Here is a 57,671-nt window from a genome sequence, read left to right as displayed (position 1 = left end):
TGCCTGCGCATCGAGCGAAAGTTGCGCCTCGGCCATGGCCGCCACCATCGCCACCTTGGTGGCCGGATCCGGTTCCAGCAGGCAAGCGAGCGCAGTGGTGCGCAATTCCGCTGGCGCGGTGGGGGTCAGTGGGGATGGCTGCATGGGACTGCTTTCTGGCGCGTTTATCAATCAGGGGCGCAGTGTATCAAATAGCCTGCCCCAGCAGCCAGTCCAGCAACGCCTGCACGCGCGCCGGCAGCGCGGTGCGTCCGCTGTGCACGAGGTAATACGCCTGCGGGCTGGCCAGGGCAAAGCCGCCGAAAGGCAAGACCAGTTGGCCGCTGGCCAGCCACGGCTGCACCAGCTGGCGCCGGCCCATGGCCACGCCCGCGTGGTGGATGGCCGCCTGCGCGCACAGGTCGGCGCGGTCGAAACGCAGGCTGCGCGTGGGCAAGTTCACCTCCGGCGCCTGCCCATCCAGCCACAGGCGCCACTCCGCATCGGGCGCACAGGCGGGCCAGGCCAAGGTGTCGTGCAGCAGGGTCGCGCTGGACAGGTGTTGCGGCGCATCTTGCAAGCCGTGTTCGCGTGCGTAGGCGGGGCTGCAGACGGGCGCCAGCCATTCATCCATCAGCTTGCGCGATGCGAGGCCGGGAAAGCTGCCATCGCCATAATGCAAGGCCAGGTCGACCTGGCCGGCGCGAAAGTCCACGCTATCATTGCCCACGCGCAAGTCAAGCGACAATGCCGGATACTGCGCAGCGAACCCTGCCAGGCGCGGCACCAGCCAGCACTGGGCAATCGAGGGGCGCGCATGCACGGTGATGCTGCCCGCCAGCGCGTCGCCGCCGGCAATGGCCGCATGCAGGCTGTCCCAGCCAGTTTGCAGGACGGCGAAGATGCGCTCGCCGTCCGCCGTCAGCTTGACTTTCCGCGTCAATCGTTCGAACAGGCGCAAGCCCAGGCTGCTTTCCAGCCGCGCGATGCGGTGGCTGACGGCGCTGGGCGTGAGCGCCAGTTCCTGCGCGGCCAGCGCGAAGCTGCCATGGCGCGCCGCCACAAGAAACGTGTGCAGGTTGGCGAACTGGCTGGCCGTCAGCGTGGCCCCAAGCGTGGCCCTGATCGGCGCGCCGGCCGGCATCACGCGTCCCCGGCCGCCAGCAGCGCGCGGCCGCGCGCCACGTAGGCCGCCATTTCTTGCTCCGGCACCATGCTGCCGCCCGTACCCCACACCAGGTGCGTGGCAGTATCGATGTGCTGCTGGTATTGCGGCGCCGCCAGCACGGGTGCTATGCCCGCGAAACCGGCCACGGCGGACGGTTCCAAACGCAAGCCTTGCGTTTGCTCAAGCAGTGCCAGCAAACGGTACAGCTCGTCATCGCTGACGGTAGCGTAACCGTCGATCAGCCGCTGCATGGCGCGTCCCACGAAACCGGACGGACGTCCCACGGCCAGGCCATCGGCGGCAGTGAGGTTGTCGATGCCGATTTCCTGCACGCTGATGCCGTCGTGCAAGCCCGTGTGCACGCCCAGCAGCATGCAGGGCGAATGGGTCGGCTCGACGAATACGCAGTGAACGGCATCGCCAAACGCCAGCTTCAAGCCAAAGGCCACGCCGCCGGGGCCGCCGCCCACGCCGCACGGCAAGTACACGAACAGGGGATGATCTGCATCCACCACGACGCCGTTTGCCTCGAACTGGGCTTTCAGGCGCTGGCCCGCTACCGCGTAGCCGAGGAACAGGTCGTGCGAATTTTCATCGTCGACGAAGTGGCAAGTCGGGTCGTTCTCCGCCTGCTTGCGCCCCGCTTCCACGGCCACGCTGTAGTCGGTTGCGTACTCGACGACGGTTACGCCATGGCTGCGCAATGTATCCTTCTTCCACTGGCGCGCATCGGCCGACATGTGCACGGTGGCACGAAAGCCCAGGCGCGCGCTCATGATGCCGATCGACAAGCCCAAATTGCCCGTTGACCCGACGGCGATCGCATACTGGCCGAAAAACGCCCGCACGGCGTCGCTGGCCAGCAGGCTGTAATCATCGCCCTCCTTCAGCAGCCCCGCATCGAGCGCCAGCATTTCCGCGTGTTTCAGCACTTCATAGATGCCGCCGCGCGCCTTGATAGAGCCGGAAATGGGCAAATGGCTATCCTGCTTGAGCCATAGCTGACCGCTCGTCATGCCTAACGCCAAACCTAGCGCCGCCTGCATGGCGGGCAGCGGCACGACGGGCGACTCGATGACGCCGCCGCTGGCCTGCGTTTCGGGAAACGCCTTGGCCAGGTAGGGCGCAAAGCGCGCCAGGCGCGCGCTGGCGTCGGCCACGTCATCCGCCGTCAAGCCCACATCGTTCAAGGCCTCGGCTGCCGGCGCGATGCCGGGATTGAACCAGCTCAAGGGCTGCAAAGCCATCAGTTCTGTAATCAAAGGAAATTTTTCGCGCAGCGCGGCGATGGCGTGAGTGGGCAGCATGGCAATCTCGTGTAAGAACAAGCCATGATTAGACCGCATCCGGGCGCCGCTGGCAAAGGATGGTTGATCAGGCAATGGGTGACGGGAGATCACCTGTCATGATCGGGATGGATGGAATGGCTGCTACTGCAAAAAATACTATTCCCCAGCAGAAAGGACCTTGGATTTTCTGCTGCTTAAGAATGATGCAATAAACACCGCTGGAAAGCAGGCCAGCCAGAGATAGTATCCGGCACCGTATCCCAGCACCCTGGCGGAATCGTAATCGTCAGGTATTGTTTTGAGGCCAAAGGCTGTCAGTGCAAGCGCAAAACCAAAAAAGACAGCCAGTTTTGCGGCGACTGGCTTCTCTTTCGAGAAGTACATGGCAAAAATAAGCAGCGGATTGGCAAACCATGCAAAACTACCGGCCAAAGGCCCTAGCCAGCCGAGCAATAACACGCCCCCTCCAAGCATGACCTCCTTGGAGGTCACTATTCCTGTCAATAATAATGACGCCACATACGCAACGACAGCGATGGATAGAATGATGGCGGAGGTATCCTCGCCAAGTAATTTCTTATATTTCACAGGTTTCCGATGGCATAAATTGGTGAAGCAGGACGATGGTAATTGGGCTGCTATTGCCCCCCCCCCCCCCGTCCATCCAATATTAACTAAGAGCAATATCAATCTGCTTACGGTTTCAACGGCACGTAGCCCACTTCATACCAAACCCGAATACCTCGTTCAAGCTGAATGACCCTCATCCAGCCACTGGTTTCCGTGATGGCTTCGATACTGACAGGGCGAACTCTTTTTTTAATGGCGGCGCTGACGCGCCAGCACCTCGTCCAGCGCCACCAATTCGCCATCACTGCCTGGCGCTGCGCACTACCGCCTCGACGCATTTGAACAGTGCATTACTCTTTTCAGAGCCATGAAGCTGTTGGCACTTTTCCACCTGCGGCCGCAGGGTGGCAAGGCCTGGCGCCCTTGTACCGCCCAACGTTTCGCCAAAGCAGGCTTCGGCGCGGTAGGCAAACTGGGACTGCGTCGAAAGCTCCGGTAAATCAAAGGCATCTTCAACGTTCTCGCGCATGGCACTGACCACGCGCAATGTCATGCCTTTCGGGCTATCGGGCAGCAGCGCCATTACTTCCGCCTTGCTGCGTCCCTGCTGCCGCAGTTCCCCTGCGGCCAAGGCCGACTTCACCTGTGCGGCGCAAAGGGTATTCGATGCTTCGATTAATGCCATGGGGTCGGGAATCGACCAGGGCTCCGGCGTTTGCGCATGCGCCGCGATACTAAAAACCGTGGCAAAGATAAAACAGGAGAGGTTTTTCATCATTCTGAATGGCCGATAACTTTACAGTAAAGGCCAAATCATAACTGCACGGCCGATATTTGTTATCGATATTTCCAATAAGACGCACCTTCGCCCTTTTTATGACCAGAACGAAGGCGCGTTATTTCCGTTTTAGAATGTCAGCTGCAGCCCCACATCAATCGACCGGCCCTCGGCCGGCAAGGCTTGCAGCGCGCCGCCACTTGCATTCAGGCCCGACAAATACACGCCACCGAGCGGATCCGCATACGCGCGGTTGAACAGGTTGCTCACGCCCGCGCTCAGGCTGGCCATCTTGCTCAATGCCACGCTGCTGCGCAGGTTGACGAGGGCATAACCGCCCGTCTCAGGTTCGAAGCGGCGGGCATCGACCTTGTCCTTGCGGGCAACGATCTTCGTTTCGATGCGGCTGCTCCAGGCGCCCAGCTTGTGCTCGACGGCCAGCAAGGCGTTGAACGGCATCATGCGGTACAGGTCGCCGCCATCGCTGCGTTTGCCACGCGTGTAAGCCGCATTGCCCGTGGCCATGAAGCGGCCCCAGCGGGCGCTGCTGGCCAGCGGCAGCTGCCACGCCAGATTGGCGCCGTAGAGCTTGGCGTCGTGGTTGGCAAAGCGCAGCAGGTTGCCGTTCGCGCCCATCTGCATGTACGGATGGAAGGACGCCAGCACATCGACGTCGATGTAATTGTCGACCTTGCTGTAGTAAGGATTCAGACGCACGAACCAGCCCTCCTCGCCGCCGCCATGCCAGTCGGCCGTGAACGCCGCCGTGTAAGCCGTCTCGGGCTTCAGGTCGATATTGCCCACGTAACCGTTGCCGTCGCCAAACCAGTTGGTCATGGTCATCGCCATCGAGCCGCGGCCCCAGGAATAACGCTCGTACAGGTTGGGCGAGCGCACCTTGCGCGCCAGCGCGAATTCATAGCTGCTGGCAGTGTCTGGCGTGAAGGTCGCTTGTGCCGAGGCATCGATATTCGTGTCGCGCTGGCTGCGGCTGCGCGCATTGAAGGCCCTGGCAGCCATCACGTCCGGCATGTTCATCATGTTGGTGCCGTACGATTGCACGTCGCCCGTGTCCATGCGCACGGATTCGCCGCGCAAGCCCAGCACGCTGCTCCAGCGCGCGTCATGGCGCGTTTCCAGTTCGCCGAACAGCACGGTCCGGTCGCGCTTGCCGTCGTTGATGTTCAGGTAAGTGCGCGGCCCCATCATCATGGAACCGGGCACGGCCGGCCAGTAATCGTCGAGGCGGAATCCGTGCCACTCCTGCCCCAGGCGCAACTCGCCCGCGCCCGTGGGCAGGCTGGCCATCAGCGCATAGCCCGTGTTGCGCCCGTGCGTGAGCATCGGCATCGTGCCTGTGCGCTCGGGCGTGAAAAAGCCCATTTCATGGTCCGTCTGTTGCCAGTAGGCACGCGCGTCAAACACGCCCCAGGCAAATGTGCCCTGGTAAGCGAGATTGGCGAACTGGCCGTGGTTGTCCGTCATGTCCATGTACTGGTTGGGAAAACCCTGGTACGGGATGTGCTGCACGCCGGCGCGCAGGGTCAGCTGCTGGCCCTGGCCCTTCGCCGCCAGCACGATGGCCTGGTTGATGCTCTCGAACATGCTGCCCAGCACCTTGTTGCCGTGGCCATCGTCATAGCTGTGGCCACGCGTATAGGCGCCGTTGTAGCCGACGCTCAGCACGTCGCTGGCGGCCGAGGCATGCACGCTGGTCGCCACGCTATTGTTGACGCTGCGGCCCGACACGGCAAAGCTGCCTTGCGTCAGCAGCGCCGCGCCGGGCTGGGCGAACACGGGTGCGTTTGACTGCACCTCGATCGTGCCGCCGATGCTGTCGCCGCCCGCGCTGACGGGCGTGACGCCCGCGATCAGGCGGATACGCTGCACTTGTTGCGGATCAATGTAGGACAGCGGTGCATTCATGTGATTGGCGCAAGCCGACGTCAATTCCATGCCATCGATGCGAATCTTGATGCGGTCATCGGCAAAGCCATTGACCACTGGCAAGCCGGACACGCCGCCGCCGGCCGCCACGCTGTAGCCAGGCGTGCTCGACAGCATTAAGGCCGTGTCAGCGGCAGGCCTGTAGCCGTCACCAATGGCTGTAACGATGACTTTCATCTCGGGCAGGACGGTGATATCTGCTTCACTGGGGGATTGCGCCAAGGCAGGCATGGCAATGGCGAGGGAAATCAATAACGGTAAATGTTTCATGGTGCTGCTTTCAAATTCTGTATAAGTAAAACGAACAGACGCAAGCGCACGACACGCGCGGCGCAAGGCAGTTCAGGGAAAGGGGCAGATCAGAAAGCGGCGGGCGGACCACGGGGCTGGACGGGCGTCCAGGCGAACAGGGGCGTGGCGGATTGGTAGAACAGCAGGGGCAGCAAGCCCGTGATGATTTCTCCGGAAGCAAGCACGAGGGTCGTTGGGGGAATATCCAGGGTGGCCGCATGCATGCTGCAGCACGGGCAATCGCCCATGCGCATGCTGCCTTTGGAGGTATCGGGCGCGTCCGTGGAGAGTGTTGCGGGCAGCATGGTCATGCCGCCCGCCACCGAGCAGATTTCCAGGCTGGGCACGGCCATGCCGCTGGCGACCGTCAGCGCGCGCGATACCGTAGGGGCGAGCGCGGCCAGGAAGATGGCGACACACGCGATCCACAGGACGATGCTGGCCTTGCCTTTGCTGATGAACATGGCAACATTGTATCAGGGCAAGCACCCTGCGCACAGGGCGCAGGTCAAGGCTTCTTACAAATCCACCTTCATCGACAGCTTGATGGCGCGCGGGGCGCCCGAGGCCAGGCGCGTGCCGGCACCAGCCCAGTAGCGCTTGTCGGCAAGGTTTTCCACGTTCAGTTGCCACACGACAGACTTGTTCATTACCGTGCTGGCATAGCGGGCGCCCGCGCTGAAAAGTGTCACCCCGCCCAGGAAGGCCTGGTTCAAGTCGTTGACGGGACGGGCGCTGTAGTAATACGCGCCGCCGTTGACGGACAGGCCCGGCACGGCGTCGAACGCATAGGCGAGGAAGGCGCTGCCCGTACGCTTGGACGCGTTTTCCGGCGCCTTGCCGTTGTAATCGGCGTTGATGTGCGCAAAGCTTGGGTCGAGGAACTGGGCCGACGTCTGCCACGACAACTGGCGCGTCAGCTTGCCCTGGGTCGACAGTTCCAGGCCGCGATAGCGCTGTTCGCCATCCGACGTGAACACGTTGCTGGCATTCGTGTAATAGCCGGGGCGCGTGATGTCAAACAGCGCGGCCGACAGCAAGCTGCCGCCCGGCGTCAGCCAGCGCGCGCCCAATTCTTTCTGCTTGCTCACGCCGGGCGCCATCTTGACGCCCTGGTTGATGGTGCCCGTCGGGCCCGTTTCGCCCTCTTCCAGCCCCCGCGCCGACGAGGCGTAGAACGAGATGGCTGGCGTCAGCTTGTAGATCAGCGAGGCCATCGGCGTCGTCTTGCTGACGTCATAGTGGCTGGCGCCCTGGTCGCTTTGATAGCTGCTGCGGCGCACGCCGATGATACTTTGCCATTGTGGGCTGAAGACCATGCGATCGAGCGTATACAGGCCCGTGTCGCGCGTGTCCAGCGCGGCCGTCGTGGGCGCCGTCGGCTTGGGGCTGAACACGACATTCGTCACGGGCACGGGCTGGTACAGGTTTTGCGACGCAATCGTGTAATTGCTCTGATAAATCGGATCTTGCGATTTGTCCGTGCGCGAGGCGCCCAGGGTCAATTCATGGGCGATGAAACCCGTCTTGAAATTGCCGGCCAATTCCGCGCGCAGCAAGTCCGACGCCGTCACGCTGTGCTGGATATTGCCCGTGATGCGCCCCGCCCCCGTGGCCAGCGCGGCCGCGTTGTTCAAGCGGAAGATGGCCAGGCGGCGGTCGCGCGCCGTTGCCGAATGGCCCGCCTCCACCGTCAGGGCCCAGCCCTCCGTGATGGCGTAGTCGGCGCGCAATTGCGCGTTTTTCGTCTGTGCCTCGAACGCCGACCAGTCGGGGCCGATAAGCTGACGCGGATCGACGGCGCGTGGCAGGCTGATCACGCCTTTCACGGCGACCGGCAGGGCCACTCCCGCCTGCTCCGTCACCTTGCGGCGGTCGTATTCCAGATCCGCTTTCAGCAACAGCTTGTTCGTCACGCGCCAATCGAGCGCCGTGGCAATAAAACTGCGGTTGCCGTTGCCCACCTTATCCAGGTAGGAACCCAGCGTCCCGCCGGCCGCATTGATGCGCACGCCGAATTCCTGCTCCACGCCAAAGCGGCGGCCCACGTCGATGTTTGCCACGCCACTACCACGATCATCGAGGCTCAAGCCCACGCTGGTGACGGGCTTGCTGCCGGCCCGCTTGGTGACGAAGTTGACCACGCCGGCCGGCGAGGTAAAACCATAGTACAGGGCCGAGGCGCCCTTCAGCACTTCCACTCGCTCCTTGTTTTCCATGGGCACTTGCGAGAAGTTCATGATGGGCATGGAACCGTTGAGGCGGTAATTCGTGCGGTTTTCCACGGCAATGCCGCGTATCACCAATTGATCCCACGTTTCGCCGCCATTTTGCTGGCGCGTCACGCCCGCCGTATTGCGCACGGCGTCGTACAGGCCGGAGACGGCTTGCTGCTCCAGCAATTCGCGCGTGATCACGTTGACGGTCGAGGGCACATCCATGATGTTGGCGCCACGAAAACTGCCCGCCTCCGTGGTGACAGGCACCAGACCTTGCGCGCGCGCCCCTGTCACCTGCACGGCTTGCATGACTTTCTCATCGCCAGCCGTCAAGTCGTCCTGGCCGCTGGCGCCATTGGACGCGCTGGCCGCGTGGGAAGCGAAGGCCAGCGACAGAGCGGCGGCCACTGGAAGTAGTTGCAAGGAGGGAAAAACAGCGCGCATAAAAACAGGTCTTTCAACAGAAAACAGTAATGGAAGGAAACTTCAAGTTACGCGGCATGATATCTGTAACGAGAATCATTCGCAATAAATAAGTGACAATTCGTGAGAATGTACGCGTTTTCACAAGATAAACAGTGCGCCTGGCAGCCTGTTGTCACATGAACACGTTTGGATTTTGCAGACGAGGCCGCAAAGAGGCATACTGACAGTCATGGCACGCAGGATGTGCCGCCCAACAAGATCAAAAGGTTAGTTCGTGAACACAATCGACAAAAAAAGCGTGCAGACGAAAACATTTCGCTGGAAACGCTGGCAGCGCTGGGCCGTTGGCACAGGCTGCGCCCTGGCCGCCTACAGCGCGGCTGGCTTCTGGCTGGTGCCCTACGTCATCAAAAACCAGTTACCCAAATTTGCCGAGAAAGAACTCGCGCGCCAGGCCAGCATCGCCGACGTGCGCTTCAACCCGTTTACCTTGCGGCTGGAAGCGGACCAGATCGCTTTCAAGGAAGCGCCCAGCGCAGATGGCAAAAGCGGCGCGAGCGCTGCCCCGCTGCTCTCCATCGGCGCCCTGGCCGTGCAACTGGAATGGAAATCCATCGTGCGCCGCGCCTGGAGCCTGGCGGAAATCCGCATCACGGCACCACAGGCTCATTTGACCATCACGCCGGACGGCAAGTTCAACCTGGCTGAAGTGCTGGCTACCTGGCAACGCAATCATCCGGAAAAGAGCGACGGCGGCATGCCGCGCCTCGTCATCGCCCACTTTGCGCTGGAACAAGGCAAAGTGGACTGGCAAGACCAGAAGGCGGGCTATGCGGACAACTTCACGCCGATCAACTTCACGCTCGACAATATCTCGACCCTGCCCGACGCCAACGGCAGCTACAGCCTGAGCGCCGACGCGGCGCGCGGCGGCAAGCTGCACTGGCGCGGCACGGCATCGCTCAGTCCGATTCGTGGCGAAGGCGAACTGATACTGAACGACGCGTCCCTGCCCGGCCTTGCCGCGTATTTGAAAGCCTATACGCGCGCACAAGTGACTAGCGGCAAGCTGTCGGCGCGCCTGCCCTACGCCTTTTCCTATGCCGACGGCACGCTGCAAGCGACGGTCAAAGGCGCGGGCCTGGCCTTGCGCGACTTGGCGCTGGTGCGCGACGGCAAAGGAGAGGCATTTACCTCGCTGACTACTTTGGGCATCGCCGGCGTGAACGCCGACCTGGCACGCCAAAGCGTCACGGTGGATAAAATCAATCTGTACGGCGGCAAGGTGGCCGTGCGGCGCGACAGCAAGGGCGAGATCGACGTGGCGAACCTGATGCGGCCGGGCAATCCCGCACCCGTTACCGACGCGCCTGCAGCCGCACCAGCAAAACCGGGCAAGTGGAAAGTAGACTTGAAACAGCTGGCGCTGGCCAACGTGGACGTGTCCGCCATCGATGAAACCGTCTCGCCTGCTTTGCAGCTGAGCGCCAAACAGCTGCAGCTGAACTTGCAACTGGCCTTGCAACAAGGTCCATCGGGCATGGCTACCGTCATCGACGGCGCGAATTTCAGCCTGGCGGATCTGGCCATGCAGCGGGGCGCGCAAATGCCGTTCAAACTGGATCAATTGGGCTTTACGGAAGGCAAGGTCGACCTGGCGGCGCATACCGTGCACCTGGCCGCCGTGACGGCCAGCGGCGCGCAGATCGACCTGGCGCGCAACCGCCAGGGGGAATTTGCGATTGCGCAAAAGCTGCCCGTGTTTGCCTCCGGCAAAGCCGACACAAACAAGGATGCGCCGTCCGCGCCGTGGTCTACCAAGATAGACAAGGTGGAACTGAGCAAGTTCGGCGCCCGTTTCGATGACGCGGGCACCGGCATCAAGGGCACGCTGCAGGATGCCCGCCTGTCCCTGCAAAACGTCAGCAACGATATGCAACAGGCATTGCCGTTCGAACTGGGCGTGGGTTTGCACGAAGGCGGCTTGCTCACGGCCAACGGCAAGTTCGTGCCGGGCACGGGCGCCGTCGATGCGCAATTGAATCTGAAACAACTGGCCCTGGCGCCCGTGCAACCGCTGCTGGCCCAGCATCTGAAACTGAAGCTGGCAGGCGGCTCTCTCTCCGGCAGCGGCCGCCTGACGACGGGCGGCGGCGCGCCGAAAGCGCCGAAAGTACGCTATGAGGGCGGCGTGGATATCGCCGGCCTCGTGCTCAATGAAACGGATGGCAAACGCTTCGCCTCGTGGAAAAGCGTGCGCGCCGACAAGCTGACGGCCAGCGTGGCGCCGGACTTCCTCGACATCCCCGAACTGCGCGTGGTGGAACCAAACGCCCAGCTGATCATCGAAAACGACCGCAGCCTGAACGCGCAGCGCTTGCTGGTCAAGGCGCCGGAGCCAGCAACGGCACCCGCTGCGGCCGCCACGTCGACACCGGACGCCGCCTTCCCCGTGCGCGTGCGCCGCGTGCGCCTGCAAAACGCCAAGCTGGACTTTGCCGACTTGAGCCTCCGGCCCCAGTTCGCCGCCAAGATCTATGAATTGAATGGCGTCGTCACGGGCCTGTCGACGAAACGCGATGCGCGCAGCCAGATCGAACTCGATGGCCGCATCGACGAATTCGGCCTGGCCCGCGTGCGTGGTCAGCTGAACCCGTTCGCGCCCACCGACAACACGGACTTGAACGTGGTCTTCAAGAATGTCGACATGGTGTCCGCCTCACCGTACACGATGAAGTTCGCCGGCTACAAGGTGGCGGAAGGCAAGATTTCGCTGGACTTGCAATACAAGGTGCGCAACCGCCAGCTCGACGGCACCAACCAGATCGTGCTCGACAAGCTGACCCTGGGCGAGCGCATCGACAGCCCGGATGCCTTGAAACTGCCGCTGGAATTGGCGCTGGCCATCCTCAAAGACTCGGACGGGCGCATCGACCTGGGTTTGCCCGTGTCGGGCGACATGAATGACCCGCAATTCAGCTATGGCGCGCTGATCTGGAAAGCCGTGGGCAATGTGCTGACGAAAATCGTCACGGCGCCGTTCCGCGCGCTGGGCAACTTGCTGGGCATCAGCGCCGACAAGCTCGAAGCCATCGACTTCGATGCGGGCAGCGCCGTGCTGCTGCCGCCCGAGCGGGAAAAACTCAAGCAGGTGGCGCAAATCCTCGCCAAGCGCGAACAGCTGAAGCTGGCCGTGCCGGGGCAGTACAGCGACACGGACGGGGCAGCCCTGCGCGCCCAGGCCGTGCGCCGCGCCGTCGCAGCCAAGGCCGGTATCAAGCTGGAAGCGGGCGAAGAGCCAGGGCCGTTGAACCTGGGCGAACGCAAGGTACGGGGTGCCCTGCGCGAGCTGTATGGCGAGCGCTTCGGCAAGGCCGAGCTGGACAAGCAGAAGAAGGCGGCGGAATCAGCCGCGCCTACGGCAGCGGCAGCGGCGGCATCCGCCAGCGCTTCCGCTCCGGCTGCAGCAAAAATTCCCGTCTTCCAACGGCTGGGCAAGCTGATCGAGGGAGAGCCGCAAGTGGCCGATACAGGCGCCTTCTATACCGGCTTGCGCGAGCAGCTGGAAGCCAAACAAGCCTTGCCTGCCGACGCCTTGAGCAAGCTGGGCACCCAGCGCAGCGCAGCCATCCTGGCGGCCCTGCAGCAGGACGGCACGCCGGCAGCCAGGGTCAGCACGGGCGCGCCGGAAAAAACGGAAGCCGCACCGGGCAAGCTGGTGGGCTTGAAGCTGGGATTGGCGGCGCAATAAGATACGGAGATCATCTGACGCATGAAAAATCTCGACAAGGTAGCGCCCTATACATCGTCTATCGCACAGGGCGACTTGGGTACCATGACAACGCTAGTAGCCGAAGGCGGAATATCGGCAAAAGACAGCATTTCATTTGGTAAAAAGACGCTGCTAACGAACTATGTCTACGAAAAAAATGGCACGTATAAGCTGATTTATACGACTGTTGAGATTGATGGAAATATCGATACCTACGTCGAGGATGACGGAATCTTGCCGACACTGTTCCTGAGTCCGGATCAGGAAAACTATGTCTCCGTCATCCCCTATCATCCTGATAAAGAACTGGAAATCAGCATTCCCATCTTTCATCGCGAAGATGTGGAAATACCAAAGGGTAACCGTCCATTTACAGCAAACTTCATTGGAACAACGGGCTCATATTCGATATTTCACGATGTGGATTTTGACGATAAAAAACCCGACAAAATCCTGGCCATCGAGTTTATCAATGGGAAACTGAAGAAGAAAAACAATGTCAAAATTCCATTGCCCGCAAATAACAGAATTGCCATTTCCAACAAGACGATTCATTTGCTGGCCAATGACGGCAGCCATATTCTGCACAGAGAGATTGATGAAAAAGGCAATGTAACTCGCCATCGGGAAATCGATGCGAATGATATATATGTCTTGCAGATATTAAGTTCATCCTTCGACAAAGATTCTTATCTGCTGGCGCAAGAAAAAGATAAAATCATTATCGAAAAAATAGATGCGGATGGGGCAAGCGAAATCATTGAATTGGTAGACTTTGCTGATCCACTTTTCAATACATGGCAGCCAGTCAAAATCGCTGACGACACTTTTGTCACCCGTTTCAATAGCGAGTTTGGAAACGGATGGTTGACCACGAAAAATGATCAGTTATTGGAAATATTCTATAGCAAAGGCGAGCAAGGCTACAGGAACTTGCTGACAAACGAGGTTCTGCCGATACAGCGTGACAATTTGATCATTTCAAGCATAAACAAGACCACGGAGCATGGTTATGCGGTCGTGCTCTACCCGATGCCAGGCGATAAATCGGGCAATGCCGAACTGATCGTCTTGAATCGTCGCTTGCAGTAGCGTCGAGCGCCTCAATGGCATCTCATCCGCGGCATTGCCAGTCAATGCCGCGGATGACCATCGCTTACTTCGCTTTCCCCGCCTCCTTCACCGCCTCATCCGGCAAGGCAAATGCCACCAGACTATCGCCCATCTTCGTGCCCAATGAGCCATGGCCACCGGCCATGACGACCACATATTGCCTGCCCGTCTTGTCGGAAACATAGCTCATCGGCGTGGCCTGGCCGCCGGCCGGCAAGCGGGCCTTCCACACGGTCTTGCCGTTGCGCACGTCGTAGCCGCGGATGTAATAGTCGAGCGTGCTGCTGAGGAAGGCCACGCCACCGCCCGTGGTGCTGATGCCGCCCAGGCTGGGCACGCCCAGTGGCAAGGCGATGGGCACGGGAGCGCTGTCGCGCGTGGTGCCGTTCTTGTGCATCCACACTTTTTTCATGGTGCGCAAATCGACGGCGGCGATGTAGCCCCAGGGCGGCGCCTGGCATGGGAAGCCCAGCGGCGACAGGAAGGGCTTGATTTCCACGGCAAACGGTACGCCCGTCTGCGGCTGCAAGCCCATTTCCGTGCCCGTGCCGCCCTTCGCGTTGGCTTGCGCGCGCGGCACCAGGCGTTCCAGAAAACCCATGTAGTCAGGGTTGACCAGCAGCAACTGCCGGACCGGATCGACGGCCGCCCCGCCCCACTCGAAGATGCCCAGGGGGCCCGGCGAGATGATGGCGCCCTTGATCTTGCCTTCATCCACGGTTTGCGGCGTGAACGGCCCCTCATAACGGTGCTGGCGGAAGATGATGCGGCAGGCCAGCTGGTCGAACGGCGTCGTGCCCCACATATCCGTTTCGCTGATGTTTTTCTCGGGCAGGAACGTCAGCGCCGAGAACGGTTGCGTGGGCGACAGCTTGTCGCCAGGCGCGGCGTTGGCGGTCGGCACGGGTTTTTCCGGCGCCGGCACCACCAGGCTGCCATCGCGCCGGTCGATCACGTAGATATCGCCGCGCTTGGTGGTTGCCACCACGGACGGCACCTTGCCTTTCGGCGTGTCGATGTCGACCAGGGTGGGCTGGCCGCCGATGTCCATGTCCCAGATATCGTGGTGCACGGTCTGGTACACCCAGCGTACCTTGCCCGTTGCCAGGTCCAGCGCGACGATGGCGCTATTATATTTCTCGCCGTTCGGGTTGCGGTTGCCGCCCCAGGTATCGGGCGTTTCATTGCCCATCGGGATGTACACCATGCCCAGTTTTTCATCGACGCTGGACACGCCCCAGGAATTGGGTGAATTGTTGGTGTACGTCTTGCCGTCGGCAATCGGCGCCGTGTCGTCCGGGTTCGAAGCATCCCAGTTCCACATCAGCTTGCCGGTGACGGGATCGTAGCCGCGGATCACGCCTGACGGTTCTTCCGTGGAAAAATTATCGGTCACGCTGGCGGCCATCACCACCACGTTCTGCGCCACGGCCGGCGGCGACGTGGGCATCAAGAAGCCCCGCTTCTTCATGCCCATGCCGTGGTACAGGCCGATCACCCCGTTTTCGCCGAAGCTCTTGCACGCTTCGCCCGTATCGGCATTGACGGCGATCAAGGTGGCGTCCATGGTGGGGGCAAAGATGCGGCGCGGACACTCCATGCCGGCCGCCTGCGGCGCCGGATCATCCTTGGCGCGGCCCGCGTTGACATCCCAGTACGCAACGCCGCGGCAAATCATGTGCTGGTAACTGGACGCGTCGCGGTTGATCTTCGGATCGTGGCGCCACAGCTCCTTGCCCGTGTCCGTGTCCAGCGCGATGACGATGTTGTGCGGCGTGCACAGATACAGCATGCCGTTCACTTTGAGGGGCGTGACTTCGTTGGCGATCTCGCCCGGGTCGTTCGGCCCCTTGAAGTCGCCCGTGTTGTACACCCACGCCTGTTTCAGCTGCGCGGCATTGGCTGGCGTGATCTGCGCGGCCGGCGCGTAGCGGTCGCCATAGCCGGAACGCCCATACGCGGCCCAGTCGTTGGGCGCAACGCCGGGCGCGACATCGCCTTGCGGCACGGCGGCCATGTTCTCGGCCGGCACTTCACCGTGCAAGGTATAGTAATCCTGGAACAGCGAGAACACGCCCACGGCAGCGGTGGCCACCACGGCGGCCACCAGCGCGCTCTTGCCCGCGTCGCGTGGTTTCGCGCCGGCGGCCAACGGCGGATCGAGGCGGCGGTCGATGAAGGGCAGCAGCAGCCAGACGGCGGCGGCGAACCAGATATCGAGGCGGGGCAGCAATTGCCACCAGTCGAACTTCACTTCGATGACGGACCAGATCAGGGTGGCGAACAGCAGCAGCGCAAGGAACAGCTGGGCGCTGCGCCGTCCTTTCCACACCAGCGCACCGGCGACCAGCATGCCGATACCGGCCACGACGTAATACCAGGAGCCGCCAAGGCTGACGAGCCAGGCGCCGCCGCCGGCAAGCGCCAGGCCCAGCAAGATGAAGATGACTGCGGTGATGAGAAGCAAGGGTCCAGGCCGGGCAGAGGCAATCATGATGCTCCTTTACAAGAGTCAATCGGCGGCACGCGATGGCGCACCGTATTTGATGGCGATCAAGGAATACCATTTTTTCACTATTTAGCCAAGCGTGGCACACGCCAGAACGCGATGTCCGCGCGGTGTTGCTTTTCATCATCTCCCATCCTCCGCTCAGCCCGCCCTTCAATCAGCTGGCCTCATAAAAACACAAAATAAATCAAATAAATCACAAATTTCTCGAATAAATCAAATTTATGACGTAAAATGAAAATCAGTAACCCTGCGACCGATTTTCCCGATTCTCAACTTTCACGTGGAGCGGCACCCATCATGACTATCGCCCAACGCCTGTATGCATTGATACTCTCCGTCGTCCTGGGACTGGCCGCCCTGGCCGGCTTCAGCATCTATGAAATGGACCGCGTGTACACGGCGGCCAGCTATGCCACGGTCAACACCATTCCCAGCCTGCTGACCCTGAACCAGGCTTTCGTGCCCTTCACGCAAATGCGCACGGCCGTCTGGCAGCACATGACCAGCAAGGATGCCGCCGTGCGCGACAAGCTGGAAGCGGGCATCAAGGAAGCGCGCGCGGCAGTCAACCAGGCACTCGACAAATATGAGAAAGAAGATATTTCCGACGAGCAAGATAGAGCGCTGTTAGCCGCGGACCGCGCAGTGCTGCTGCGCTACGACGCCGTGCGCGACAAGGTAATGGCGCTGTCGAAGGCGGGCGAGCCCGACGCGGCGCGCGACTTGCTGATGCAGAACCAGCCCATCGTCAAGGAACTGGTCGACGCGTTTGCCGCCCACCACCACTACAACGAAAGCCTGGCCGCCAAGGGCGCCGCCGACGGCGCCGTTACCGTTGCCAGTGCACGCTGGATTTCCAGCGGCCTGGCCCTGGCCGTGACGGTGCTGGTGGCTGGTATGGGCCTGCTGCTGGCGCGGCGCATCGTCGCCTCGCTCGCCAGCGCCATCGGCGTGGCCCGCACCATCGCAGGCGGCGACCTCAGCGTGCAGGTCAAGGCCACTTCAAAAGACGAAGTGGGCCAGTTGATGACAGCCATGGCCGAGATGAGCGAGAGCCTGGTGCGCATCGTGGCCGAAGTGCGTTCCGGCACGGAGACCATCAGCACGGCCTCGAGCCAGATCGCGGCGGGCAACCTGGACCTGTCGGCACGCACGGAACAGCAAGCCGGCTCGCTGGAAGAAACCGCCTCGGCCATGGAAGAACTGACGGCCACCGTGCGGCAAAACTCGGACAATGCCCGCCAGGCCAAGCAGATGGCCGTCAGCGCCTCGGAAAAGGCGGTGCGGGGCGGCGAGGTGATGGGCGACGTCATCCGCACCATGGACGCGATCGACAACTCGGCCAACAAGATCGCCGATATCATTGGCGTCATCGACGGCATCGCCTTCCAGACCAACATCCTGGCCCTGAATGCGGCCGTGGAAGCGGCGCGCGCCGGGGAGCAAGGGCGCGGCTTTGCCGTCGTGGCAACCGAAGTGCGCAACCTGGCGCACCGTTCAGCGGCGGCCGCCAAGGAAATCAAGGTACTCATCAGCGACTCCGTCGAGCAGGTGGAACAAGGTGGCAAGCTGGTCCAGCAAGCCGGCGCGGCCATGACGGAAGTCGTCGACACGGTACGCAGCGTCACCGACATCGTCAGCGAAATCTCGGCCGCCAGCGCCGAGCAGAGCACGGGCATCGACGAAATCAACCGCGCCATCACGCAGATGGATGAAGTCACGCAGCAGAATGCGGCCCTGGTCGAAGAAGCGGCGGCGGCATCGCAATCGATGCAGGAGCAGGCGGGCAAGCTGGCCAGCGTGGTCGGCACCTTCAAGCTGGCGCATGACCAGGGCAACGCGACGCAACAGAGCACGCCGGTGCGCCACGCCGCAGCCACCCAGCGGCCTGCGCCGCGCAAGACGGCGCCGCTCAAGCTGGTCGCCCGGCGCGACCCCGGCCCGGCCCGCAGCACGGCCAGCACCAGTGCCGGCGGCGACTGGGAAGAATTCTGAACCCGTCGCCACACAGGATCACCGGCATCGATCGCCCTGGAGCATCGCCATGACATCCGCTTTCAACCACTCTCACTACATGCAGGCATAGCCATGAGCGCCTTCCTCGCCGTCCATCCTTACCTTCGCTGCGGCGACGTCTCGCTGATGCGGCCGGCGCTGGTTCTGGCAGGTCTGCTGTTGCTGCTGGCCGCCCTGCTCTGGCACCGCCTCCGCTGGCGCCATGCCGGCCGCGCGCCGGCTGCCGATCTGCATCAGCAACTGCAAATGCGCAGGGCCACCAAGCCGGCCAAGGCGGCAGACACGGCACCGACGGCCGAGCCCGAGGCGCGGGATACGCCGCCGTTCGAGCTGGCCCGCCTGGATGCCATGTTCGGCTACGACCGGCGTCTGCAAGGCGAGATTCTGGCCCTGTTCGTGGCCGAGACGCGCGACCGCCTGGCCGGCATCGCCCATGCGCTGCGCTGCGAACGCCCCGCCCCGGCACGCGTGCTGGCACAGGAAATTCTCGACAGCAGCCAGGCCATGGGACTGCTCCCTCTGCAGGCCCTGGCGCGCCAGGCCGTGCATGCGGGCTTTTCCAACGATATCGGCGCGCTGCGCCGCCTGCATGCGGACCTGCTGATGGCGCTTGACGTGCTGTCGCAAGCGGTCACCGCCCTGCAAACGGGCGCCGCGCAGGCGGATGACTGCAGCGGTATTGGGAGCCGGCCATGAATGCGCACATCGATCTGGCGAGCCTGCTCGGCGGCGCCATCCTGCCCTCGCCCGCCTGGCGGCGCCACTGGCTGGCGACGCTGTGCCGGCAGCAGCTAACGTTCGATGAACTGGCCGAACAACTGGGCTGCGATCCATCCCTGACCGGCAAGGTCATCGGCCTGGCGAATGCCGCCGTGCCGCCGGGCGAGCGCGTGCATGCGGCAGTCGACGCCGCGATGCTGGCCGCCATCGGCCTGCCCGCCCTGCGCCAGGCGTTCGCCATCCCGGCCCTGCCAGCGGCCACGTGTGCGCACTTCGACGAGCAGCGATTCTGGTCGCACTCGCTGGCCATGGCCTGCGCCGCCCGCGTGGCGGGCGATGCGCTGCAACTGGCGCCGGCCAAAGAGCTGTACACCTGCGGCTTGCTGGCCAACATCGGCCAACTGGCCCTGGCCATGCTGCATCCGCAAGCGTATGGACAACTGCTGGGCCAGCACGGCAGCGCTGCCAGGGCGCTGCTGCTGTGCGAAGAATCGCGGCGCTTCGGCCACCATCAGCTGGCGCTGTCAGCCAGCCTCATGCGGGGTTGGGGCATGCCCGACGTCCTGTGCGACGCCGTGCGCTGCCATGCCGCGCCGCCCGGCTTCGGGCAGGCCGGACGCATGACAGAGCTGGCCTGGCTGCTGAAACTGGCCAGCAGTTTCGCCGACCTGATACTGCGCAATGGCGTGGGGCCGCGCGGGCCGGCCATGGCCGCAGCGCAGGTACTGGGTCTGGATGCGGATCACATGGAAACCCTGCTGCGCCACAGCAACGCGGAGTGGAGCGAATGGCGCGAGATCCTGGAGCCGCACGCCCATATTGCCGTTTGCCGCACGCGCAGCAGAATCCGGCCCGCCGCACGGCAGGTTTTTAGTGAATTCATCTAATTTGTTGAAATTGATTTTTTGAGCGTGATTGCGTATCATTCCATTCAACTTCATCCTCGAGCATAAAGCCCATCATGCACACTGCAGACGTATGCACTACCCAAAAGGCCGCCGAAATCCTCGGCATCTCGGTCACATCGGTGCAGCAACTGGTCGAGGCAGGCGTGATCGAAGCCTGGAAGACCAAGGGCGGCCACCGGCGCATTCCCCTCGCGGCCGTCGAGGCCTACAAGGGCAATCCCGGCCAGCCAGGCCAGGAGCAGCGCGCGGCGCGGGCCAAGCGCCCCGCACCATCGAGCCGCCCGCCGTCCATCCTGGTGATCGAAGACAATCCGATCGAACGCGCGCTGTATGAAAAACAGATCGGTTCATGGGGCTTGCAGGCAAGCTTGCGCTTTTGCGAGAACGGCTACCAGGCGCTGATGGAAATCGCCCGCGACCAGCCCGACATCCTGTTGGCCGACATCATCATGGAAGGCATCGACGGCTACGAGGTGATCCGCACCATCCTGGCCGACCCGCTGCTGGCGGACATGCATATCGCCATGCTGTCGAGCCTGACGCCGGAGGAACTGGAAGAGCGCGGTGGCGTGCCGCCCGGCGTGGTGTTCTTTGCCAAGCCCGTCAATTACGACGAGTTGCGCGGCTATCTGCGCGCCTGCTGCGCCGGCCATGCGCGGCGCAACAGCCTGGCCGCCTAGCCCGCCACCGCTTCCCCTTCGCCACGGAGCCCCCATGCAAGCCTATCGCCACATCGATCCAGCCGTGCTGTTCCAGGCCACCGGCCACGACCTGGAAATGTTCCGCGCCCTGTCCCAGACCTACCTCGACACGTCGCCGGCCATGTTTGCGCGCGTGGAACAGGCCGTACGCAGCGGCGCGGCGCAAGCCATCGTGCACGGCTGCCATACCTTGCGCGGCACCGTGGCCCTGCTGGGCGCCAGCGCCCTGGTGGCGCGCCTGGCGGAGCTGGAGCAACTGGTGCGCCACCAGGGCGTGGCGGCAGGCGGCTGGCTGGCGGAAACGGCGGCGCTACTCGGCGCAGTGGAGCAGGAGGTACGCCGCAGCATGCGCGAGTACACCGGCGCGCAGGCATGACCCCACGCCAGGCCGTCCTGCGCCTGGCGCACCGCTATCGCCCGCGCACCACGGCAGCCGTGGTGGGCCTGATGCTGGTGTGCCTGCTGGCGCTGCGCATCGTCGTTTCCGGCGTGCTGCTGCACCGCGAAGCCGTCGATGACTGGAAACAGGACCTGTCCAACCTGTCGCTGCTGCTGGCGGAAAACACGGCGCAAAGCATGACGGCGGCCCGCCTGGTGCTCGACAGCGTCAGCAACGACATCCAGGCCGCCGCCCCCGCGTCCGCCGACGCGCTGGCCGCCGCCGTCGGCACTCCGGCCATGCACCAGCTGCTGCTGCACAAGATCGGCGGCGTGCCGCAAGTGGACGTCGTGTCCATCGTCGGCAGCGATGCCAGCGTGCTGGCCTTCAGCCGCGCCTATCCCGCGCCGCCCATCCGCCTCGACGAGCGCGATTACTTCGAGTATCACCGGCGCCACCCGGACGGCGGCATGCATGTCAGCGCGCCCGTGCAAAACAAGGGCAATGGCGCCTGGACCTTCTATATCAGCCGGCGCATCAGCAGCCCGGACGGCCGCTTCCTGGGCGTGGTGCTGGTGGGCCTGTCGTGCGACTTCTTCAGCAAATTCTTCCAGAACACCAGCATCGGCGAACACACGGCCTTTTCCCTGTACCGCAGCGACTACACGCTGCTGGCCCGCTGGCCAGCCGTGCCCGCCATGATGGGCAAGCGCAACCTGACGGGCAGGACCTACCGCCTGCTGGAACAGGGCAAGACGCATGGCGTGCTGCAGGTGGAATTGCCGCGCGCGGCCGAGCAGGGACGCACGGTCGACCGCCTGGCAGGCGTACGCCTGGTGCGCGACTTTCCGCTGGCCATCAACGTGACCATCACCGACGACGTCTACCTGGCGGACTGGCGGCGCATGCTGCGCACCATGGGCGGGGCGGCAGTCATCAGCCTGCTCGTGCTGGCCCTGTCCATCGCGCTGATCACGGCCCTGCTGCGGCGCCAGGAGCGCGACGCGGCCATGGCGCTGGCGCTGCAGGCAAGCGCGGAAGCGGCGAATGCCGCCAAGTCGCGCTTCCTGGCCATCATGAGCCACGAGATCCGCACGCCCATGGCCGGCATCGCCGGCATGGCCGAACTGCTGCAGGAAACCGGACTCGACGCCTCTCAGCAACAATATGCGCACCGCATCGGCGATGGCGTGCAGCACCTGATGCGCATCCTGAACGACATCCTCGACCTGTCCAAGGTGGAGGCAGGCCAGATGGGCATCGAGCTGCGCGACTTCGACCCGCGCCTGCTGCTCGACGACGTGCTGGCGCTGCACCGCCCGCAAGCCGACAGGAAGAAGCTGCACCTTGTCAGCGAAATCGGCAACAGCGTGCCACAACGCGTGTGCTCGGACCGCACGCGCCTCGCGCAAATCCTCGGCAACCTGCTCAGCAATGCCATCAAATTTACGCCCTCGGGCAGCGTGACCGTGCGCCTGCACCTGGAAGCGGCCACGCCGGACAGCGCCAGCGCCTGCCTCGTCGCCAGCGTCAACGACCAGGGCATCGGCATGAGCCAGCAGCAGCTGAGCCGCATCTTCGAACCGTTTTGCCAGGCCGACGACAGCATCAGCGGCGCCTATGGCGGCACGGGCCTGGGCCTGAGCATCTGCAAGCACCTGGTGACGCTGCTGGGCGGCGAGATTTTCTGCAGCAGCGCGCGCGGCGCCGGTTCCCGCTTCACCGTGCGCCTTCCCTGCCAGGCGGCCCAGGCGCCAGCCGCTTCCATGCCGGAGACGGCGCCAGCGCCGCCCGCCGCAGCCGCAACCCCACCCGCATCGGCATCCGTGCCGGGCGCGCGCATCCTGCTGGTCGAGGATACGGCGCTGAACCGCCAGCTGGTGTGCCTGCAGCTGGCCGCCCGCGGCTACAGCATCGACACGGCGGAGAACGGCGCACTGGGCCTGCAGGCACTGGCCGCGCAGCGGTACGACCTGGTCCTGATGGACTGCATGATGCCCGTCATGGATGGCTACCAGGCTTGCCAGGCCCTGCGTGCCCGCGAAGCGTCCAGCGGCGCGCCGCGCCTGCCCGTCATCGCCCTGACGGCCGGCGTCACCGGGGACGACCGGCAACGCTGCGTGGCGGCCGGCATGGACGATTATCTGTCCAAGCCCTTTACGGCCGCCCAGCTGCGCGCGATGGTGGAGCGCTGGCTGACGCGCTAAGTAAGCCGGCCCGGCGCTGAATACAACATTTCCTCGCAAAAATCAATTTATTCGATAAAATCAATTGTATTCGCTATAATTGATAAATTAACGCGTCAGTGACGCCGGGCATCCGCGCATAACGGAAGACTTGGCAGACCTGGCAGACCTGGCGGAGGCAACATGCGGGAGCACAGAAACTGGAAGGCCATGGCTTGGGAGCGCTGCGATACGCGCACCCTGCTGTCGCTTTTCATGGCGCTCCTGCTGGCGGGGCTGTGGAGCATCACCGTGCTGCAATTGCAGCGCGCACACGACGCCGCCATCAGCGATGCCGGGCGCGATGCGCACAGCATGGCGCGCGTCTTCGACGAACACGCGATCCGCACGATCGAGGCGGCGGATCAGGCGGTCACCTACCTGCGCAGCCGCTACCAGGCGCTGGGCAAGCGCCTCGACATCGTGGCGGACCTGCAGCAAGGCCTCAATCCCGGCCCCCTGTACAACCTGTTTACCATCGTCGATGAACAGGGCGACACTGTACTGTCGAGCCACCCCTTCAAACCGACCAAGCTGGCCGATCGCGAGCACATCCGCGTGCACATGCAGCGCGACAGTGGCGAACTGTATGTCAGCAAGCCGGTGCTGGGCCGCGTGTCGAAAAAATGGTCGATCCAGATGACGCGCCGCATCAACCATGCCGATGGCAGCTTCAAGGGCGTGGTGGTGGTCTCGATGGATCCGTATTACTTCACGCGTCTGTATGACGAAGTCGACCTGGGCGGCAACAGCTCCATCGCGATCATCGGCGACGACGGCGTGGTGCGTGCGCGCCGGGTCGGCTCCGTCAACACCATTGGCCAGGATATCGGCGGCAGCAAGGTATTTGCCTTGATGCAAGGAAAAATGCGGGGCAACTTCACCGAACGCAGCCCCATCGACGGCATCGAACGCTTCTACGCCTTCGAAAAACTGGCCAACTACCCGCTCTACATGCTGGTCGGACTGGACCGCGACACGGTATTGGCCGACTACGTCTCGCGCCGCAACCAGACCTTGCTGATGGCTGCCGTCACGAGCGCGCTGATCGTGCTGTCCTGGGCTGCGCTGGTGCTGCTGATCGGCCGCCTGGTCGACAGCCGCGCCAGGGCCATCGCCGCCAGCGAGGCCAAGTCGCGCTTCCTGTCGAACATGTCGCATGAATTGCGCACGCCCCTGAACGGCGTCCTGGGTTTCTCCGAGCTGCTGCTGGAGCGGCTGCGCGAGCCGGAACAGGCCGCCTACGCGCAAACGATACAGGACAGCGGCCGCCAATTGCTGGCCATGGTCGAGGCGGCGATGGAACTGAGCGCGCTCGAAAACGACCAGGTGCGGCTGGAGTCTGCCGCCGTGCCGCTGGACCAACTGCTGGCGCTGGCGCTGGCGCCGCACCGGCAGCGCGCGGCGCACAAGGGCCTGCTGCTGGCCTCGCAGGTCGCGCCCGCAACGCCGCTCAGCATCGATTGCGACCGCGTCCGTCTGGTGCGCGTGCTCGATATCCTGCTCGACAATGCCATCCGTTACACGTCCGCAGGGCGGGTCGATGTTCATGTCCTGGCGAGTGGCGCCGACTTGCATATCGAGGTGCGCGATACAGGCATCGGCATTGCGCAGGCGCAGCAAGCCGAGATCTTCGAAAAATTCTCGCAGGTGGACGACTCGCCAAGCCGCGCCCATGGTGGCGCCGGCATGGGCCTGGCCATCGCGCGCCAGCTCGTCACCTTGATGGGCGGCAGCATCGGCGTGGAGTCCGCGCCGGGCCGCGGCGCCACCTTCCGCCTGCGACTGCCGCTGGGCGGCAAATTGGCCACACTATCGCATGCATAGTTGTGCGCTAAAGTTGTTATCCATCCCTATCGGGTATAGCATCGCCCCATGACTTACCACACAGATGCGGCGGCGGTACGCAGAAAATGGATCGAATGGCTGCTTTTACTCCTCGGGCTGCTCCTCGTGGCTGCCGCCCTTGCCTACGCGCATCTGGCCGAAGCCTCGCGGCACGACGCGGCCGAACGTGAACGGCTCAGCGTGCTGACGGCACTGCTGGCAAAAAATATCGAAGTCGACCTGGCGGCGACCAACCTGGTGCTCGACGGCGTGATCCGCGACTATCTTGGCGCCGGTGCCGCGGCGGACTCCGGGCAAGCCCTGCCCCGGCGCCTGGCCGCAGTAGTCGACGCCATGCCGGGCGTGCGCACCATGCTGGTCATCGATGCGAAGGGCAAGCCGATCGCCACCAATATCGCGGAACTGGCCGACCAGGATTTTTCGCGCCGCGCTTACTTCCAGACGGCGCGCGACGCCCCTGATGCGCGCATGCTGTACATCTCGGCGCCCTTCCACTCCTTCAAGGGGGACCTGGTCATCACGGCGTCGCGCATGGTGCAGGACAGGCAGGGCCGCTTTGCCGGCGTGGTGGTGGCCACCCTCGATCCTGAATACTTCACGGCCAAGTTCCGCACCGCCATGTATGCCCCCGACGTCTGGGCCGTAGTGTTGCATGGCGACGGCCGGCAATTCCTGAACTATCCCGCCAAGGCCGCCGATGGCGGCAATATGGATGTTCCCGGCAGCTTCCTGCGGCGCTTCCGCGACAGCGGCTATCAAGCTGGCGTCCTGAGCGGCGTCGAGATTGCCGGCGCCGCCGCACCCCGCATCATGGCCATGGCGACCATCGCGCCTCCCGCGCTGCACATGGACCGTGCCATCATCATCGGCCTGAGCCGAGAAGAAGCGGCCATCGCCTCCCCGTTGCAGCGGCAGGCGCTGGTCTACATCCTCTGCTTTGCCATGCTGGCGCTGGCCGGGGCCAGCCTGCTGTTCTGGAGCCAGCGGCGGCGCCAACAACAGGCCGCCTGGCATGCAGAACAGGAAACGGAGCGCCAGACCATGCAAGCCGTGTCCGACAGCGAAACGCGCTTTCGCACGCTGATCGAAGATGCGCCCGTGGCCATCGCCATCCTGCGCCACGGCCGCTTCATCTACTCGAATCCCCGCTACCGCAGGCTGCATGGCTACTCGTTTGAAGACGATCTGAACGGCCTGCCCTGGTCCGCCATGATTTCCGCGCAATCGCAGGCGGCACTGGCCACCAACGAAGCGCTGATCGAGGCGGACTCGCCCAGCGAACAGGTGTTCGAGGCCATCGGCCTCGACAAGCAGGGCCTTCCCGTGCCCGTGTTCAAGACCACCGCGCGCGTGATGCTCAAGGATGGACCGGCCACCTTGATCTTTGTGCAGGATATTTCCGCGCAAAAGCAGGCCGAAGAGGCCATGCTGCTGGCGCGCGATGCGGCCGAAGCGGCCAACCGCAGCAAGGCGGAATTCCTCGCCAACATGAGCCATGAAATCCGCTCGCCGCTGAACGCCATCCTCGGCTTGGCATGGCTGCTGGAACGGGGCAGCCTGGACGGCGAAGGACTCGAGATGACGCGCAAGATCCGCGCCGCCGGCCAGTCCTTGCTGGGCATCATCAACGACGTGCTCGACGTGTCGAAAATCGAGGCGGGCCACATGACCATCGAGCAGGCGCCGTTCCGCCTGGCCGAGGTGATCGAGAAGATCGCCGCCAGCATGGGCGTTGCCGCGCATGACAAGCCCATCGCCGTGCGCACCGGGCCACTGCCCGACGGTGTGGACCGGGTGCTGGGCGACGCGCTGCGCCTGGAACAGGTGCTGGTCAACCTGACCAGCAATGCCATCAAGTTCACGGCGCGAGGCACGGTCGAGCTGTTGACCACACTGGAGCGCCGCGATGGCGACGCCGCCGTGCTGCGTTTCAGCGTGCGCGACACGGGCATCGGCGTCGCCCCCGAGGTGCAGGAGACGATCTTTTCCGCCTTCGCGCAGGCCGACACGTCCACCACGCGCCGCTTCGGCGGCACGGGCCTGGGCCTGACCATCTGCCGCCAGCTGGTCAGCCTGATGGGCGGCTCGCTGCGCCTGAAAAGCGGCCTGGGCCAAGGCAGCGACTTCAGTTTCACCGTGCCGCTGCAATTGCTGCCCGCCGGCGCCCTGTCCTCGCCCGACATGCAAGCCTTGCATGCCCTGCTGGTCGATGCCAACGCCGACACGCGCGATGCCGTTGCCGCCGTGGCGCGCGGCCTGGGCTGGAGCGTGCATGCCGTGTCCGGCGGGCGGGCGGCCCTCGACCATGTGCTCGCCTGCGCCGAGGGCGCGCGGCCCGGCATCGTCCTGCTGGCCGCGCGCATGCCGGAGCTGGACGGCGAAGCCACTGCGCGCGCGCTGCGCGAACACCTGCCACCGCAGGACTGCCCCATCATCATCCTGGCGGCCAGCGGCGCGCCAGCCACGCGGCCAGCACGCCGCCATACCGACCCGGCCGATCCGGCCGATGCGGTCCTCAACGAACCGGTGACGGCGTCCAGCCTGTACAACGCGACGATGGAAGCGCGCCAGCAGCGCGCCAGGGCTGCCGGCATGGATGCCAGCCTGGGTACGCTGGAAGAACGCATGCTTGCCGGCGTACGCGTGCTGGTGGTCGACGACAGCGAAATCAACCGCGATGTGGTCAATCATATCCTGTGCGACCAGGGGGCAGTGCCGTCGTTCGCCTGCGATGGCAGGCAGGCGCTGGACTGGCTGCTGGCCCACCCCGCCGCCGTCGACATCGTGCTGATGGATGTGCAGATGCCCGTCATGGATGGCTTGCAGGCGACGCGCGCGCTGCGCCAGCTGCCGCAGTTTCAAGACCTGCCCGTGGTGGCGCTGACGGCCGGGGCGTTCCAGACACAGCGCACGGCGGCACTGGAAGCGGGCGTGAATTATTTCATCAGCAAACCATTCGACGTGCCGCAGACCATCGCCCTGATCGCGCGCGCGCATCGCCGCCATGCGCAAGGGCTGCCAGCCCTGACGCCGGACATGGCCGAAGCGACGATGCCCGTGCCGCCGTGCGGCGCGGCATCCGTCATCGACCTGACGCAAGGCATGGCGCTGTGGCTGAATGAGGCGCCCTACCGCCAGCATCTGTCGCGCTTTGGCAGCACCTACCGCAACTCGGTGGGCGCCATGCGCACGCTGCTGGCAGCCAACGCAAGCGACGATGCCGCCGCACTGGCGCACAAGCTGGCGGGCGAGGCTGGCAGCCTGGCCCTACCCGCCACCTTGCAAGCCGCGCAGCAAGCAGAACAGTTGCTGCACGCCGGCGACGATGCGTCGGCCGCGCTCGATACACTGGAACAGGCCCTGACGCACGCCATCGATGCCATCGCTGCCTTCACGGCGCAGACGCCAGCGGCCGGCCAGCCGGCCTTACCAGAAACTCAACATGGCAGTGCATGCCAATGATAAACTTGCCAATATGAAAATTTGGGAGACGCCATGATCTGGTGCAGGGATTTGCTGCTGAGAGCCTTCATGCTGGGCATGCTGTTATTTGTCGTGGGCGAATCGCTGTCCTACTGGACGCCGGAAATCAAAAAACTGCTGGCCTGGCGCCCTTTCTGACAGCTTAGCCTTCGCGGCCATCCACCCTGGCGCGCCACAGATAGGGCGCGTACACGCACGCATACAAGCCAAAGGCCAGCGACCAGCACGCGCCTGCGGCCAGCAGCAGCGGCATGGACAGCGCTGCAGGACCGACAGCGGCCAGCAGGCGTGCCAGCGCGCCCAGCTGGATCAGCCAGTACATCGCTGCTTCCGCCCTGCCGCCCGTCAAAGGACGCCCCGTGTGACCCAGGGTGGTGCGCGTCATCATGCCGATGATCAATCCCGCCATCGACCCCACCGTCAGCGCGTGAAATGCGGCGCTGGCCGGCAGCAGCCCCAGGCTGGCCAGCGCCAGCAGCGCAAAGCCGACGCCTATCCACGCATACGACAGGTGCAAAATCCACAGCAAGGGCACGCGCAAGGTGCGCTGCGGCTGCCAGGCCAGCAGATTGGCCAGCGAGACGCCAGCAGCGCAAAAAGCCAGCGGCGCCGTCAGCCAGGCTGGCGCGCCTGCCAGCCACGCAATGGCGGCCGCCGCCATGCAGGCCACGGCGACCAGCGCCCGCTTCGGACTGGCCACCGGCGTACTGCCTGGCGCCCCGTTGCGCGTAAACATGGGGATCACGCGCGCACCGATCACCGATTCGATCAGCACGATGATGAAGATGGCCGCCTGCACGGGCACGAACAGCGACAGCGGCAACGCGCCCAGCACGGCCGCATGGAACAGGCCATTGGCCAGCGCCAGCAAGGCCAGCAGGCCCACCAGGAACAGGTTGCGCGTATTGCCCGAGCGGCGCAGCACCTGGTACAGGGGCCAGGCGGCCAGCGGCAGGAACAGCCACTCGACCAGCGCCGCCACCAGTCCGGGGCCGCACAGCATGGCGATGCGCCCCGCCAGCCACAGCGCCACCAGCGCCATCAGTTGCGCGCCGTGCGGCGTGGGCAAGCCCGTCCAGTTGCGCCCCGCCGTGTACAGGAAACCCACGACGACGGCCAGCGCGAAGCCGAACACCATTTCATGCATATGCCAGCCCAGGCCCACCTGCAGGCCACCTTGCAGCAAACCGGCATAGCTGGCCAGCCACAGGGGGATGCTGATGGCCGCAAACACGGCCGCCACCAGATAAAATGGGCGGAAACCCAGCTGCCAGACGGCATGGCGGACATGCCAGGGAGCGGCGCTGGCTGTCGTGGAAGGTGGGGAAGGTTCGCTGATCGGGGTGATGGCCATGATGGACTCGTATTTGAGATATATGCGTTAAAGATATATTCAATATACTACTTTAAAAGCGCAAATACCGCCATCGGCAAAAGGACTAAGCGGCTAGCCCGCAGTGACTAGCCGGCACTGCGGGCTACTTGCCCTGGCGGTGCTCGACCGCATACACGGCCGCCTGCACGCGGCTGGTGAGGTTAAGTTTTTTCAGCACGTTCTGCACATGGATCTTGACCGTGCTTTCGGCCAGGTCGAGGGTGCGCGCGATGCCCTTGTTGCTCTCGCCGCGCGACAGGCAGTCGATGATTTCCTTTTCGCGCGGCGTGAGCTTGTCGAGTTCCGACACGGGTTCCTCGCGCCGTGAGCCCGCCTGCAGCTGCGCCACCAGCTTGCCCGTCATCGCTTCGGCGATGACGACTTCGCCGGCGGCCGCTCGGCGGATGGCGCGCACCAGGTAGTCGGCGTCGATATTCTTGATCAGATAGCCGCAGGCGCCCGCGCGCAGGGCCGTCGCCAGGTCCTCGGCGTCTTCGGAGACGGTGAGCATGACGATGGCCGTGTCGGGACAGTCGTGCTGCATCAGCTGCAGCGCTTCGACGCCCGACATGCCGGCCATGTTCAGGTCCAGCAGCACCACGTCGGGCTGCAGCTGAATGGCGCGCTTGATGCCTTCCACGCCGTCGGCCGCCTCGCCCACCACGGAAAAGTCGGTATGCCGCTGCAGCAGCGAGCGGATGCCGCTGCGGAACAGCGCATGGTCGTCCACCAGCATGACAGTGATCGGTTTGACGGGAGTCTCCATTTTTTTATACTTTCAGATAGTTGCTTATGCGGCGCGGCGCTGCTCGCGCGACAGATGCAGTTCGACCGTGGTGCCGCCACCGGGGCAGGCATGCACGTCGAATGTGGCCTCGATGCGCTGCGCGCGCTCGCGCATGATATGGATGCCGACATGGCTGTCGCCCTTTTCCAGCACGGCGCAAGCATCGAAGCCGACGCCATTGTCGCTGATCGTCAGCGTAAAGTCCTGGTGATCGGCCAGGCGCACCTCGACATGGCTGGCCTGGGCGTGCTTGCGGATGTTCGACAGCGCTTCCTGCACGATGAATAGTAACTGCAATTGCTGTTCGCGGGGGAATGGCGCGCCATCGACATCGGCCAGCAGCTCGGCGTCGATGCCCGTCTGGCGGCGGAATTTGTCCACCGCCGCGCGCAGGGAGCCGATCAGATCGTCCTCCATCAGGCGGCTGCGGAAGTTCACCAGCAGTTCGCGCACGTCTTCATAGCTTTCCTTCACGCCCGCATGCAGGGCCGGCACGATGCCCGCCACTTCATCGAAGCGCGCATTGCGCACCGAATCGTCGAGCATCTGCACTTGCAGGTTGAGGAAATTGAGGCTTTGCGCGATGCTGTCATGCAGGCCCTGCGCCACCAGGTTGCGCTCTTCGGAAATGGCCATCTCGCGCTCGCGCGCGGCCAGGCGCAGGTTTTCCAGCGCGATGCCCAGCAGCTGGCCCAGGGTTTCCAGCAGCGCAAGCTCGCGCGCGGAAAACACGCGCGCATGGCGGAAATGCAGGTTGAAAAAGCCCAGGTGCTGTTCGTGCGCGTGGATATGGAAGACGGAGACGGTGGCAAAACCCTCGCGGTGGCAGCGCAGCTCGTGCGCCTTGTCGATGCGGCGCATGTCGTGCACCTTCGCCACTTTCATCTCGACGGCCGTGCCGCACAGGCAGTCGCCCACCTTCAGGCAATGCTCGGACGCCACCAGTTCTTCCGACAGGCCGTGGTGCACCACCATGTGCAGGTTGCCCCGCTCGGCATCGAGCACGCGCACGGTGGAGCCGTCCGCCTCGAAGTAATCGACGATGCGCTGCATGAAGCCGCCGCAAATGTCGGCCAAAGGTTGCGGGCGCTGCAGGAAAGCGGCGCTTTCGTACAGCAGGGCCAGTTCGCGGTTGCGGTATTCCAGGGTGGCCGTCTTGCTGCGCACGCCCTCCTCCAGGTTGCCGTACAGCGCCTGCAGGCGGTCGGCCATCTGGTTGAAGCCACTGGCCAGCTGGCCGAATTCGTCATTGCTTTCGACGGCCAGGCGCACGCTGAAATCGCGCTCCTTCATGCGCTGCATGCCCAAGCGCAGCCGCGTGACCGGTTCAATGATGAGCATGAACATCAGGTAAATCATGCTGACCGTGCCCATGACAGCCATGCCCACCAAGATCAGCTGCGAAGCGCGCAGCCAGAAGGTGCGCTGCTCGCTATCGTGCTCGATCAGCCGCACCAGCTGATCGACCTGGCCGACAAAGGTATCGGCGTCGTGCTCGAACTGGCGCGCGCGCGCGGTGGAATCGGAGGCCAGGGCGGCCGGGCGCAAGGCGCCACGCCAGGCGACGCCGATGCGTTCGAATTCCGACTTGATGGCGGTGCTGGGGGGCAGGAACAAGGGACGCTGCGGGTCGCCATGGCCGATCTTGGCCAGGGTCTCGTCGATCAGCAGCACTTGCTGGCGCGCTTGCTCGCCGGCATCGCTGGCGAGCAGCAGGGTCAGGCGATAGGTCTGCATGCGCAGCCGGCCCGTTTCATTGATGGCGGCAGAGCTGCCTTCGAGTTGCCACGACAAGAACAAGGTGCAGCCGATGGCACTCAATGCCAGCACCAGCATGAGCAGCAGCGCGCCGACGATCTTGGTCGACAGCTTCTGCCAGGAGGAAAACATCGCCTTGAATTTCATACTGCCCTTGAATGTAAATACAAGCTGCCTCAGCCGCCCGTCTGCGCCATGAACCTGATAATTTTATCGGGCTGCGTATTGAAATCGTGCTGCTGCGGCTTCAGTTCGATGGCGGCGCGGATCGCCGCTTCGATCTCCGCATCGGTGGCCCCGCCGCGCAGCATGGGGCCGAAGGCGAATTTTTCTTCCTGGCCCAGGCACAGGTACAGGGTACCATCGACGGACAGGCGCACGCGGTTGCAACTGGCGCAGAAATGCTGCGACATGGGCGTGATGAAGCCGATGCTCGAGCGACCATCGGGTGTCGCCATATAACGCGCCGGCCCGCCGCCCAATTCTTGCGCCTGCGGCACCAGGCCAAAGCGGGTCGCCAGGCGCTCACGCACTGGCCCCAGCGGCATGTAGCAGGCATTGCGGCCCGTACTGCCCATCGGCATGGCTTCGATCAGGCGCAGGATGAACTGCTGCTCGATGCAAAACGCGGCCATCGCCTCGATCTGGCCGTCATTGACGCCGCGCATGGCCACCATATTGATCTTGATGGGGTCAAAACCGGCTGCCTTGCCCGCCATCAGGCCGTCTAAAATAGGCTGCAGGCTGTCGCGTCCCGTGATCTGCTGCATGCAGGCGCGGTCCAAAGAGTCCAGGCTGACATTGATGCGGTCCACGCCCGCTGAGCGCAGGGCCACGGCGTGCTTGCCCAATTGGGTGGCGTTCGTCGACAGCGACAGGTCCTGCAAGCCGGGCAGCGCGGACAGCTTTTGCGCCAGCTCGGGCAGGTTGCGCCGCAACAGCGGCTCGCCGCCCGTCAAGCGCACGCGGCGCGTGCCGAGACGAACAAAAATACCCAGCAGGCGTTCGATCTCATCGAACGTCAGCCAGTCCTTCGGCTCTTCGAAGCCGCGAAAGCCCTTGGGTATGCAGTAACTGCAGCGCAAATCGCAACGGTCGGTAACGGACAGCCGCACATAATCGATCGAACGGCCAAAACGGTCCTGCAACTTGACGCTACCCATGACTCTACTCCTGTTACTTCCTTGATTGTAAGGGCTGGGGCACGATCTGGCTGTGCCCCAGAAGGCCTAGCGGCCTACGCCTTCCGGACTACGCATTTCAGCCTACTGAACCAACGGACTGGCTGTGCCTTCGAGCTCGATGCCGGCGATGTCGGCGCGCCCCACCAGCATATGCAGATACTGGTGCACGGCGCGCTGCCACGCTGCGCGCGACAGGCGGTCGGCGATCTGCGCCTGCACCGCCTCGTAGGCGATAGCCTGGCCTTCGACCCGGCGCAGCACCTGCACGATGTGGTAGCCGAAGCGCGTTTCCAGCAAGTGGCCGGCCAGCGCGCCCGCCTCCAGGCGGAACAGCAGCGCGTCGAATTCCGGCACGCTCTGGCCCGGCGACAGCTGGCCCAGGTTGCCGCCCAGCGCGCCCGACGGGCAGTTCGAATACTGCGCCGCCAGTTCGGCGAAGCGTTCGGGCGCCAGTTTGATGGCGTCAAGCACGGCTTGCGCCGTGGTGCGCAGCAGCTCCAGGGGCGCTTCCGGCGTCACCTGGAACAGGATGTGGCGCGCCTCGACCAGCGCGCCGCTACGAAACAGCTGCGGGCGCTGCGCATAAAAGGTGCGGCAAGCCGCATCGTCGGCCGGCGGTACGCGCACTTCCTGCTCGAACAGCGCTTCGACCAGGGCATCGTGGCCATCTGCTTGCAAGCGCAGGCGCTGAGCCTCGTCCAGCAGCAGACGGCGCAGCACCAGTTCATGCACGGCCTGCTTCAGCGGATTGCCCGCCTGCTGGTGGTGCGGCAGTTCCTGCGCGATGTCGGCGTCGTCGATATCGATGCCGTTGACGGAAATTCCCATGATGATTCTCCTTTCAATGACCGCCTTAGCGGCGGCGCACCAGTTGATAGGCGCGGCCAAGATAGCCAATGGCGCCAAAGCCGCTCCACACGTGCACCAGGCGGGTGAACGGGAAGATGACGAACAGCGACATGCCCATGAACAGGTGCAGCTTGAACACCAGCGGCGCATCGACGATGAAGCTGGCGGCGTCGCCGCGGAAGGTGACGATGTGCTGCGCCCAATTCATCAGCAAGACCATCATGTGGCCATCCATGTGCGAGGCCGAGACAAAGATCGACGACAGGCCCAGCAGCAAGGTCAGCAAAATCCACACCATCACCAGCTTGTCGCCGGCCGTGGTGACGGCGCGCAGGCGGTCATTGGAAAAGCGGCGCACCAGCAAGATCAGCAAGCCGACCAGGCACAGGCCGCCCATGATGCCGCCGGCCGCCATGGCCACGCCCTGTTTCAGGCTGTGCGTCACACCCAGCGTATCCCACACCCAGACGGGCGTGAGCAGGCCGGCCGCATGGCCGAACAGCAGGCCGATGATGCCGATGTGGAACAGGATATTGCCCAGGCGCAGGCTGCCACGGTGCAGCATCTGGCTGGAATCGGACTTCCACGTGTATTGCTCGCGGTCGAAGCGGATCAGGCTACCCAGGAAAAAGATGGCCAGCGCGATGTATGGGTAAATGCCATACACAAATTGATGCAAATAATTACTCATGATAACTCCTCGTCATGCGGGCGCGATTCAAGCGGCGCGCCGCGGCTGCGGGTGAAAATGCACGGGATGGACGCCGCCCGGGGCTTGGCGCAGCAACGGCTCGACGCCATCCGCACCGGGACCGAAGGTTTCCAGCGCTTCATCCATGTCGCGGATGGGCGGTTCGGCCAGCATTTCGGCCGCCACGGGGCTCAGGCGTTCGAGCACCGTGAAGACAGGCGCATACGGACTGCCGTTGGCCGTCAGCTTGCGGCCGACGTGCGCCAGCACGTGGACGGCGTCGCCCAGAAGAGGCGCCGAAGCCGCCTCGTCGAGCTGCGCCAGGAATTCCAGGAACAGGGGCACGAAGTCGGGCAAGTCGTCGCCCACCATCTGCAGGCCGTGGCGCTTGTATTCCTCCATCAGGTCGACCATGGCCTGGCCCCGGTCGCGCGATTCGCCGTGGATATGCTCGAACAGGTGCAGCGAGTGAGACGGGTTGCGGTCGAACGTGGCCACGTACTGCTGCTGCAGGTCGATCAGGCTGCTGCTTTCCAGGTGCGCCAGCAAGGGCCGCAGCAAGGGGTACATCAAGGCGTGCTGCTCCGGCATGGCCGCCAGCGCCGCGTCCAGCTCGGGCAGGTGGGCGATCAGCTCGGGTTCGGGATACAGCAACAGCCGCGAGAGGATTTGATAGTGATTCATAGCGTGTGTCATATCGGTTCCTTAAGCGCCTGGCGCCGTTTTGCGCGACTTCGGCATCTGCATGAAGATGGCCGAACCGTGTTTTTTCTTGCCGAACAAGGTCGGTTCGCTGGTGCCGTCCGAGCAGCCGTTGCCGAAGCTGAAGCCGCACGAACCCTTCTCGTTGAAGCTGTCCTCGGCCATTTCCTTGTGGCTGCTGGGGATGACGAAGCGGTCTTCGTAATTGGCAATCGCCATGATGTGGTACATGTCCTCCACCTGCGCCTTGGTCAAGCCCACTTGCTTGAGCACCGTGAGGTTCTCCACCTTCTCGACCGTCTTGCTGCGCATGTAGGCACGCATGGCCAGCATGCGGTCCAGCGCCGAGACGATGGGCGGCTGGTCGCCTGCCGTCAGCAAATTGGCCAGGTATTGCACGGGAATGCGCAGGCTTTGCGTGTCCGGCAGCATGCCATTCACGCCCAGCTTGCCCGATTCCGCGGCCGCCTGGATCGGTGACAGGGGCGGCACATACCACACCATGGGCAAGGTGCGGTATTCAGGATGCAGCGGGAACGCTACCTTCCATTCGACGGCCATCTTGTACACGGGCGACTTGGCGGCAGCTTCCAGCCACAGGTCGGGGATGCCCTGGCGGCGCGCCTCGGCGATGATAGCCGGGTCGTGCGGATCGAGGAACAGATCGAGTTGCGCCTGGTACAGGTCCTGCTCCTGCGGCACGGAGGCCGCTGCCTCGATCTTGTCGGCGTCATACAGCAGCACGCCCAGGTAGCGGATGCGGCCCACGCACGTTTCCGAGCACACGGTAGGCTGGCCAGCTTCGATGCGGGGGAAGCAGAAGGTGCACTTCTCCGCCTTGCCGGACGACCAATTGTAGTAAATCTTCTTGTACGGGCAACCGGAGATGCACATGCGCCAGCCGCGGCACTTGTCCTGGTCGATCAGCACGATGCCGTCGTCTTCGCGCTTGTACACGGAGCCGGACGGGCAAGACGCCACGCACGTCGGGTTGAGGCAATGCTCGCACAGGCGCGGCAGATACATCATGAAGGTGTTTTCGAAGGTGCCGTACATTTCCTTCTGCATGTTGTCGAACAGTTTGTCCTTGCTGCGCTGGGCAAATTCACCGCCCAGGTCATCTTCCCAGTTCGGACCCCATTCGATCTTTTCCATCTTCTTCCCCGTCAGCACGGAGATGGGACGGGCCGTCGGCGGCGTCTGCGACAGGGGCGCGCTTTGCAGGTGCTCGTAATCGTAGGTGAACGGCTCGTAGTACTCGTCGATGGCCGGCAGGTTCGGGTTGGCGAAAATATTCGCCAGGATTTTCAGGCGGCTGCCCTGGCGCGGCTCGATCTTGCCCGCGTCCGTGCGGCGCCAGCCGCCATTCCATTTGTCCTGGTTTTCCCACTGCTTCGGATAGCCGATGCCCGGCTTGGTTTCAACGTTGTTGAACCATGCGTACTCGACGCCGTCACGGCTGGTCCATACATTTTTGCAGGTGACGGAACAGGTGTGGCAGCCGATGCACTTGTCCAGGTTCAGCACCATGCCGATTTGCGCTCTGATTTTCATACTATGCTCCTTCTTCCTGCAACGGGCCTTCCAGCCAATCGACTTTGTTCATTTTGCGCACCAATACGAATTCATCGCGGTTGGAGCCCACCGTGCCGTAGTAATTGAAGCCGTAAGCCAGTTGGGCGTAGCCGCCGATCATGTGCGTCGGCTTGGGCACGGCGCGCGTGACGGAGTTATGGATGCCGCCCCGCTTGCCCGTCATCTCCGCGCCGGGCACGTTGATGATCTTTTCCTGGGCGTGGTACATCATCGTCATGCCGGCCGGGATGCGCTGGCTGACGACGGCCCGCGCCGTCAGGCTGCCGTTCACGTTGAAGACTTCGATCCAGTCGTTGTCGACGATGCCGGCCGTTTTCGCGTCCGTCTCCGACAGCCACACGTGCGGTCCGCCGCGCGACAGGGTCAGCATGCGCAGGTTGTCCGAATACGTGGAGTGGATACCCCATTTCTGGTGCGGCGTCAGGAAGTTCAGCGCCAGTTCCTTGTTGCCGTTCGGCTTGGTGCCCAGCAGCGCTTCCGTCGTCTTGGTGTTAATCGCCGGCTTGTACACACACAGGCCTTCACCAAAATCGCGCATCCACAGGTGATCCTGGTAAAACTGCTGGCGGCCCGTCAGCGTGCGCCATGGGATCATTTCATGCACATTCGTATAGCCGGCCGTGTAGCTGACTTCTTCGCTTTCCAGGCCCGACCAGGTGGGCGAGGAAATGATCTTGCGCGGCTGCGCCTGCACATCGCGGAAGCGGATGCTGTCATGCTCGCGCGGTTTGGCCAGATGCGTGTGCTCGCGGCCCGTGATGCTGGAGAGCGCGGCCCAGGCCTTGACTGCCACGTGGCCATTCGTTTCCGGCGCCAGCGTCAGGATCATCTCGGCCGCATCGATGGCCGTGTCCAGGCGCGGCTGGCCCTTGGAGACGCCTTCTTCGAGCACCGTGCGGTTGATGCCGCGCAGTACGTCGACTTCATGCCCCGTTTTCCAGGAAATGCCCTTGCCGCCATTGCCGATGGTTTCCAGCAGCGGTCCGATCGAGGTGAACTTCTTGTACACGTCGCGGTAATTGCGCTCGACCACCGTCATGTTCGGCATGGTCTTGCCCGGTACGGCTTCGCATTCGCTGGCGCGCCAGTCCTTGGGATCAAAAGGCTGACCCAGCTCGCCCGGCGTGTCGTGCATCAGCGGCGTGAGGATGATATCTTGCTGGGTACCCAGCAGCTCGCCACCGATTTCCGAGAACTTCTCGGCGATGCCCTTGTAGATCTCCCAGTCCGACTTCGATTGCCACAGAGGCTGCACGGCTTCCGACAACGGGTGGATGAACGGGTGCATATCCGAGGTGTTCAAGTCGTCCTTTTCATACCAGGTGGCCGTCGGCAGCACCACGTCGCCATACAGGCAGGTGGTCGACATGCGGAAGTCCAGCACCACCAGCAGATCGAGCTTGCCTTCGGCGGCGGGACGTACTTTCACCTGTGTCGGCGTGATGCAGTCCGCTTCGTCGCTGAGCAAGCCGTTCTGCGTGCCCAGCAGGTATTTCAGGAAGTATTCGTGGCCCTTGCCCGAGCTGCCCAGGATATTCGAGCGCCAGACAAACATATTGCGCGGGAAGTTGGCTGGATTATCCGGGTCGTCGCAAGAGAACTGCAGCTGGCCGGCCTTGATCTGGTCCAGCGCATACGCGGCCGGCGCCTGCCCCGCCGCCTTGGCGGCCTTGGCCACTTCCAGCGGATTGGTTTGCAGCTGCGGCGCCGATGGCAGCCAGCCCATCCGCTCGGCCTTGGCGTTGTAGTCAAGCAGGGTCAGGTCGCCCGTGCCGCTGGCGGCCGATGGCGAGGCGATGTCGCCCGTTTCCAGTTTTTCGTGGCGCCACTGGCTGGTGTGCGCATAGAAGAACGAGGTGCCGTTCATCTGGCGCATCGGCCGCACCCAGTCCTGGGCGAAGGCCAGCGGCGTCCAGCCCGTTTGCGGACGCAGCTTTTCCTGGCCCACGTAATGGGCCCAGCCGCCGCCGGACTGACCGATACAGCCGCACATCATCAGCATATTGATGATGCCGCGGTACGTCATGTCCATGTGGTACCAGTGATTCAGGCCGGCGCCCACGATGACCATGCTCTTGCCGCGCGTCTGGTCCGCGTTTTGCGCGAACTGGCGCGCCACGGTGATCACGTCGGCGCGTTTCACGCCCGTGTGCTTTTCCTGCCATGCTGGCGTGTACGGCACGTCGTCGTCATAGCTTTCCGCCACGTTTTCGCCGCCCAGGCCACGGTCGATGCCGTAGTTGGCCAGGGTCAGGTCGAACACGGTGGTGACCAGGGCGGTAGTGCCGTCGGCCAGGCGTATCATCTTGACCGGCACTTTACGCAGCAGCATGTCGGCCGCATCCTTGCCGCCAAAATAGGCGAAGCCCACTTCGGTGACGGCGTCGCTGTCGTTGATCAGCGAGAGCATCGGCACGATGGGCACGCCGCTGCCACCCGCCTTCTGTTCCAGGTTCCACTTGCCCGACTCGCCCCAGCGGAAGCCGATGGAACCGGCCGGCGCCGTGATGGTGCCCGTGGTTTCGTCTATGACCAGGGTTTTCCATTCAGGATTGTTGGTCTCGTCGAGGTTGTTGTCCAGGTGCGAAGCGCGCAGGAAGTAGTCGGGCACCAGGGTGCCGTTATGCTCCTTGAGCAGCACCAGCATGGGGAAATCCGTGTACTGGCGCGCATATTCGCGGAAGTAGTCGGACTGGCCTTCCGAGTGGAATTCCTTCAGGATGACGTGGCCCATGGCCAGCGCCAGCGCGGCGTCCGTGCCCTGCTTGGGCGCCAGCCAGATGTCGCCGAACTTCACCATTTCGCCATAGTCGGACGAGATGGCCACGGTTTTCGTGCCCTTGTAGCGCACTTCCGTGTAGAAGTGGGCGTCCGGCGTGCGCGTCATCGGCACGTTCGAGCCCCACACCATCAGATAGGTCGAGTTGTACCAGTCGGCCGATTCCGGCACGTCCGTCTGTTCGCCCCACACTTGCGGGCTGGCCGGCGGCAAATCGCAGTACCAGTCGTAGAAGCTCAGTGCCACGCCGCCGATCAACGACAGGTAGCGCGTGCCGGAGGCATAGCTGACCATGGACATGGCGGGAATCGGCGAGAAGCCGACGATGCGGTCCGGGCCGTATTTCTTGATCGTCAGCGCATTCGCGGCGGCGATGATTTCATTCGATTCTTCCCACGTGGCGCGCACGAAGCCGCCCAGGCCACGGATGGACTTGTATTGCTGCGAGCGCACGGGGTCCTGGCTGATCCAGTCCCAGGCGGTGACGGGGTCCATGGTCTTGCGCGCTTCGCGCCACATTTCCATCAGGCGGCCGCGCACCATCGGATATTTCACGCGCTGGGCCGAATACACATACCAGGAATAGCTGGCGCCGCGCGGGCAGCCGCGCGGCTCGTGGTTGGGCAGGTCGGGCCGCGTGCGCGGGTAATCGGTTTGCTGGGTTTCCCAAGTGATCAGGCCATTCTTGACATACACCTTCCAGCTGCACGAGCCGGTGCAGTTCACGCCATGCGTGGAACGCACAATCTTGTCGTGCTGCCAGCGCTGGCGGTAAGCGTTTTCCCAGGTACGGTCTTCATCGACCACGGTGCCATGGCCGTTCGAGAACGGCTCGGCAGGCTTGCTAAAAAATTTAAGACGGTCCAAAAAGTGACTCATGCTACCTCCACATTGCGCCGCAGGAGCGGCGCCAGGTCTCAAAAAACGCTACAAGCAGGATGGCTCAAGCGTCGATACAAACAGTCTATCGATGCGCCCCGCCCGGCGGTATTGGCAAGAAGTCGGTTTCCCGCACCAGGAATGCATAGGCGCGTAGTCACCCTGGTAGTCACTATTGCCTATGGGCGCCGCGAGCGTGCTGCGGTATACCTGTCGTCATCGTTCAACACAGAGAAAGAGCACCATGTCCATTACCGACTACGCCAGCCTGCTGCGCAGCGCCCGCGACCAGGAGCAGCCGCAACGCCTGCTGTTCACCTTTACCCAGGCGCAGGCCCAGCCAGGCGGCCAGGGCAAGTCGCTCACGCCCGTGATGTGCGCCGACAAGCTGCCCGATGAACTGGGCAGCTTCGATACATTGATGGAGGAGTCGAAACAGATGCAGACGCACTGGGACGTGGTCTTCGTGGCGGGATTGGCGGGCCAGGACGGCCAGCCGCCCGCCGCGCAGGAATGCGAAGCGCCCCTGCGCGCCATGGTGACGGCCATCGAGCAAGGGCGCATCGACGGCCTGCTGGCGTTTGACCGCAGCGGCGATCTGTTACGTTTTAGCTGAATCCGGCCAAGGGCGCTCGTGCAGGTGGCGCGCCCGCTCGATTGGGCAAACCAGCGGCAAGAACTGCTGCTGGCGCGCCGAATAGGCCATCAGGGCGCCGCTGTCGATGTCGAAATACCAGCCATGCAGTTTTAACACCCCCTGCTCCACCCGGCGCTTGAGCCAAGGGTAGGTCAGCAGGTTGTCCAGCGACTGCAGGATGCTGGCCAGCTCGCACGCATGGTGCTGCTCTTCCGATGAACGGTGCGCCAGCTCGCGCCGTACGCGCTGCGCCACAGGTTCGGCAATGCGCATCCACTGTCCCACGAAGTCCGTTTCCTGTCCTTCCGCGCGCGGCTGCGGTTCCAGCAGCGCGCGGATGCCGCCGCAGCGCGCATGTCCTAACAAGATGACCCTGGCCACTTCGAGCTTGCAGACGGCAAACTCGATGGCCGAACTGACGCCGGGCGGCGCGTCGGGCGTGCACGGCGGCACCAGGTTGGCGATATTGCGCACCACGAACATGTCACCCGGGTCGCTGCCCGTCAGCAGCATGGGGTCGACGCGCGAATCGCAGCAGCCGATCAGCAAGGTCGTGGGCCGCTGCCCGTCGCGCAGGCTGTCGTACAAGGTCTGCGGCTCGCTGAAGTACTGCTGCTGAAACAGGCTGAAGCCGTTGACGAATTTTTCCAGTTCTTCCATGACTACCTCGAATACTTTGTACAACGCCCGGCAAGCAGGACTTGCCAGGCGTTCTGCTCACTTAACAAGGCATGGGCGCGTTCTTGCGCGCATAGCACCACCAGGTGATCGCGATGCAGCTCACATAAAAGCCGATGAAGCACCACAGGGCCGCGTCAGGGCTGCCCGTCAGCGAAATCGAGGTGCCATAGCTTTTCGGAATGAAGAATGCTCCGTAGGCCGCCACGGCCGACGTGAAGCCCAGGACTGCCGCGCCTTCCTTGTTGGCGTCGACGATGGCTTGCTCCTGCGCCACCTTGCCCTTGCCGGCTGCCGCGCGCTGGTGCTCCGTCAAAAAGATCACGGGGATCATGCGGAAGGTCGACGCATTGCCGATGCCCGTGCCGGCGAACAGCAGCATGAACATCCAGAAGAAACCGCTGAAGCTTCCACCCACGCCCGCTTGCGGCATGAAGTACAGCACGCCCAGCACGGCGCCTATCATCAAGAGGAAGGACCACAGGGTGACTCTGGCGCCGCCCAATTTGTCGGAAATCACGCCGCCGGCCACGCGCGCCAGCGCGCCCACCAGGGGGCCCAGGAAGGCGTAATCGAGCGGATTCACGTCAGGGAACTGGATCTTGATCAGCAGCGGAAACGCGGCCGAATAACCGATGAAGGAGCCAAAGGTGCCCGTGTACAGCCAGCACATGAGCCAGTTGTGCTTGCGCTTGAAGATCACGGCCTGCTCGGAAAACGAAGCCTTGGCCGAGGCCAGGTCATTCATGCCGAACCAGGCCAGCAAGGTCGACAGCGCGATGAATGGCACCCAGATGAAGCCCGCGTTTTGCAGCCACATGTCCTTGCTCACGCCATTCTTGACCCAGGTGAGCGAATCGCCGCCCCAGGCGCCGAAGACGGCGAAGGTGATCACCAGCGGCACGACGAACTGCACCACCGACACGCCCAGGTTGCCCAGGCCCGCATTCATGCCCAGCGCGAAGCCCTTGCTCGCCTTCGGATAGAAAAAGCTGATGTTGGCCATCGACGAGGCGAAGTTGCCGCCACCGAAGCCGCACAGCAGCGCCAGGATCAGCATGGTCGGATAGCCCGTGTTCACATCCTGCACGGCCAGGCCGATGCCGATGGCGGGAATCAGCAGCGACCCCGTGGAAATGGCTGTCCAGCGGCGGCCGCCAAAGATCGGCACCATGAACGAATAAAAGATGCGCAAGGTGGCGCCGGACAAGCCCGGCAAGGCCGTCAGCCAGAACAGCTGGTTATTGCTGTAGGTGAAGCCGATGTTGGGCAGGTTGACCACCACCACGCTCCACACCATCCACACGGCGAACGCCAGCAGCAGCGCGGGAATCGAAATCCACAGATTGCGCGCGGCCGTGGCCTTGCCCGTTTTTTGCCAGAAACTCGGGGTTTCCGGCTCCCAGGTATTGATCATGTAGCGGCTCACGGGGTTACTCATAACGTTACTCCTGCAGGTTGATTGGTTGGTGCCGCGCGCAGCGGCTTGAACGAGAAATACATCCAGACGAGGGAAACGCAGACGGTGCCGTACAGGAGCATGAAGGCGCTCGAACGCACGCCGGTGAAGTCCACTAGGGCGCCGAACATCACGGGCAGGACGAAGCCACCGAGACCGCCGGCCAGGCCCACCACACCCGAGACGGCGCCGATGTTGTCGGAAAAATCATCGCCGATGAACTTGAAGACGGACGCCTTGCCCACAGCCATGGCGATGCCGACAATGAACAGCAGCGCGGTGAACCACAGCGGCGACAGGCCGATATGGAAGGCCAGCGGCCCCGTGACGGTTTCCACCACCATCTGCGTTTGCGGATACGACAGCAGGAAGAAACACACCCAGCACACCCACATCACGGCCCAGGTGACTTTGGCCGCACCATATTTGTCCGAGATCCAGCCGCCCAGCGCGCGCAGCACGCCGCCCGGCAGCGAAAAGCAGGCAGCCAGCAGCGCCGCGTGCTTCAAATCAAAGCCGTATTCGGCCACGTAGTACTTCGTCATCCACAACGCCAGCGCCACGTAGCCGCCGAACACCACCGAGTAATACTGGCAGTAGCGCCACACGCGCGGATCCTTCAGCACTTTCATCTGCGCCGAAAAACTCTCGCCCGATGGCGCCAGGTGCGATTTGTCCGTGTACGAAAACAGCCAGAAGATGATGGCCGTGGCCAGCATGGCTACCGCATACACCTTCGGCAGCATTTGCCAGCCGAAGGCGGCGACGATGCCCGGCGCGACGAACTTGGTCAGCGCGGAACCGGAGTTGCCGGCGCCGAAAATGCCCATCGCCAGGCCGCGGCGCTCCTTTTCATACCAGCGCGCCACATACGGCGTGCCGACGGAAAACGAGCCGCCCGCCAGGCCCACGAACATGCCCAGCACAAGGAAGTGCCAGTAGGCGGTGGCGTAGGAAATCAGGTAGATCGGCACCACGCTGGCCAGCATCAGCAAGAAGAAGACGCGGCGTCCGCCGTATTTGTCCGTCCAGATGCCCAGGGGCACGCGCACGAGGGAGCCCGTCAGCACGGGCATGGCGGCCAGCAGGCCGAATTGCGTTTCCGTCAAGCCCAGGCTGGTCTTGATGGGGATGCCCAGTACGGCAAACATCATCCAGACTGCAAAGCAGATGGTAAACGCGAAGGTACTGCTGATCAGCACGGACGCCTGCTTGCGCCGCATGCCCGGTTCGACTGCCTTGTTACTACTGTTGTTCTTAGTGCCATCTAGGGTAGCCACGATGTTTCTCCATGAATGCACTGGCCGTCTGGCCAGCCGTCCCGACCAGCTTACGTGGCAGAGGGGAAAGGCACTATTGGCCACAGGGTGATTCTGGAAAGGCAATCTGGATAGCCGTATCGGCAAAAGTGACTAGATGGCGGGGTGTGGGACTAGCCTGGATGGCGGGTATTTTACAAAAGGACGCGTTTTTGGCACACTCGACGCCTGGAAAAAGGAGCGGCATGGAGAACGGACACGAACCAGAGCAAATCATTACCCGCGTGGCCAGGCCTGGCGACGTGGAAGCCATGCTGGCCTGCGATGCCTATGCACAGGCGCACCCGGAGCGGGGCAACGCCGTGCGCACCGCCGTCGACAGGGATCTATGCATGGTCGCCATCCGGGCCGGCCAGGTCGCCGGCTATGCGCTGCTGCACGAGGACTTCTTCGGCTACGGTTTTGTCTCGCTGGTGGCGGTCGCTCCCGGGCAGCAGCGGCGCGGCGTGGGACTGCGCCTGCTGGCGGCCGCCGAAGACGCGTGCGCGACAGCGAAACTGTTCACGTCGACGAACGCCTCCAACCTGGTCGCGCAACAGCTGTTCGCCAGGGCGGGCTTCGTGCGCAGCGGCCGGATCGACCATCTCGATGAAGGCGATGCGGAACTCGTGTACGTCAAATTCCTGCCTTAGGAGCGCAGACAGGAGCGCCTCATCCCGACGGCGTATGGCGCGGCGCGCCAAAGGCGGCTATGCTGTCGCCACCGTCAATCAACGCCCCCGACATCACGCATGGATTATCTGAGCCTCAAGCATTTCCACATGGGTTGCGCCGCCGCCAGCGGCTTTCTTTTCCTGTTGCGCGGCGCCTGGATGCTGCGCGCCCCGGCCAAGCTGCAGCAGCGCTGGGTGAAGGTGCTGCCGCATCTGGTCGACACGGCCTTGCTGGCCAGCGCCATCGCCCTGGCCGTGTGGAGCGGCCAGTCGCCCGGCAGCCAGCCGTGGCTGGCCGCCAAGCTGTGCGCGCTGGTCGGCTACATCGTGCTGGGCACCATCGCCCTGAAACGGGGCAAGACGCCGGCCGTGCGCGGCGCCGCGTTTGCCGGCGCCGTGCTGCTGTTTGCCTACATCGTCGGCGTGGCCGTCACCAAGCAGGCCTGGCCACTCTGATGCATCAAAAGATGTAGCGCAGGGTCACGCTGGCGTTGCGCGGCGCGCCCCAGTAAGCCTGGTTGTACATGCCGAGCTGGCTGTAGTAATGCTTGTCGAACAGGTTGTTGACGTTTGCCTGCAGCGACAGCTGGCGCGACAGCGCGTATTTCGCCATCAGGCTGGCCACGGCGTAACCGGCCTGCTCCACGCGTTCGACACCGTTCGGGCCCGTGGCGTCGCGGTAGGCGCCGCTCTGCCAGTTCACGCCGCCGCCCACCGATAGCGCCCGCCAGTCGCCACGCAGCTGATACGTGGAAAACACGCGCGCCAGGGTTTGCGGCACATAGCTGTTCAGGCGCGCGCCAGTGCTGTCCTCGGCCGCTGCATGCGACACGCTGGCCGACACGTTCCAGCCCTTTGCCAGCTCGCCCGAGACGTCCAGTTCCACACCCTTGCTGGTGGTGCCCGATGCCGCGAAATACGCCTGCGTCAGCGAATTGCCGACAACATGGCCCGTATCTTCCTGCGCCAGGCCATCCTGCGCGATGCGGAACACGGCCAGCGCCGCATTGAGTTTTCCGCCGAAATACTCGCCCTTCACGCCCGCTTCCACGTTCTTGCCCTGCACCGGGTCGAGATAGCGGCCAAACCGGTCCTGATAGCCCTGCGGCTTGAAGATCTTGCTGTAGCTGGTGTACAGCGCATGCTGCGCATCGATATCCCACACCAGGCCCGCGTACGGCGTGACGGCATGCTTGGCGTAGGCGTAGCTGCCGCCCCAGTCATCGACGTGATCAGCCTTGTAGCGGCTGTAGCGCGCGCCGACGATCAGTTTCAAAGGGTCGGCCAGAGAAAGGCGCGCCGTGCCGTAGATGCCGCGCTGCTGCACCGTGTCGAGCAGCTTCCAGCGCGAGAAGCCGGGATCGTTCCAGTCCGGCTCCGGCGTCACGCCCTGCCACCGCTCAAAATTGCCGTAATCGACGCTGCCGCCGGCAATGCCCGGATTGCTGGAGAACTGGTTGCTGCCCGAAACGCCAAACGCCAGGTCGTGCGTGCGGCCCAGCAGTTGCACCGGCCCCTGTACATAGGTGTCGACGCTGTCCTGGCGCCGCGTGCCCGAGTAAAAGCCCGAGTAGCCCGTCACGCCCTGCCCCGTGGCCTTGTCCGGCCAGGTATTGGCGAAGAGTTCGGCCGCCGAATAATTACCCCAGCCGTGATTCAGCATGGCCGTCAGGTTCCAGCCGCTGCCCAGGCTTTGCTCCAGGCGCAAGAAAGCCGTCTGGCTGGTGCTGAACCAGCGGCTCCAGGTGGTGGCCGTGGTGGCGGAGCGGGAAAACGTGGCGCGCTCGCCATTTGCATACCACAGCGGCAAGCCGCCATACATGCCGCCGCGCGGGCGGTTATCCTGGTATTCATAGCCGGCGATCAGCACGCTGCCTGGCGCCAGATCCGCTTCCACGGTGGCATACGCCATGGCCTTCTTGCCGTGGTACAGATCCACATATGATTCGCTGTCCTGGTAGCTGGCCACGAAACGGCCACGCACCTTGCCATCTGCAGTCAACGGCGTGGACAGGTCCGCGCTGACGCGCGCATTGTTCCAGGACCCCAGGCTCAGGGACGCCGCGCCGGCCAGCTGCGTCGACGATGCGCGCTTGCGCACCAGGTTGATGGTGGCCGACGGTTCGCCCGCGCCCGTCAGCAGGCCCGTGGCGCCGCGCACGATCTCGACCCTGTCGTAGGCCGTCATGTCCAGCGTGCTGTCGCCCACGCTGAACGCATTGTCGACCGTGGTGGGGATGCCGTCATACTGATAGCTGGCGATGGAAAAGCCGCGCGCAAAAAACGAGGTGCGGTCGCTGTCGTAGCGGTTGATGGCCACGCCGGCCGCGTTTTGCAGCACGTCTTCCACCGTTTGCAGGTTCTGGTCATCCATTTGCTGGCGCGTGACCACGCTGACGGCTTGCGGCGTCTCGCGCACGGACAGGCCCAGGCGCGTGGCCGAACGCATGCTCTGCGTCGTATACGAGCCGCTGCCTTCCGTCGCGCCGTTGGCATCGGCGCTGGCGGTGACCTTCGTCTCGGGCATGGTCTGGCCGCCGTCGGCCGGCGCCACGTCGAGCACATAGCCGCCATTCGCCTGTGGCACAGCGCGCAGGCCCGAGCCGGCGACGATGGCGCCCAGCGCTTCAGCCACGCTGTAGCTGCCTGTCAGTCCGGCGCTGCGCTTGCCTGCCAGCGCGGCTGCCTGGTAGGAAATCATGGTGCCCGTCTGCTGGCCGAAGCGCACCAGTACCTGTTCCAGGGTGCCGGCTGGTATCGCCAGTTCGATGCGCGCCGCATTGGCTGCCTGGGCAAGGGGTGCGGCAGCCGAAGCGCCGCTGGCGGCCAGCAGCCACAGGGCCTGGCTGACGGCCAGTGCCGCCACGCTGCGGCGGCATGTGCTGGAAACGGAAGAAGCGTAAATAGGTGTTGTGCTGGGCATGCGGACTGGTTTCCTGAAAGTGAATGAAGGGTTCACTTGCTATGTCACGCGAAAATCGCAAACCCCTCACTTTTCAGAAAATAATCATGAATTCTTCCGATGCGGCACCACGGTCACCCAGAAGCGCGTGCTCTGGCGCACATCGATGGGCAAGGTGCGCGTCAGCATGTCGAGCACCTGCCCCGTATCAGCCAGCGGGTAGATGCCGGACACGCGCAGCTGGGCGACGGCCGGATCGCAAGCCAGACGCCCATGACGGTAGCGCGCGAGCTCGCCGATAAAGTCGGCCAACGGCATGTCGTGCGCTACCAGCATGCCCGCCGTCCAGGCATCCGCGCCGGCAGGCAAGGCCTCGACTGCCCCCATGCGATCCGCCGTGAACATCGTTTGCTGGCCGGGGTACAGCCTTTGCACGGCGCCGGGCGCCAGCTTTGGCATGATGTCGACAGCGCCCGCGAACACGCCCAGGCGCGTGGCCTCGCCACCGGCGCGCACGGCAAAGCGCGTGCCTACAGGCTGCAAGCGGCCCTGAGCCGTCTGCACGATAAAAGGCCGGCCGGCAGGATCACGCGCCGTGCTGACCATGATCTCGCCCTTTAATACAGTCACTAGGCGCTGGCCTGCATCATGGCGCACGTCGATGGAGGTGGCCGTATTCAAGGCGATGTGCGTGCCGTCTGCCAGCACGATGTGGCGCAATTCGCCCGTGGCCGTGCGGTAATCTGCCAGCCAGCATCTTGCCTGTTCATCGCCGCCCGCCAGCCAGGCACCGCCGCCCACTGCCAGCAGTGCCAGCAACTTGAGCGACTGCCGGCGCGCGGCACTGGCCTGCGCATGGATCGGTTTGCGCGCCAGGGTGCCATGCGCCAGCGGCGCGGGCAAGGCACGCATGCGCGCCATGCAGCCTTCCACGTGCAGCCAGGCTTGCTCGTTTTCCGGGTCACTGCCGCGCCAGGCGCGCCATGCCTGCTCCACTTCCGGCGTGGCGTCGCCAGCCTGCAGGCGCACCAGCCACTCCACGGCCTGAAGGCTGGCCGCTTCCGGCGTGAAGGCGCCCATCACGGCGCCGGCTGGCAAAAGAAACACTGGTGCATGGCTTTGACCAGGTGGCGCTGCACGGTGGCCAGCGAGATATTCAGTTCCAGCGCGATGGCCGCCTGCGGCATGCCATCGAGCTGCGACAGCAGGAAGGCGCGGCGCACGGCCGGCGCCAGGCCATCGAGGCGGCGGTCGATGTCGAACAATGCTTCGAGCAGAATCGCCTGCGCTTCGGGATCGGGCGCGTGCTGTGCCGGCAAGCTGGCCAGGGTGTCCAGGTAGGCCGCTTCCAGGTCGCGGCGGCGGTACAGATTACCCAGCACGCCCTTGGCCACCGTCGTCAAAAAGGCCCGCGGCTCGCGCGCGGCGATGGCCACGTCGCGGTTCAGCAGGCGCATGAAGGTGTCATGCGCCACGTCGGCCGCGTCAAAGGCGTTGCCCAACTTATGCCTGAGCCAGCCTTGCAGCCACCGGTGGTGTTCGTGATACAAGCCGCCCACCTCCTGGTGAGCGCCGGGTTGGGCAGCCGACACGTTGCATACTCCCTAGTTTGCAAATAATAATGATTCGCATTCTAACTTGCATTGCGCTTCTCTTGCAACTGCACGATACATGCCAAATGCGCGCAGTAGCACGCGCGAGGCTGCCCGTCTGACACTGCTGCAGTTACTGCATCGGCAAGGCGCTCACATCGACGGCCGGTGCCTGCCCCGTCGCGGGCCGCGTGAAATTCTGGCTGGTTTTCACGACATCGGCGAAGAAACCACCGTTATGCAGGTAGAACTTGCCGTTCTCCAGGCCGCCCGCGTAATCCATGCGCTGCGCATTGGTGGCCGTGGCGTCGCCCGTGAAGCGCCCTGCCGTCACTTCCGACCAGGTGCCGGAAACGTTCCTCGCCCACTGGTTGCCAAACTGGACGCGGCGCTCCGTGTAGCCCAGGGTATCGATGAAGTTCTCGAGGAAGGAATGCACGCCCGTCAAGTACGTGCTGATGGCCGGCCGCTTCCAGGTGGCGATGTAGCGCCACTTGCCCGTTTCCGGCGCAAAGAACCAGGCCGAATAATCGCTGCCGCCCTTGCCGTCGGGCCGCGCGCGCGTGATGAAGCGGTACGTGGTGCCGGCCGTCCAGTTATATGAAAGGTAAGTCTGTCCACCTGTGCCCTCGCCGCCAAACGCATTGTCGACCACGCCGGCGCCCTTGCTGACCAGGGTGGTCTTGGCGCCATTGTCGGCATCCCACACGGAAAACAAGATCCAGCGCTCACTGGGCGACTTCACCTGGATGCCCATGTAGCCCTGGCCGAAGCCGTTGGCCATGAAGTAGGAGCCGATGGCGTCCTGGCCGACGGGTATCGTCATCTCGTTGTAAAAATACTCGGTATTGGCCGGCACCGTGTAGCCCATGTGCACGGACGGCCCGCGACGCGACCAGTAGTAATTGGCCGGATCGTTGGCATAGTTCAGCGTGGCGCCGGCCGTCACCTTCAGCGCGGCGACCTCGCCAAACGTGCCCTTTGCGCGCGACAGCCCCTGCATGTCGACCTTCACATAGCCGGCCGCCGGCACGTTCACCGTGCCCACGGCGTAGGTCTTGCGCGCCTTACCGGCCAGCTTGACGTCGAACGGCGTGCCGTTGATCTTCACGCGAATGGTGCTGTTGCCGCCATCGGCCAGGCTGGCGTCGAGCGCCACCTGGACGGGACCCGCCTCAGCCACGCGGAAATACGTGCTGGCGACGGCAGCCGGATTGCTCCAGCCGGCCAGGCCATGTTCACCGATGACGGCGCCCTCATTCCCGCTGGTGATGAAGGCATTGCCGGCCAGTTCCACGCTGGCGGACGTGGCCGGCGCGGCCACGCTGGCGGCCAGCAAGGCGGTGCCGCCCGTGCTGGTGGCGGTAGCGGTGGCGCCGCCGCAGGCTGCCAGCAGCAAGGGCATGGCGGGAAGGACTGCGTAGCATAATGAACTTCTGTGTTTCATCAACGTCTCCTGGAATAGAAAAAACCCGCTACGGCGGCAGGCGCGGTAGCGGGCGTATGGTGCTTAGTACTTGCCGTCGAGGGCGAAGATCGGCTTGCGTGCTTTCCACTGGCCGCCCGTGAAGTCCGGGAAGTCCAGGGTCTGGAAGTTGGCGGCGATCGACTGCTCGGACAGCGGCGTAATGGCGCTCCACGTCACGGCATCATAGATATCGATCGGCATCGGCGCGTTGGCCTTCAATGCTTCGACAAAGGCGTGGATGACGAAGAAGTCCATGCCGCCGTGGCCCGCGCCTTCCGCTTGCGCCGCGTACTTGCGCCATACCGGGTGCTCATACTTGTCCTGGTAGGCCTTGAAGTCATCCCACTGGTGCGGCTTGCTGACGCCTTCGATGTGGATCGAGTTGTTCAAGTCCATCCACAGGCCGTCCGTGCCTTGCACGCGGAAGCCCAGCGAATACGGGCGCGGCAGGCTCGTGTCGTGCTGCAGGATGATGGTTTCGCCGTTTTCGCACGCCAGCGTCGTGGTGACGACGTCGCCCAGCTTGAATTTCACCTTGGCGTTCGCATGCTGCGCGCCGCCTGGCTGCTTGACGATGTAGTCGTGCAAACCGCGCGCCTTGGTGGCGAAGGCATTGATGCGCGTAAAACGGTTGCCGCGGTTGATGTTGGTGTACATGGCGCACGGGCCGATGCCGTGGCTCGGATACAGTTCGCCATTGCGCTCGACCGAGTGCTGCGTGCGCCAATGGGCTTCCGACCAGCCTTTTTCGCCGAATTCCACGCCGCCGCCATACGGCTTGGCCGGATTGCCGCTGTTGAATTTGACGGCGCGCAGGTCATGCTGGTAGCCTCCCTGCAGGTGCAGCAGTTCGCCGAACAGCCCCGCGCGCACCATCTGCAGCGCGGCCATCACGTCGCGGCGGTAGCATACGTTCTCCAGCAACATGTAGGGCGTACCCGTCTTCAACTGGGTATTCAGGACATCCCAGTGGTCTTGCAGGGTGATGCCAGCCACCACTTCGCAACCGACGGGTATCTTCGCCTGCATGGCGGCGATCGCCATGGGCGCGTGGAATTCCCACGGCGTGGCGATGATCACGCCATCGAGGCCGCCCGCGTCCAGCATGCGCTTGTAGGCTTGCGTGTCGCGGTCTTCGCCATACGTGCGCGGACGCGGCTTGCCGGCTTTGGCCACCTGGCCCAGCGCATGTTTCAGCATGATAGGCTCGATATCGCACAGGGCGACCACTTCCACGTCGTCGCGGCGCACCAGTTCAGCCAGCAGCACCTGGCCGCGCATGCCCGTGCCGATCAGGCCCAGGCGGATCTTGTCGCGGCCGGCGGCAGCTACGGCGTTGGCGTCGCCAGGCAGCAAGGCGCTGCCTGCCATTGCGCCACCGGCCAGCGCGGCGCTGGCGGACAGGAAATTGCGTCGATTGAATTGTGTCGTCATTGGTCTCTTCTCGCTTCCATTGGTAATGTTCGTCGCCGGCCCGCCATACAGCAGGCCGGCTGCAGTTTAATAGGTGTATTCAGCCGTAAAGCGCACCGAACGCGGCGCCGTGCGTCCAGCCACCTGCAAGTAGTTGCGGGCGATGGCGCCATGGTCTTCGCGCGTTTCGTTATAGCGGGTCACTGTCTGGCTGTTGAACACATTGAAGACGTCCACTTTCAGGCTTAGGCCTTTGACGGCGCTGGGAGTATAGGCCACATTCATGTCCAGCTGGGCTTGCCATGGCAGGCGGCCCTGGCTGCCGCGCGGCGCCGGCTTGCCGTTGCAGTAGAAATAGGAATCGCCGTAATCGTTCTCGAACTTCAGGTTATCGGGCAGCGCGCCGATGCAGTTGCGCGGCGCACCTGAGGTCAGCGACAGGTTGGCGCCAACCATGACGTCGGGGATAACCTGCATGAAACCGTAGGCCTTGAAGGCATGACGATGGTCGCCCGGCAGATAGCCATACGCGTTGTACATCAATTCCTTGTGGTCGTCGCTGACCGTCAGGCCCACGTCGCCGCCGCCGATACTGTCCGTCTGGCCTTCCATATTGCCCTTCAGCGCGGACAGGGTGTAGGTCAGCTTGCCGTACCAGCCGTTCGTGTACGGGTGCTCGACGAACATGTTCAATGCGCGGTAGGTGCGCGATGGCAGCGGATTGCCCCACTCTGCCGCCGAAATATCCACGCGGCGCAAGCCCTTGCCGTCGTCAAAGTCCACCATCAGGCTGTTGTCGCGGCCCGGGTTGATGATGGCGCACTGGAAGCCGCCCCATTTGCTCGTGTCGACGCTGTTGCGCGTGGCCCAGGCTTGCAGCGGACGCGCGTCGCAAACGTCATCGTTGGTGTCGTTCAGCTTGCGGTACAAGACGCTGGCGCCCACCACCAGTTTCTTGCTCAGGGCGCGTTCGAAGCCCAGCGAGAATTCATCCTGCGACAGCGGTTTCAGGCCGATGGCCGTCACTTCGCGCGCATCGCGGCTCTGACCATACGCATTGTTGGCCGAATACGGCTTGCTGATCGCGTGCAGGCCCGTTGGCGCGCCTGTGACCGGATCGACGCCCGTGTAGGTGTACATCTCGCTGGTGGCCAGGAAGGGGCTGGCCATATTGCTCGACAAATTCGATGGCACCGGCAAGTGGTAGCGGCCACCGTTGGCGAAGAATTTCAGGGTGCCGTCGCCCAGGTAATCCCAGGTGGCGCCCACGCGCGGGGCGATCATGTTGCGCTGCGAAATGAAGGCCACGCCATCGGTGCTGTAGTTGGTGAACTGTTCCCGGCGCAGGCCCAGGTCCAGCAGCACCCGCTCGGTGACCTGGTAGTGATCCTGGATGTACTGCGCCGATTGCACGCTGGTCGGACGCGCCAGGTTGGCGTTCAGGTCCTTGCTGACGTAATAGCCCTGCGTGCCGTAGCCGCCACCCTGGGCCGGCGTCTCAAACGCGCCGTTGATCGTGCGGTTCGGATCGTCCGCTTTCAGATAGCTCCAGCGGTAGCCTCCCGCCAGGCTCAGGCCCACCTTCGATTCCACGTCGATGCGGTCGATGCCGCCGCGCAGCGAGTGCTTGCCCAGCTTGTATTCGAGGTCCAGGCGTTTGGCTTTCTGGCGGTCTTCCGAGGAAGGATCGACCAGGGTGCCCGTCACCGTTTGCGGATTGGCGTACGTCAGGCCAGGTACCTGGGTCGACGTGTTCGACGAGGTCTGCGCCAGCAGCGGATTGTAGCCATTCGGCGTGCGCGTGTGCGCAGTGCGCGATTCGCCCATCATGGCCGTCACGGTCAGATTCTCCGTCAGATAGCCCGTGTACTTGAAGATGTCAATGTTCGCGCCCGGCGCAGCCGATGAACCGCAACAGTTGACCGTCGTCTCGCCCTTGCCTGCCTGTACGCCATTGCTCGCATGCGTGGCGTAGCTGTAGCCGTACGCCTGGCTGTCCGTCTTCGTGCGGTCATACAGCTTGGTGTATTCGAAGTGATGGTCGTCCGTCAGGTTGTAGTCCAGCTTGGCCATCATCCGGTCTACCTTGCTCTGGCTGGTGCTCCAGCCGCGCGCCAGGGCCGAGCCCGAGTCGGCGGTGGCGGCAACGGCCTGGCTGTCGGTGCGCGTCTGCTCCAGCGCCACGAAGGCGAACAGCTTGTTCTTGATCAGGGGACCGCTGCCATACAGGCCCACCACCTTGCTGGTGCTGCCGTTGTCGCGGTTCCAGTACAGCAGATTGCCGTCCGTCTTGGGATTGGCACCCGTGTTCGGATAGTAGGTGTTCTCCGGTTCACCTTTCAGCGAACGGGGAATGATGGACACCTTGCCGCCGAATTCGACCTTGTTGCCGCCGCTCTTGGTGGTGATGTTGATCACGCCTCCCGTGGAACGGCCAAATTCCGAGCCGTAGCCGCCCGACAGCACCTGCAGGTTGGAGATCGCGCCGAACGGCAGCTCCGACGCGCCCACCTGCGTCAGTATGTTGGTGATGGGGAAACCGTTAACGTAAAACGCGTTTTCCGACTGGCCCGAACCGCCGATCGATGGCGCATTGCCATACACGCTGTTGGTGCCGCGCGCCACGCCCGGCGTCAGCTGCACGATGGAAGCCACATCATTCCCGACTGGCAGCGCTTTCAATTCCTTGGCGGTGAAGATCACGCCATTATTGGTGTTCGACACGTCGATCGGGTTGCGCGACGCTTTCACCACGACGGTCTGCTCCTGGCCCACGCTACCGGCCACGCTGGCCGGGCCGAAGTTCGCTTCCGCACCCGCGCCGATCAGCGCTTCGACTTCCTGCGATGCTTCGACCGAACCGGCACGCAGCACGCGCACCGCATAGCGGCCCGGCGGCATGGAGTTGGCCACATAGCGGCCCGAGCTATCCGGCGTCAAGGTGCGCTGCACGCCCGTCGCCAGGTTTTCCAGCACCACGGTGGCGCCGGCCGGCGCGCTCACTTCGCCGAAAATGGTACTGGTGGCGTTCGACTGTGCCCAGGCCTGGCCTGGCACGCCGGCCGCCAGTGCGATCACGATCGCGGCGGCGCGGCTGATGTCGCGCAATTTGAGTCGGGTGCTATGCATGGTGTCTCTCCGTCTATATCGAGGGTTATACGCGCCCTCCCCGCTCCGGGGCGGAGTCGGGGGAACGCAATTTTTATGGTAGTCGTCGGCCGGTGCAGCCAAGCAGTTGCACCTTTCGAGAAATCAGTCCGTATCGGCTGATTTTCGTTTTCTTGGGATTACTTTAAAAAGAAAAATAAGTATCGTCAACAAAAAGAAAGTTATAACGCAAATTTATCGCTAAACTCAACACATAAAGGCGATTTATCTTTCGATTTACTTAACGGATCGATAGATTGCTTTCGTTATCGTGGTGTGGCAGATACACGCGAACGCAAGGAGATGGTCGGAAGCGCACAATCCGCGCAGTAATCGGGGAAGAAAAATGCGAAAGAAGACACGACCATCTCCTTTCACTTACGCTTATCTTTCGTATTACTGATTTCGGAATATGGTCTTTTTCTTTTCATGACAATCCCCCGGCCCGCCCCGACGCAGGCCGCGCGGGCGGGCCGGGGCAGTGTCACACCTTAAAAGAACTTGTAGCTGGCCGAGAGGGCAAACTGGCGGCCAAACAGGTCCTGGCTATGGTTGTAGCCTTCCCAGCCATTCGGGTCGTAGTACGGCTGCTTGTTGAACGCGTTTTTCACGTTCAGGCCCACGTCCAGGTGCTTGATCGGCTTCCAGCTGAAGGCCAGGTTCACCGTGGTGTACGACGGCGCGCCCTTGCACTGGCCCGCAGGCAGGGCCACGGAGGCGGCGGTGCAGTTTTCCGGCGTGTTGTCCTTGTCCCAGGGACCGTAGGCCCAGCGCGTCTTGCCCGAGTAGTTGACGAACACGCTGCTGACGAAGTTGCGGTAGCTCCAGTCGGCATTCACGGTGGCGCGGTAACGCGGCGAATCGTAGTAGCCGACGGTGTTGCCCTTGATGTCGCTGCCGTCTTGGCTGTCGTGGGTGTTGCGCTTGCTGATGGTGGCCGCGATGCCGGTACTCAGCTTACCCCAGTCACCCAGCGAAAAGCGCGTGCGCGCATCGATGTCCACGCCGTCCATCAGGGTGCGGCCGCGGTTCGAGTACGAGTTGATCAAGCCGCCCAGGTTGCCCACCGAGTAGCCCGGTACGCCGCCCGCGCACACGCCCGCGTTGGCGGGATTGGCGCACATGGCTGCCACCGCCGCCATGTTGCCCCGATCCGCGTCGGTCAAGCTATTGCGGATGGCGCTCGGCGTGCCGGCCAGGGTCGGGCCATACTTGTCCACCAGTTCCGTAAACAGCTCGTTGAAATCCTGGCGCACGATTTCGTCGCGGCGGTTGATGAACCAGTAATCGATGGAGATGCTCACGTCCTTGGCCGGCTGCAGGACCAGGCCCACGGTGGAAATCTTGGCTTTTTCCGGACGCAGATTCTGGTTCGGCGGCGTCAGGCCGCCCACCGTCGTGGAGCAATTCGAATTGAGCAGGCTCTTGCCCAGGTCCGCATCCGTCGCCACCCTGGACT

General features: G+C 63.5%; 42 protein-coding genes (2 of these 42 only partly in view). 14 read left to right on the top strand and 28 right to left on the bottom strand.

Annotation, left to right across the window (positions count from 1 at the left end):
- The 8 genes from ACQ4W0_RS17990 to ACQ4W0_RS17955 all read right to left on the bottom strand — a co-directional run.
- Window positions 1-144, bottom strand: partial view of a ferritin-like domain-containing protein gene (locus tag ACQ4W0_RS17990; protein ID WP_436577973.1) — the 5' portion only. 669 nt of this gene lie to the left of the window's left edge; only the first 144 of its 813 coding nucleotides appear in the window; it begins with the start codon at window positions 142-144; the stop codon falls past the left edge of the window.
- Window positions 145-187: 43 nt separating this feature from the next.
- Entirely contained in the window at window positions 188-1,123 is a 936-nt protein-coding gene (gene dsdC, locus ACQ4W0_RS17985) for a DNA-binding transcriptional regulator DsdC (RefSeq protein ID WP_436578055.1), read from the bottom strand.
- Window positions 1,123-2,454 (bottom strand): D-serine ammonia-lyase, encoded by a 1,332-nt coding sequence (dsdA, locus tag ACQ4W0_RS17980; protein ID WP_436577972.1) that lies wholly within the window; start codon window positions 2,452-2,454, stop codon window positions 1,123-1,125. Before dsdA ends, dsdC begins: the two co-directional genes overlap by 1 nt.
- Before the next feature lie 138 nt (window positions 2,455-2,592).
- Window positions 2,593-3,024, bottom strand: a complete 432-nt coding sequence (locus ACQ4W0_RS17975) for a hypothetical protein (RefSeq protein WP_436577971.1) — start codon at window positions 3,022-3,024, stop codon at window positions 2,593-2,595.
- A 283-nt stretch (window positions 3,025-3,307) separates the two neighbouring features.
- On the bottom strand, window positions 3,308-3,784 hold the full coding sequence (locus ACQ4W0_RS17970) for a hypothetical protein (RefSeq protein ID WP_436577970.1): 477 nt from the start codon (window positions 3,782-3,784) through the stop codon (window positions 3,308-3,310).
- A 129-nt stretch (window positions 3,785-3,913) separates the two neighbouring features.
- Window positions 3,914-6,001: a TonB-dependent receptor gene (locus ACQ4W0_RS17965; protein ID WP_436577969.1), complete on the bottom strand. Its 2,088-nt coding sequence runs from the start codon at window positions 5,999-6,001 to the stop codon at window positions 3,914-3,916.
- A gap of 89 nt (window positions 6,002-6,090) precedes the next feature.
- Window positions 6,091-6,486: a DUF2946 domain-containing protein gene (locus ACQ4W0_RS17960; RefSeq protein ID WP_436577968.1), complete on the bottom strand. Its 396-nt coding sequence runs from the start codon at window positions 6,484-6,486 to the stop codon at window positions 6,091-6,093.
- A 54-nt stretch (window positions 6,487-6,540) separates the two neighbouring features.
- Window positions 6,541-8,685 carry a TonB-dependent siderophore receptor gene (locus ACQ4W0_RS17955; protein WP_436577967.1) on the bottom strand — a complete coding sequence of 715 codons (2,145 nt, stop codon included), beginning with the start codon at window positions 8,683-8,685 and terminating at the stop codon, window positions 6,541-6,543.
- A gap of 256 nt (window positions 8,686-8,941) precedes the next feature.
- Between ACQ4W0_RS17955 and ACQ4W0_RS17950 the strand changes: the two genes are divergently transcribed.
- Both ACQ4W0_RS17950 and ACQ4W0_RS17945 read left to right on the top strand, forming a co-directional pair.
- Entirely contained in the window at window positions 8,942-12,418 is a 3,477-nt protein-coding gene (locus tag ACQ4W0_RS17950) for a DUF748 domain-containing protein (RefSeq protein WP_436577966.1), read from the top strand.
- Between the two features lie 21 nt (window positions 12,419-12,439).
- Complete coding sequence (locus ACQ4W0_RS17945) at window positions 12,440-13,531, top strand: hypothetical protein (protein ID WP_436577965.1); 1,092 nt, start codon at window positions 12,440-12,442, stop codon at window positions 13,529-13,531.
- Between the two features lie 64 nt (window positions 13,532-13,595).
- Here the strand turns inward: ACQ4W0_RS17945 and ACQ4W0_RS17940 are convergent, their stop codons facing one another.
- Window positions 13,596-16,046: a membrane-bound PQQ-dependent dehydrogenase, glucose/quinate/shikimate family gene (locus ACQ4W0_RS17940; RefSeq protein ID WP_436577964.1), complete on the bottom strand. Its 2,451-nt coding sequence runs from the start codon at window positions 16,044-16,046 to the stop codon at window positions 13,596-13,598.
- Between the two features lie 315 nt (window positions 16,047-16,361).
- Between ACQ4W0_RS17940 and ACQ4W0_RS17935 the strand changes: the two genes are divergently transcribed.
- From ACQ4W0_RS17935 to ACQ4W0_RS17895, 9 genes are all read left to right on the top strand, one after another.
- On the top strand, window positions 16,362-18,059 hold the full coding sequence (locus ACQ4W0_RS17935; RefSeq protein ID WP_436577963.1) for a methyl-accepting chemotaxis protein: 1,698 nt from the start codon (window positions 16,362-16,364) through the stop codon (window positions 18,057-18,059).
- Window positions 18,060-18,152: 93 nt separating this feature from the next.
- A complete protein-coding gene (locus tag ACQ4W0_RS17930; RefSeq protein ID WP_436577962.1) occupies window positions 18,153-18,776 on the top strand; it encodes a hypothetical protein in 624 nt (207 codons plus the stop codon).
- The gene (locus ACQ4W0_RS17925) at window positions 18,773-19,687 is read left to right on the top strand and encodes an HDOD domain-containing protein (protein WP_436577961.1); all 915 of its coding nucleotides are present in this window, start codon (window positions 18,773-18,775) and stop codon (window positions 19,685-19,687) included. The genes ACQ4W0_RS17930 and ACQ4W0_RS17925 overlap by 4 nt, the downstream gene beginning before the upstream one ends.
- 74 nt (window positions 19,688-19,761) lie before the next feature.
- Entirely contained in the window at window positions 19,762-20,388 is a 627-nt protein-coding gene (locus tag ACQ4W0_RS17920; protein WP_436577960.1) for a response regulator, read from the top strand.
- A 34-nt stretch (window positions 20,389-20,422) separates the two neighbouring features.
- The gene (locus ACQ4W0_RS17915; RefSeq protein WP_436577959.1) at window positions 20,423-20,785 is read left to right on the top strand and encodes an Hpt domain-containing protein; all 363 of its coding nucleotides are present in this window, start codon (window positions 20,423-20,425) and stop codon (window positions 20,783-20,785) included.
- Window positions 20,782-22,995 (top strand): hybrid sensor histidine kinase/response regulator, encoded by a 2,214-nt coding sequence (locus ACQ4W0_RS17910; protein ID WP_436577958.1) that lies wholly within the window; start codon window positions 20,782-20,784, stop codon window positions 22,993-22,995. The genes ACQ4W0_RS17915 and ACQ4W0_RS17910 overlap by 4 nt, the downstream gene beginning before the upstream one ends.
- A gap of 162 nt (window positions 22,996-23,157) precedes the next feature.
- Window positions 23,158-24,840, top strand: coding sequence for a sensor histidine kinase (locus ACQ4W0_RS17905; RefSeq protein WP_436577957.1), 1,683 nt, complete (start codon window positions 23,158-23,160; stop codon window positions 24,838-24,840).
- Window positions 24,841-24,888: 48 nt separating this feature from the next.
- Entirely contained in the window at window positions 24,889-28,323 is a 3,435-nt protein-coding gene (locus ACQ4W0_RS17900) for a response regulator (RefSeq protein ID WP_436577956.1), read from the top strand.
- A gap of 33 nt (window positions 28,324-28,356) precedes the next feature.
- A complete protein-coding gene (locus tag ACQ4W0_RS17895) occupies window positions 28,357-28,482 on the top strand; it encodes a hypothetical protein (RefSeq protein ID WP_257218121.1) in 126 nt (41 codons plus the stop codon).
- A gap of 4 nt (window positions 28,483-28,486) precedes the next feature.
- Here ACQ4W0_RS17895 and ACQ4W0_RS17890 read toward each other — a convergent pair whose 3' ends face one another.
- The 9 genes from ACQ4W0_RS17890 to ACQ4W0_RS17850 form a co-directional block, all read right to left on the bottom strand.
- Window positions 28,487-29,698 (bottom strand): NnrS family protein, encoded by a 1,212-nt coding sequence (locus ACQ4W0_RS17890; RefSeq protein ID WP_436577955.1) that lies wholly within the window; start codon window positions 29,696-29,698, stop codon window positions 28,487-28,489.
- A 124-nt stretch (window positions 29,699-29,822) separates the two neighbouring features.
- Window positions 29,823-30,485, bottom strand: a complete 663-nt coding sequence (locus ACQ4W0_RS17885; RefSeq protein ID WP_436577954.1) for a response regulator — start codon at window positions 30,483-30,485, stop codon at window positions 29,823-29,825.
- A 24-nt stretch (window positions 30,486-30,509) separates the two neighbouring features.
- A complete protein-coding gene (locus tag ACQ4W0_RS17880; protein ID WP_436577953.1) occupies window positions 30,510-32,396 on the bottom strand; it encodes a type IV pili methyl-accepting chemotaxis transducer N-terminal domain-containing protein in 1,887 nt (628 codons plus the stop codon).
- A gap of 44 nt (window positions 32,397-32,440) precedes the next feature.
- Window positions 32,441-33,427, bottom strand: coding sequence for a GTP 3',8-cyclase MoaA (moaA, locus tag ACQ4W0_RS17875; RefSeq protein ID WP_436577952.1), 987 nt, complete (start codon window positions 33,425-33,427; stop codon window positions 32,441-32,443).
- A gap of 102 nt (window positions 33,428-33,529) precedes the next feature.
- Entirely contained in the window at window positions 33,530-34,276 is a 747-nt protein-coding gene (locus tag ACQ4W0_RS17870; RefSeq protein WP_436577951.1) for a peptidylprolyl isomerase, read from the bottom strand.
- Between the two features lie 25 nt (window positions 34,277-34,301).
- Window positions 34,302-34,988 (bottom strand): respiratory nitrate reductase subunit gamma, encoded by a 687-nt coding sequence (narI, locus tag ACQ4W0_RS17865; protein ID WP_436577950.1) that lies wholly within the window; start codon window positions 34,986-34,988, stop codon window positions 34,302-34,304.
- Window positions 34,989-35,015: 27 nt separating this feature from the next.
- Entirely contained in the window at window positions 35,016-35,684 is a 669-nt protein-coding gene (gene narJ / locus ACQ4W0_RS17860) for a nitrate reductase molybdenum cofactor assembly chaperone (protein ID WP_436577949.1), read from the bottom strand.
- Between the two features lie 9 nt (window positions 35,685-35,693).
- Complete coding sequence (gene narH, locus ACQ4W0_RS17855) at window positions 35,694-37,244, bottom strand: nitrate reductase subunit beta (protein WP_436577948.1); 1,551 nt, start codon at window positions 37,242-37,244, stop codon at window positions 35,694-35,696.
- A 1-nt stretch (window position 37,245) separates the two neighbouring features.
- A complete protein-coding gene (locus ACQ4W0_RS17850; protein ID WP_436577947.1) occupies window positions 37,246-40,944 on the bottom strand; it encodes a nitrate reductase subunit alpha in 3,699 nt (1,232 codons plus the stop codon).
- Window positions 40,945-41,188: 244 nt separating this feature from the next.
- On the opposite strand from ACQ4W0_RS17850, the gene ACQ4W0_RS17845 reads away from it, so the two are divergent.
- Complete coding sequence (locus ACQ4W0_RS17845; protein ID WP_436577946.1) at window positions 41,189-41,560, top strand: ribonucleotide reductase subunit alpha; 372 nt, start codon at window positions 41,189-41,191, stop codon at window positions 41,558-41,560.
- On the opposite strand, the gene ACQ4W0_RS17840 is transcribed toward ACQ4W0_RS17845, so the two are convergent.
- The 3 genes from ACQ4W0_RS17840 to ACQ4W0_RS17830 all read right to left on the bottom strand — a co-directional run bounded on the left by ACQ4W0_RS17840 (window position 41,546) and on the right by ACQ4W0_RS17830 (window position 44,941).
- A complete protein-coding gene (locus tag ACQ4W0_RS17840) occupies window positions 41,546-42,241 on the bottom strand; it encodes a carbonic anhydrase (protein WP_436577945.1) in 696 nt (231 codons plus the stop codon). The genes ACQ4W0_RS17845 and ACQ4W0_RS17840 overlap by 15 nt on opposite strands.
- A gap of 61 nt (window positions 42,242-42,302) precedes the next feature.
- Window positions 42,303-43,688, bottom strand: coding sequence for a NarK family nitrate/nitrite MFS transporter (locus ACQ4W0_RS17835; RefSeq protein ID WP_436578054.1), 1,386 nt, complete (start codon window positions 43,686-43,688; stop codon window positions 42,303-42,305).
- Between the two features lie 8 nt (window positions 43,689-43,696).
- A complete protein-coding gene (locus ACQ4W0_RS17830) occupies window positions 43,697-44,941 on the bottom strand; it encodes an MFS transporter (RefSeq protein ID WP_436578053.1) in 1,245 nt (414 codons plus the stop codon).
- Between the two features lie 281 nt (window positions 44,942-45,222).
- Here ACQ4W0_RS17830 and ACQ4W0_RS17825 point away from each other — a divergent pair, with 281 nt between their 5' ends.
- Together ACQ4W0_RS17825 and ACQ4W0_RS17820 are read left to right on the top strand one after the other, a co-directional pair.
- Window positions 45,223-45,669 (top strand): GNAT family N-acetyltransferase, encoded by a 447-nt coding sequence (locus tag ACQ4W0_RS17825; protein ID WP_436577944.1) that lies wholly within the window; start codon window positions 45,223-45,225, stop codon window positions 45,667-45,669.
- A 99-nt stretch (window positions 45,670-45,768) separates the two neighbouring features.
- On the top strand, window positions 45,769-46,146 hold the full coding sequence (locus ACQ4W0_RS17820) for a SirB2 family protein (RefSeq protein WP_436577943.1): 378 nt from the start codon (window positions 45,769-45,771) through the stop codon (window positions 46,144-46,146).
- A gap of 4 nt (window positions 46,147-46,150) precedes the next feature.
- Here the strand turns inward: ACQ4W0_RS17820 and ACQ4W0_RS17815 are convergent, their stop codons facing one another.
- The 7 genes from ACQ4W0_RS17815 to ACQ4W0_RS17785 form a co-directional block, all read right to left on the bottom strand.
- Window positions 46,151-48,613 carry a TonB-dependent siderophore receptor gene (locus ACQ4W0_RS17815; RefSeq protein WP_436577942.1) on the bottom strand — a complete coding sequence of 821 codons (2,463 nt, stop codon included), beginning with the start codon at window positions 48,611-48,613 and terminating at the stop codon, window positions 46,151-46,153.
- Between the two features lie 84 nt (window positions 48,614-48,697).
- Entirely contained in the window at window positions 48,698-49,699 is a 1,002-nt protein-coding gene (locus tag ACQ4W0_RS17810) for a FecR domain-containing protein (protein WP_436577941.1), read from the bottom strand.
- The gene (locus ACQ4W0_RS17805) at window positions 49,672-50,184 is read right to left on the bottom strand and encodes a sigma-70 family RNA polymerase sigma factor (RefSeq protein ID WP_436577940.1); all 513 of its coding nucleotides are present in this window, start codon (window positions 50,182-50,184) and stop codon (window positions 49,672-49,674) included. The genes ACQ4W0_RS17810 and ACQ4W0_RS17805 overlap by 28 nt, the downstream gene beginning before the upstream one ends.
- 133 nt (window positions 50,185-50,317) lie before the next feature.
- On the bottom strand, window positions 50,318-51,631 hold the full coding sequence (locus ACQ4W0_RS17800) for a DUF3472 domain-containing protein (protein WP_436577939.1): 1,314 nt from the start codon (window positions 51,629-51,631) through the stop codon (window positions 50,318-50,320).
- Window positions 51,632-51,694: 63 nt separating this feature from the next.
- Window positions 51,695-53,086 (bottom strand): Gfo/Idh/MocA family protein, encoded by a 1,392-nt coding sequence (locus ACQ4W0_RS17795; protein ID WP_436577938.1) that lies wholly within the window; start codon window positions 53,084-53,086, stop codon window positions 51,695-51,697.
- Between the two features lie 66 nt (window positions 53,087-53,152).
- Window positions 53,153-56,194 (bottom strand): TonB-dependent receptor, encoded by a 3,042-nt coding sequence (locus ACQ4W0_RS17790; protein ID WP_436577937.1) that lies wholly within the window; start codon window positions 56,192-56,194, stop codon window positions 53,153-53,155.
- A 509-nt stretch (window positions 56,195-56,703) separates the two neighbouring features.
- Window positions 56,704-57,671 carry the end of a TonB-dependent receptor plug domain-containing protein gene (locus tag ACQ4W0_RS17785; RefSeq protein ID WP_436577936.1) on the bottom strand. It continues 1,978 nt past the right edge of the window, so 968 of the gene's 2,946 nt are visible here — the last part of the coding sequence; its start codon lies beyond the right edge, outside the window; the stop codon is at window positions 56,704-56,706.

Source organism: Janthinobacterium breve (assembly GCF_051380895.1).
Taxonomy (GTDB): domain Bacteria; phylum Pseudomonadota; class Gammaproteobacteria; order Burkholderiales; family Burkholderiaceae_D; genus Janthinobacterium.
This window is presented reverse-complemented; position numbering and strand designations above follow the sequence as displayed.

Bases quoted from the DNA above. Each gene is read 5' to 3' on its own strand.
- dsdC (WP_436578055.1), bottom strand. From the start codon at position 1,123: ATGCCGGCCGGCGCGCCGATCAGGGCCACGCTTGGGGCCACGCTGACG.
- dsdA (WP_436577972.1), bottom strand. From the start codon at position 2,454: ATGCTGCCCACTCACGCCATCGCCGCGCTGCGCGAAAAATTTCCTTTG.
- ACQ4W0_RS17970 (WP_436577970.1), bottom strand. From the start codon at position 3,784: ATGATGAAAAACCTCTCCTGTTTTATCTTTGCCACGGTTTTTAGTATC.
- ACQ4W0_RS17965 (WP_436577969.1), bottom strand. From the start codon at position 6,001: ATGAAACATTTACCGTTATTGATTTCCCTCGCCATTGCCATGCCTGCC.
- ACQ4W0_RS17960 (WP_436577968.1), bottom strand. From the start codon at position 6,486: ATGTTCATCAGCAAAGGCAAGGCCAGCATCGTCCTGTGGATCGCGTGT.
- ACQ4W0_RS17955 (WP_436577967.1), bottom strand. From the start codon at position 8,685: ATGCGCGCTGTTTTTCCCTCCTTGCAACTACTTCCAGTGGCCGCCGCT.
- ACQ4W0_RS17945 (WP_436577965.1), top strand. From the start codon at position 12,440: ATGAAAAATCTCGACAAGGTAGCGCCCTATACATCGTCTATCGCACAG.
- ACQ4W0_RS17940 (WP_436577964.1), bottom strand. From the start codon at position 16,046: ATGATTGCCTCTGCCCGGCCTGGACCCTTGCTTCTCATCACCGCAGTC.
- ACQ4W0_RS17935 (WP_436577963.1), top strand. From the start codon at position 16,362: ATGACTATCGCCCAACGCCTGTATGCATTGATACTCTCCGTCGTCCTG.
- ACQ4W0_RS17930 (WP_436577962.1), top strand. From the start codon at position 18,153: ATGAGCGCCTTCCTCGCCGTCCATCCTTACCTTCGCTGCGGCGACGTC.
- ACQ4W0_RS17925 (WP_436577961.1), top strand. From the start codon at position 18,773: ATGAATGCGCACATCGATCTGGCGAGCCTGCTCGGCGGCGCCATCCTG.
- ACQ4W0_RS17920 (WP_436577960.1), top strand. From the start codon at position 19,762: ATGCACACTGCAGACGTATGCACTACCCAAAAGGCCGCCGAAATCCTC.
- ACQ4W0_RS17915 (WP_436577959.1), top strand. From the start codon at position 20,423: ATGCAAGCCTATCGCCACATCGATCCAGCCGTGCTGTTCCAGGCCACC.
- ACQ4W0_RS17910 (WP_436577958.1), top strand. From the start codon at position 20,782: ATGACCCCACGCCAGGCCGTCCTGCGCCTGGCGCACCGCTATCGCCCG.
- ACQ4W0_RS17905 (WP_436577957.1), top strand. From the start codon at position 23,158: ATGCGGGAGCACAGAAACTGGAAGGCCATGGCTTGGGAGCGCTGCGAT.
- ACQ4W0_RS17900 (WP_436577956.1), top strand. From the start codon at position 24,889: ATGACTTACCACACAGATGCGGCGGCGGTACGCAGAAAATGGATCGAA.
- ACQ4W0_RS17895 (WP_257218121.1), top strand. From the start codon at position 28,357: ATGATCTGGTGCAGGGATTTGCTGCTGAGAGCCTTCATGCTGGGCATG.
- ACQ4W0_RS17890 (WP_436577955.1), bottom strand. From the start codon at position 29,698: ATGGCCATCACCCCGATCAGCGAACCTTCCCCACCTTCCACGACAGCC.
- ACQ4W0_RS17885 (WP_436577954.1), bottom strand. From the start codon at position 30,485: ATGGAGACTCCCGTCAAACCGATCACTGTCATGCTGGTGGACGACCAT.
- ACQ4W0_RS17880 (WP_436577953.1), bottom strand. From the start codon at position 32,396: ATGTTTTCCTCCTGGCAGAAGCTGTCGACCAAGATCGTCGGCGCGCTG.
- moaA (WP_436577952.1), bottom strand. From the start codon at position 33,427: ATGGGTAGCGTCAAGTTGCAGGACCGTTTTGGCCGTTCGATCGATTAT.
- ACQ4W0_RS17870 (WP_436577951.1), bottom strand. From the start codon at position 34,276: ATGGGAATTTCCGTCAACGGCATCGATATCGACGACGCCGACATCGCG.
- narI (WP_436577950.1), bottom strand. From the start codon at position 34,988: ATGAGTAATTATTTGCATCAATTTGTGTATGGCATTTACCCATACATC.
- narJ (WP_436577949.1), bottom strand. From the start codon at position 35,684: ATGACACACGCTATGAATCACTATCAAATCCTCTCGCGGCTGTTGCTG.
- narH (WP_436577948.1), bottom strand. From the start codon at position 37,244: ATGAAAATCAGAGCGCAAATCGGCATGGTGCTGAACCTGGACAAGTGC.
- ACQ4W0_RS17850 (WP_436577947.1), bottom strand. From the start codon at position 40,944: ATGAGTCACTTTTTGGACCGTCTTAAATTTTTTAGCAAGCCTGCCGAG.
- ACQ4W0_RS17845 (WP_436577946.1), top strand. From the start codon at position 41,189: ATGTCCATTACCGACTACGCCAGCCTGCTGCGCAGCGCCCGCGACCAG.
- ACQ4W0_RS17840 (WP_436577945.1), bottom strand. From the start codon at position 42,241: ATGGAAGAACTGGAAAAATTCGTCAACGGCTTCAGCCTGTTTCAGCAG.
- ACQ4W0_RS17830 (WP_436578053.1), bottom strand. From the start codon at position 44,941: ATGCGGCGCAAGCAGGCGTCCGTGCTGATCAGCAGTACCTTCGCGTTT.
- ACQ4W0_RS17825 (WP_436577944.1), top strand. From the start codon at position 45,223: ATGGAGAACGGACACGAACCAGAGCAAATCATTACCCGCGTGGCCAGG.
- ACQ4W0_RS17820 (WP_436577943.1), top strand. From the start codon at position 45,769: ATGGATTATCTGAGCCTCAAGCATTTCCACATGGGTTGCGCCGCCGCC.
- ACQ4W0_RS17815 (WP_436577942.1), bottom strand. From the start codon at position 48,613: ATGCCCAGCACAACACCTATTTACGCTTCTTCCGTTTCCAGCACATGC.
- ACQ4W0_RS17800 (WP_436577939.1), bottom strand. From the start codon at position 51,631: ATGAAACACAGAAGTTCATTATGCTACGCAGTCCTTCCCGCCATGCCC.
- ACQ4W0_RS17795 (WP_436577938.1), bottom strand. From the start codon at position 53,086: ATGACGACACAATTCAATCGACGCAATTTCCTGTCCGCCAGCGCCGCG.
- ACQ4W0_RS17790 (WP_436577937.1), bottom strand. From the start codon at position 56,194: ATGCATAGCACCCGACTCAAATTGCGCGACATCAGCCGCGCCGCCGCG.